The following is a 54,631-nucleotide window of genomic DNA, read 5'->3' as shown; positions in this document are numbered from 1 at the left end:
CCGAGCCGGCGAGCAGCACCGTGAAGCCGCCCGGCGCCGGCAGCAGCGCGTCCTCGAGCGAGCACTTGCCGGTGAAGACGTCGTGCAGCGTCAGCTTGGGGTACAGGTTGAGCACGACGTCCAGGTTGGCCAGCCCCAGGTCGGCGTCGAGCACGAGCACGCGGCGGCCCTGGCGCGCCAGCGCGGCGGCCAGGTTGGCGGCGACGAAGGTCTTGCCGACGCCGCCCTTGCCGCTGGTGATCGCGCTGATGCGCGCACGCGGCCGCGCGGCGCGGGAGGCGTCGTCTCGGGTGGGCACGGCGGCCGGCGGGGTACCGTCGGTCATAGGAAGTCCTGGAAGCTCGTGGAGTCGAACAGCAGCCGCTTCTCGTCGTGGCTGACGTGCGAGTCGGCGGTCGGTTCGAGCAGCACGCGGTTGCGGCCGGCGGCCTTGGCGGCATAGAGCTGCAGGTCGGCGCGTTCGAGCCACAGCGCCGGTGTGGAACGCACCCACTGCGGTGCGAAGGCCCCGCCGACGCTGACGCTCACCGACAGCGCGCGGCCGTTGCCGACGGACACGCTCATGCGCTCGACCTTCTGGCGGATGCGCTCGGCGACGGTCAGGCCGAAGGTGTGCGGGCAGTTGGGCAGGATGATCGCGAACTCCTCGCCGCCGACACGCGCGACGAGGTCCATCGGCCGCACGCTGTCGGCCAGCACGGCGGCGACGGCGCGGATCACCTCGTCGCCGGCGGCATGGCCGTGGCGGTCGTTGACGAGCTTGAAGTGGTCGATGTCGGCCACCAGCATCAGCGCCGGCTCGCCGCTGCGGGCGACACGGTCGATCTCGCGCTCCAGCGCGAGCTGGAAAGCACGACGGTTGGCCAGGCCGGTGAGCGCGTCACGGCTGGACAGGTCGACCAGGGCGTCGATGAGACGCTGCATCCACTGCACGCTGCCGGGTTCGCCCGCAGGCTCGGGCAGGCCCGAATGGGCGAGCAGTTGCAGCGCCTCGTTCAGGCGAAGCGTCACAGGCGGATCGGCTGGGGGGTGACGGGGACAGTCCAAGGGTGTCATTCCCGGCAGCGACGACGCCACTCCCCGGGAAAGCACCAGTCTAGCCGGGGCCGCGAACGGCCGCAAAAGAGATCTGAGCGGAAAACGCCGCACAACTCCGGACCACGGCCGCGCCGCACACCGCGACACTGTCGACCGGAACCAACATCCCAGGCCGCGCCGCACGCGCGGCGCGAATGCCTGCCATGAACGCCGCCCTTCCCGTGCTGGCCGCTGTCGCCGACCAGGAGTTCACGCTCTCGGCGGCCGATTTCGAACGCATCCGCCAGCTGATCTACCAGCGCGCCGGCATCAGCCTGCACGCCGGCAAGCAGGCGATGGTCTACAGCCGTCTGTCGCGCCGCCTGCGCGAGACCGGCTACCGCGACTTCTCGAGCTACCTGCAGGCGCTCGAACGCGGCGGCTCCGACCACGAGTGGCAGGAGTTCGTGAACTGCCTGACCACCAACTTGACGGCCTTCTTCCGCGAGGAACACCACTTCCACGCCCTCGTCGAGGACCTTCGCGCGCGCGCCTCCAAGCCGATCCGCATCTGGTGCAACGCCGCGTCCACCGGCGAGGAGCCGTATTCGCTGGCGATGACCGTCGTCGAGACGCTGGGCACCTCGGCGCAGGCGAAGATCCTGTGCAGCGACATCGACACCAAGGTGCTGGCCACGGCCAGCCGCGGCGTCTACACCGCCGACGCCCGCGGCCTGTCGCCCGAGCGCCTGAAGCGCCACTTCATGCGCGGCACGGCCAAGAACGAGGGCTTCATCCGCGTCAAGCCCGAGCTGTCGCGGCTGGTCGAGTTCCGCACGTTCAACCTGATGAGCACGAGCTGGTCGGCACTGGGCGACCCGTTCGACATCGTGTTCTGCCGCAACGTGATGATCTATTTCGACAACCCGACCCAGCGCAAGGTGCTGGAGCGCACGCACGCGGCGATGAAGCCCGGCGGCCTGCTCTACGTCGGCCACTCGGAGAACTTCACCGACTCGCGCGACCTGTTCAGATTGCGCGGAAAGACGATCTACGAGCGTGTCTGAGGCCGCCGACACGGTCCCGGCTCAAGAACGGATCCGAAACGGACGATAAGACGGCCATGTCAATCGCCTCCCTGTCCGCGGCGCCCGCCGCGCGTGCGCCCGCCGGGCCCTCGCGCCTGGAGCGTCTGAAGAGCGCATCGCGCCGCCCGGGCGAGGCCTCGTTCTTCTTCTACGACTCGCACTTCCGCAACGAGGCGGTCAAGGTGCTGCCCGGCGAGTTCTTCGTGCACGACGAGGACATCCTCATCATGACGACGCTGGGCTCGTGCATCGCCGCGTGCCTGTGGGACCGCGAGAAGAAACTCGGCGGCATGAACCACTTCATGCTGCCCGACGCCGGCGGCTCGGCCGACTGCGGCCGCTACGGCTCGTTCGCGATGGAACTGCTGATCAACGAGATGATCAAGCGCGGCGCCACGCGCTCGACGATGGAGGCCAAGGTCTTCGGCGGCGGCGCGGTCATCAGCGGCATGAACAGCATCAACGTCGGCGAGCGCAACACGACCTTCGTCATGGACTACCTGCGCACCGAGCGCATCACGGTGGTCAGCAAGGACGTGCTCGACATCTACCCGCGCAAGGTGTGTTTCCTGCCGCACAGCGGCAAGGCGATGGTCAAGAAGCTCGCTTCGGCCAACACCGAGGCGCTGGTGGCCCAGGAACGCGCGGCGGCGTCGCAGCGAGTGCCCGCCGGCAGCAGCGGCGGCAGCATCGACCTGTTCTGAACACGGCGACAAGCACGCAGGAGACCGTCAGGATGAGCAAGACCCGCGTCGTCGTCGTCGACGATTCAGCCCTCGTGCGCGGCCTTCTGGCCGAGATCATCAACCGCCAGCCGGACATGACCTGTGTCGGCGCCGCCGCCGACCCGCTGGTGGCGCGCGAGATGATCCGCAACCTGAACCCCGACGTCATCACGCTGGACGTCGAGATGCCGCGCATGGACGGCATCGACTTCCTGTCGCGGCTGATGCGGCTGCGGCCGATGCCGGTGGTGATGGTCTCGACGCTGACCGAACGCGGCGCCGAGGTGACGATGAAGGCGCTGGAACTCGGCGCCGTCGACTTCGTCTCCAAGCCCAAGATCGGCGTCGCCGACGGCCTGCGCCAGCTCGGCGACGACATCACCGAGAAGATCCGCACCGCCGCCAAGGCGCGTGTGCACCGCCTGGCTGCGGCGCCGGCGCCGGCCGCCGCCACTCCCGGCGCCGCCCGCCCGGCGACGGTGAGCCCGCTGGGCCGGCTGTCGACCGAGAAGATCATCTTCATCGGCGCCTCCACCGGCGGCACCGAGGCCACGCGCGAGGTCATCACCCAGCTGCCGCCGGACGCGCCGGCGGTGATGATCACCCAGCACATGCCGCCGGGCTTCACGAAGAGCTATGCCGCGCGGCTGAACGGCCTGGCGCGCATCCGCGTCGCCGAGGCGGTGGACGGCGAGCGTGTGCTGCCCGGCCACGCCTACATCGCCCCGGGCGGCCTGCACCTGTCGGTGGAGCGCTCGGGCGCCAACTACATCGCCCGCGTGCGCGACGGCGACCCGGTCAACCGCCACAAGCCCTCGGTCGAGGTGCTGTTCCAGTCGGCGGCGCGGGTCGTCGGCCCGAACGCGCTGGGCGTGATGCTGACCGGCATGGGCGCCGACGGCGCGCGCGCGATGCGCGAGATGCGCGACGCCGGCAGCTGGAATGTCGCCCAGGACGAGGCGAGCTGCGTCGTCTTCGGCATGCCGCGCGAAGCCATCGCCCACGGCGCGGCGCACGAGGTGCTGCCGCTGCAGCGCATCGCCACGGCGCTGATCGAGCGCCTGCGCAGCACCGCCGGCCTGGCGACGACCCGCGTCTGAACCACGCGGCCCCGGGCCGCAGGCCGGCCCGGAGCTTGCTCCCCCGTCGGGAGGGGCCGGCGGCAGCGGGTCTTCATGCCTGCCGGTAGGATCGACGCGGGCAAAGTCTGCAAGGAACTTATTTGGACGCGTGGTGGGTGAACGCCATCGCCGGCTTCGGTGTCGGCACCGTCGTCGGCATCACCGGCGTCGGCGGCGGGGCGCTGATGACGCCGATCCTCGTGCTGCTGTTCGGCGTGGCGCCGGCGTCGGCGATCGGCACCGACCTCTGGTTCGCGGCCATCACCAAGTCGGTCGGCGGCTTCGTGCACCACTCGCGCGGCACCGTCGACCGCGAGGTGCTCAAGCTGCTGTGCCTGGGCAGCCTGCCGGCCTCGCTGGCGACGCTGGCCTGGCTGCACCTGAGCAACGCCTCGCAGCTCAAGAGCGGGCTGCTGATGAGCGCGTTGGGCGCCGTGCTGCTGCTCACCGCGGTGGCGATGGTCTTCAAGAAGCGCGTGCAGGCCGTGGGCCTGAAGCTGCGCACCGTCTCGCCGGTCGACTTCAAGCGCTGGCAGCCGGCGCTGACCGTCGTCGCCGGCGCCGTGCTCGGCCTGCTGGTGACGCTGACCTCGATCGGCGCCGGGGCGCTGGGCGCGGTGATGCTGGTCTACCTGTACCCGTTCCGGATGACGCCGTCGCGGCTGGTGGGCACCGACATCGTGCACGCGATCCCGCTGACCATCGTCGCCGGCACCGGCCACCTGCTGCTGGGCAACGTCGACCTCGTGCTGCTGGGCACGCTGCTGATCGGCTCGATCCCCGGGATCATCATCGGCTCGCACCTGAGCACGCGCATGCCCGAGGGCCTGCTGCGGCCGGCGATCGCGGCGCTGCTCGTCGTCGCCGGGCTCAAGCTGCTGCACGTCTGAGCCGGCGGCTCAGGACGGCGCCAGGAACAGCTGCTGCAGGTCCGAGAGGAAGTCGAAACCGCGCACCGTCGGCACGAGGCGGGTGCCCTGGCGCTCCAGCAGGCCGCGCGCCAGCGCCTGCGTCAGGCCCGGCTCCAGCGCCGTCGGCGACAGGCCGGTGCGTTCGGCGAACAGGCCCGGCTCGAAACCCTCGCGCAGACGCAGCGCGTTGAGCATGAACTCGAACGGCAGCTCGGCGGCACCGACCTCGTGCTCGTTGGACACCGCGTGGCCGGCCAGCGCCTGCTCGACATAGGCCTGCGGCTCGCGCCAGCGCACCTGGCGCACGACACGTTCGGCGAACGACAGCTTGCCGTGCGCGCCGGCGCCCAGGCCCAGGTAGTCGCCGAAGTGCCAGTAGTTCTGGTTGTGCACGCAGCGGTGGCCCGGCCGCGCGAAAGCCGAGACCTCGTAGCGCGCCAGGCCGCCAGCCGCGGTGCGTTCGGCGATCAGGTCGAGCATGTCGCTGGCCAGGTCGTCGTCGGGCAGGCCTTCGGGCGGGCGCGACGCGAAGCGTGTGTTCGGCTCCAGGCTCAGGTGGTAGATCGACAGATGCGGCGGCGCGAAGGACAGCGCCGTGTCGAGGTCGCGCGCCAGCGCCGCCAGGTCCTGGCCCGGCAGCGCGTACATCAGGTCGAGGTTGAAGGTGTCGAAGGCACGCGCCGCTTCTTCGAGCGCGGCGCGCGCCTGGGCACCGTCGTGCACACGGCCGATGGCGGCCAGCGCGGCGTCGTCGAAGCTCTGCACGCCGACCGACAGCCGCGTCACGCCGGCGGCGCGAAAGGCGGCGAAACGTTCGCGCTCGAAGGTGCCGGGGTTGGCTTCCAGCGTGATCTCGCAGCCGGGCTCCAGCGGCAGGCGCGCACGCACCGCGGCCAGCAGCCGGTCGACCATGGCCGGCTCCAGCAGGCTGGGCGTGCCGCCACCGATGAAGACGCTGATCACCGGCCGGCCCCAGACGAGCGGCAGCGCGGCCTCGAGGTCGGCGATCAGCGCGGCCACGTACCGCGACTGCAGCGCCGCGTCGGGCCGGCCGCCACCCAGCTCGTGCGAGTTGAAGTCGCAGTACGGACACTTGCGCAGGCACCAGGGCACGTGCAGGTACAGCGACAGCGGCGGCAGCGCGTCCAGGCGCACGGCGCCGGGTTTCAGCCAGCGCAGCGTCGCTTCGGCGCGGGGCTCAGCCAAGGTGCCAGGCTGTCTGGAGCAGCGAGATCATTTGCGCCGCCGCGCGGGCCCGGTGGCTGTGCGCGTTCTTCGTCGCCGCGTCGAGTTCGGCGACCGTCGCGCCGAGTTCGGGCACGTGGACCAGCGGGTCGTAGCCGAAGCCGCCGCTGCCGCGGCGCTCGGCCAGCAGCTCGGCGTTCCAGCGCCCGGCGGCGACCAGCGGCTCGGGGTCGTCGGCATGGCGAAGCGCGACGATGACGCTGACGAAAGCCACGCGGCGGTCGGCGACGCCGGCCATGCGTTCGAGCAGCAGCGCATTGTTGGCCGCGTCCTGCGCAGCGCGGCGCGCCTCGCGGTCGGCCAGCGCTGCCGCCTCGGCCGGCAGCGGCGCGTAGTGCGCCGAGATCACGCCCGGCGCGCCGCCGAGCGCGTCGACACACAGCCCCGAGTCGTCGGCGATGGCCGCGCCGCCGACGGCACGCGCGGCGTGGCGCGCCTTGGCCAGCGCGTTCTCGACGAAGGTGTGGTGCGGCTCGTCGGCCTCGGTGACACCGAGTTCGCCTTGCGGCACCAGCTCGATGGGCAGCGTGCCGAAGAGCGCGCGCAGCTCCTTCAGCTTCTTCGCGTTGTTCGACGCCAGCACGAGGCGCATCGCGATGCTCCCGTCAGGCCGCCAGCGCCGCGCGCTGCGCGGCTGCCAGCTCGCCGATGCCCTTGCCGGCCAGCGCCAGCAGCGCGTCCATCTCGGCGCGCGTGAACGGCACGCCTTCGGCCGTGCCCTGGATCTCGACGAAACCGCCGGAGCCGGTCATGACGACGTTCATGTCGGTGTCGCAGGCCGAGTCCTCGATGTATTCGAGGTCCAGCAGCGGCGTGCCCTGCACGATGCCGACCGAGATCGCGGCGACCTGGTCGCGGATCGGCGAGGCGGCGATCTTGCCCTGGGCGAGCAGCCAGTTCACCGCGTCCTGCGCGGCGACGAAGGCGCCGGTGATCGCCGCGGTGCGCGTGCCGCCGTCGGCCTGCAGCACGTCGCAGTCGATCAGGATGCTGCGTTCGCCGAGGGCGCCGAGGTCGAACACCGTGCGCAGCGAACGGCCGATCAGGCGCTGGATCTCCTGCGTGCGCCCGCTCTGCTTGCCGCGCGCGGCCTCGCGGTCGCCGCGCGTGTGCGTGGCGCGCGGCAGCATGCCGTACTCGGCCGTCACCCAGCCTTCGCCGCTGCCGCGCTTGTGCGGCGGCACCTTCTCCTCGACCGACGCGGTACAGAGGACCTGCGTGTCGCCGAAGCAGACCAGGACCGAGCCTTCGGCGTGCTTGGTGTAGTGGCGGGTGATCGTGACGGGCCGCAGCGCATCGTGCGCACGGCCGCTGGAGCGGACGAAGGTCATGGCGGGAGGATCGAAAACGAAGCCGACATTGTCGCCGCCCCGCCCCACCCTCCACGCTCACCGAACTGGAGCCCCTGCTGCAGGGGCCGGAGAGCCCGACGGACAGCGCCAGCCATCCGGCGCTCACCGCTTCTGCGATGAGCGCCGGATCGCCTCGTTGATCTCGCGTATCGAGCGTTCGATCTCCGCCTCGTCCAGTTCGTCGGCCGGCTCGCCCGCCATGCTGGCCTGGATCGTCGACGCGAAGACCTGCTCGCCGAGCGACAACGTGGAGACGCCGACCGCGTTGTCGCCGTCCTCGGCGCATTCCCACTCGACGGCGATCGCGGTGACGTTGTCGCTGCGCGCGCCGCCCAGTCGCAGCGCCTGCTCGACGAGTTCGGGTACCGCGTCGGAGATCGGACGCTGCGCCAGTTGCTCGGTGATGACGGCGTCGCTGAGGTGGCCCCACAGGCCGTCGGAGCACAGCAGGATGCGGTCGCCGGACTGCAGCACCAGCGGCCCGGCGGTGTCGACCACCGGCTTGCCGGGGCTGCCCAGGCAGGTGAACAGCACGTTGCGGTTCATGCGCTCGCCCATCGGCACGACCTGGGCCAGCGTGTCCTGCAGCTCCGAGTAGGAATGGTCGCGCGTGCGCGCGATCAGCTTGTCGCCACGCACCAGGTACAGGCGCGAGTCGCCGCAGTGCGCCCAGAACGCCTGGTTGCCCTGCAGCACGCAGGCGACGACCGTGGTGCGCGGCGTGTCGCCGAGCGCACGATCGCCGGCATAACGCAGCAACTGGTGGTGCGCGGCGAGGATCGCGTCGTGCAGCGTGCGCATCGGCTCGCGCAGCGAGGGCCGCGCCTCGCGCTGGAAGATCGCCGCCAGCGTCTGCAGCGCCAGCTGCGCCGCGACCTCGCCTTCCGGGTGCCCGCCCATGCCGTCGGCCAGCGCGAAGAGCCCGGCGTCGCGCGTGTAGCAGTAGCCCATGCGGTCTTCGTTCTTCTCGCGGCCGCCTTTGCGGCTGACCTGGTAGACGGCGAAGCGCATCGGGCGTCAGGCCTTCTGGCCGGTCTTGATCGTCTCGATCTGCAGCTTGAGCCGCTCGCTGAAGCTCAGCTTGGTGTAGCGGCGCTCGGTCTCGCGCGCCAGTTCCTTCTGCAGCGCGAACACGCTCTGCGGGCGCGACAGCGGGTCCAGCGACATGCACCACTCGGTGACCTCGATGAGGTTGTCCGAGTAGACGTTGCGCAGCCGCGAGAGCGACAGCGCCAGGCGGTCCTTCTCCAGGCGCTGCGGCGCGTCGTTGGGCGGGTAGCCCTGCATGCAGGCGTAGATGCAGGCGCCGATGGCGTAGATGTCGGTCCACGGGCCCAGCGAGCCGTCGCGGCGGTACATCTCCGGCGCCGCGAAACCCGGCGTGTACATCGGCCGGATGAAGTTGCCTTCCTTGGACAGCACCTCGCGCGCGGCGCCGAAGTCCAGCAGCACCGCCTTGTTGTCGTTGGTGATGAAGACGTTGGCCGGCTTGATGTCCAGGTGCAGCATCTTGTGCTGGTGCACGATGCGCAGGCCGCGCAGGATCTCGTCGAACAGGCTGCGGATCGTGCTCTCGCGGAACACCTTGTCGCGCTTGAGGTCGCGCGCGGTGACGATGAAGTCCTGCAGCGTGTCGCCCTGCAGGTAGTTCATCACCATGTAGACGGTCTCGTTCTCGCGGAAGAAGTTCAGCACCGAGACGACGCTCGGGTGGCTGATCTGCGCGAGCGAGCGGCCTTCTTCGAAGAAGCTCTTGAGGCCCAGGCGGTACAGCGGCTGCTTGTCGGGCTTGACGCGAGGCGTCAGCTCGCCGGCCGAACGCTCGGCCAGTGACGACGGCAGGTACTCCTTGATCGCGACGAGCTGGCGGTCCTGGCCCTCGGCCAGATAGACGACGCCGAAGCCCCCGGCCGCGAGCTTCTTGACGATCTGGTAGCCCCCGACCACGGTGCCCGAAGGCAGCGGAGCAGGTTTGGGCTTTGACATAATCGCCGGGCTTTTCGAAGGGTGGGATCCGATGGCGGTTTATAGCATGACGGGGTATGCCAACGCCGCTTCGGCCCCGGCCGGAGACGGTGGCGCGGCGTCCTCCGTTTCAGTGGAGGCGCGCTCGGTCAACGGCCGTTTTCTGGACCTGTCGTTCAGGATGCCGGACGACCTTCGGGGCCTGGAACCTGCGCTGCGCGACCTGCTCGGCACGGCCTTCCGGCGCGGCAAGATCGAGATGCGCATCTCGGCGCAGCGCGACAGCGATTCGGCCTGGCCCAACCCCAACCCGGAGCAGCTGAACCGGCTGCTGCGCCTGGAAAGCTCGGTGCAGGGCTGGATGCCGCAGGCGCGTGGCCTGTCGGTCAACGAGGTGCTGCAGTGGTGCCGCAACGGCGCCGGCGGCGAGCGCCTGGACGAGGCGGCGCTGGAAGCCGCGCGCCAGTGCATCGAAGGCCTGAAGGACGCCCGTGCCCGCGAAGGCAAGCGCCTGGTGGCGATGCTGATGGACCGCCTGGGCAAGCTGCGCGAACTGGCCGACAAGGCCGAGCCGCTGGTGCCGCAGGTGGTGCAGCGCCAGCAGCAACGGTTCCTGGAGCGCTGGAACGAAGCGCTGGCCGGCGCCAACGCCGGCAACAGCGTGCCGGCCGCGACGCTGCAGGAGCGCGCAATGGCCGAAGCCGCCGCGTTCGCGATCCGCATCGACGTCGCCGAGGAGCTGACCCGGCTGCGCTCGCACCTCGACGAGATCGAACGCCTGCTGAAGAAGGGCGGCGAACTCGGCAAGCGCCTGGACTTCCTGATCCAGGAACTGCAGCGCGAAGCGAACACGCTGGGATCGAAGTCGCCGGCGATCGAGCTGACCGCGATCTCCGTGGAGATGAAGGTGCTCGTGGAGCAGATGCGCGAGCAGGTGCAAAACATCGAGTAACGCCGCAACGCACCGCGCCCTCATCGGGACCACACGGTGAACCTCGCCGACGAGACCTGCCGCGAGCAACTGCTCCGCAACGGCCCCTGCGGCGCCTGGCGTGCGCTGCCAGGCAGCCACACGGCGCTGATGGACGAGGCCATCGTCTTCGTTGACGACGGCGAGGGGGAGATGCGCTTGCGCAGTGTGCTGCGGGGCGAATCGCGGCTGCGCTTTCGCTGGCGGCTCGCGGCCTACGGCGTCGTGCAGTGCCAGCCGCGCTACGACACGCCACTGGCCGGCGACGACGGCCTGCCCGAGGATGCCGACTGGTTCGAGCTGCCGTACGAGTTCCGGCGGCATGCCACCGACGCGGGCAGCTTCTGGGTGCTGCAGGAACGCGGCACCGCCGGCTTCTGGGAGATCGGCTCGCCGCTGGTGCCGGCCTGACGGTCCAGCGGGGGGCGGCTCGCGCCCGACCCGCCGGGTCCGGACGACCCAGCGCCGCTACAACCCAGCCTGCCGCCGCAACTCCTCGCGCCAGAGCCAATATCCCTCGTCGCTCGGGTGCAGCCCGTCCGCGGCGCTCAGCCGCTTCGGCTGCCGGGCGAACGGGTCGTCGCGGCGCTCCTTGAACAGGTCGACATAGGCGGCGTCGTGCCGCGTGGCAGCGTTGCGCACGACGCGGTGCAGCTCGCGCGAGCGCTGGGTCATCCACCAGGACCACGGCGGATAGAAGAACGGCGCATTGCCGACGTTGCCGGCCGGCACGACGATGACGCGCGGCGCCAGCACGCGGGCCCGGCCCAGCGCCTCGTCGACCGACGAACGCAAGCTCTCGGCGCCGGTCAGCCGCACGACGTCGTTGCCGCCGGCCAGCTGCAGCACGGTGTCGAAGCGTTCGCTGCCGCCGAGCTGGTCGACGACGTCGACGAACTTCGCGCCGTCCCGCGCCCGGTTGACGATCAACCAGTCGGCATGTTCCGCGGCGATCAGCCCCGCCAGCGACGCCCGCGGCGAACTTGCCCCGGTACCCACGGCGGTGCTGTCGCCGACGATCAGCAAGCGATGTGCGGGCGCCTCGGGCGACGCCTGGAACGGCTCGCTGGCACGGGCCAGTTCGGCCGAAGCCTGGATGCGCGACGCGGCGCAGCCGGCGGCGAGCAGCAGGCCGGCCGCGGCCACGGCCAGCGCGACATGCCGCGGGCGTGGCGCGGGGCGGGGCGGACGGTTGGAGTGCATGCGCGCCGGCCAAGCATTCGGCGTGCCCGGCGCGCTCGGCGGCGCGGCCACCGCCCCGGGCCTCAATCCACCGCTTCGGAGTACGCCTTCGGCCACACCGGCGCCGGCCGGTCGCAGCACTCCTGCCAGCCGCGCCCGCGCGGCGTGTGGCCGATGCCGGGGTTGAAGGTGTTGGTCGGGTCCAGCCGGCGGTAGTGGTCCACCAGTGCCGGCTTGGCGACGTAGAGGTGGCCGACGTTGTGCTCGGCCGGGTACTCGGCGCGGCGCGCGTCCAGCAGCTCCCACATGCGGTGCTCCATCGCCAGCGGGTCGACGCCCGGCTTGACGATGTAGTCCTGGTGGAAGACGTGGCAGAAGAAGTGGCCGTAGTAGAGCTTGTGCACGATGTCGCGCTCCAGCTCGTCGGGCAGCTGCTCCACCCAGGCGCGGTCGTTGCGGCGCAGCGCGACGTCCAGCGCGACGATGTCGCCGACGCGGCCGCGGTGCGCCTCGCGGTAGCGGATCGCCGCGCCGGCGATCGCGAAGCGGTGCAGAAAGGCCTTGCGCCCCTCCTCGGCGTCGCACTCGAACCAGGCGCCGGTGGCGCTGGCCTCGAACTGGCGCGCCAGGTACTCGCGCGTCGCCTCGGCCTGGTCGTTGGACACGCGGATCAGCAGGTGGTGCTCGTAGCGGTCGCGCCACTCGCGCATGCGTGCCGGCAAGTGGCTGGGCATGCGGTCGGTGATCGCCTGCACGACACGGTCGGTCACGCCGCGCAGCCCGAAGCGCTCGAAGAAGCCGTCGATGCGGCTCTTCAGCGCGAAGGCCTTGGGCACGCGCGCGGTGCCGAAGCGGTCGATCAGCAGGAAGGTGTCCTTGCCGTAACGCTCGCCGATGTCGAAGGCCGTGCGGTGGATGTATTCGCCGGCGATCGGCAGCCGCGGCAGCGCGGTCAGCAGGTGGCGGCGCACGGAGGTCAGCTCGTCGGGCTCGTTGGTGCCGACGTAGAAGACGGTGCTGGCCTCCTTCGGGAAGGTGTCCAGCCGCACCGCGAACAGGCACAGCTTGCCGGCCGAACCCGAGGCCTCGAACAGCCGCGACGGGTCGGCGTTGAAACGTGCCGGCGTGTCGGCGTCGACGGCGCGCACGTGCTCGGCATAACGCGGGTCCGACGCGGCACGGCCGCTGTCGCGGGCGATGTCGGCCTCGCCGTATTCGCCGCGCTCCAGCCGCGTCAGGATCTCTTCCGGCGTGTCGCCGAGCGCGATGCCCAGGTGGTTGACGAGCTCGACGCGGCCGTCGTCGGCCACACGCGCGTACAGCGCCAGCTCGGTGTAGGCCGGGCCGCGGCGCACCAGCGCGCCGCCGGAGTTGTTGCAGATGCCACCCAGCACCGACGCGCCGATGCACGACGAGCCGATCACCGAATGCGGCTCGCGGCCCAGCGGCGCCAGCTGGCGCTCGAGCTGGTCCAGCGTCGCGCCGGGCAGGCAGACGACCTGCTCGCCGCCGGCGATGACCTGCACGCCGGCGATGCGCATCGTGTTGACGAGCACGATCTCGCGGTCGTAGCCGGTGCCGTCGGGCGTCGAGCCGCCGGTGAGGCCCGTGTTGGCGGCCTGCATGATGACGATGCGGCCGGCGGCCACCACAGCCTGCAGCACGCGCCACAGCTCCAGCAGGCTGCCCGGCCGCACGACGGCCAGCACCGGGCCTTCGCCGGTGCGGTGGCCTTTGCGGAAACGGCGCGTGGCCTGGTCGTCGGTCAGCACGTGCGGCGCGCCGACGGCGGCGCGCAGCTGCGCCAGCAGGGCTTCGCGGGAGCTCATTCGCGCACCAGCAGGTCGGGGCCGATGTCGGCGACACGCGCGACGCTGGTCAGCGTCATCGCCACGCGCATCTCCTTCTCCATCAGCGCCAGCAGGTGGCGCACGCCGGCTTCGCCGGCGGCGGCCAGGGCGTAGATGTAGGCGCGGCCGATCATCGTCGCGTCGGCGCCCAGCGCCAGCATGCGCACCACGTCCAGGCCGTTGCGCACGCCGGAGTCGGCGACGATCTTGATCTGGCCCTTCACCGCGTCGGCGATCGCCGGCAGCGCACGCGCCGAGGACAGCACGCCGTCGAGCTGCCGCCCGCCGTGGTTGGAGACGATGATGCCGTCGGCGCCGAAACGCACCGCGTCCTTGGCGTCCTCGGGGTCGAGGATGCCCTTGATCAGCATCGGCCCGCGCCAGAACTCGCGGATCCACTCCAGGTCCTTCCACGAGATCGACGGGTCGAAGTTGGCGCCCAGGTAGCCCATGTAGTCCTGCAGCCCGACCTGCTGGCCGCGGTAGGTGGAGATGTTGCCCAGGTCGTGCGGCTTGCCCATCAGGCCCACGTCCCAGGCCCAGCGCGGGTGCGTCAGGCCCTGCCAGTAGCGGCGCAGCGGCGCGTTCGGGCCGCTCATGCCCGAGTGCATGTCGCGGTAGCGCGCGCCGGGCACCGGCATGTCGACGGTGAACACCAGCGCCGAGCAGCCGGCGGCCTGGGCGCGCTCGAGCGCGTTGCGCATGAAGCCGCGGTCCTTCAGCACGTAGAGCTGGAACCACATCGGGCGCTGGATCTTCGGCGCCACCTCCTCGATCGCGCAGACCGAGACGCTGGACATCGTGAACGGGATGCCCTGGGCTTCGGCGGCGCGGGCCGCCTGCACCTCGCCGCGGCGCGCGTACATGCCGGTGAGGCCGACCGGGGCCAGCGTCACGGGGATGGAGAGCTTCTCGCCGAAGAGCTCGATGCTGGTGTCCAGCTGGCTCATGTCCTTGAGCACCCGCTGGCGCAGCGCGACGCCGGCGAGGTCGTCGACGTTGCGGCGCAGCGTCTGCTCGGCGTAGGCGCCGCCGTCGATGTAGTGGAACAGGAAGGGCGGGAGCCGCCGGCGGGCGGCTTCGCGGTAGTCCGCGGTGGAGGAAATGATCATGGCAAGTGAAGATCGTGGGGCGGCAGCAGCGGCGGCGCCGCGTCGGGCGGCAGGCGCAGCAGCCGCTGGCGGCGGGCGTGGTCCTCGGCTTCGCGCTGGATCGTCTGGCGCACGTGCTCGAGGTGGTCGACCATGCTGGCGCGCGCACGCGCCGCGTCGCCGTCGACGATGGCCTGCATCACCGCCTGGTGTTCGGCGGTCAGCCGGCGCAGCGTCTCGGGCGCGCTGAAGCGGAACATGTCCTCGCGGTTGCGCGTCACCGTCGACAGCACGACGGTGAACAGGCCGTGCATCACCTGCTTCAAGACCAGGTTGTGCGAGGCCTCGGCGATGGCGAGGTGGAACTGGGCGTCGGAGCGCGCGGCCTGCTCGGCGTGGCCGCTCTGCTGGTGCTCGATCATCACGTCGAAGGCCCGGCGGATGCGGTCCTTGTCGGCGGTGGTGGCACGCTGCGCCGCGAGCTCGGCGGTGGCCGTCTCCAGCGCGTGGCGCGTCTCGATGACGTCGAAGCGGTAGCCGGGGTCGGTGTCGAGCAGGTTCACCAGCGGCGCCACGGCCTCCTGCAGCCACTCGGCCTGGGCCGTGGACTGCAGGTAGGTGCCGTCGCCCTGGCGCGCCGCCAGCACGCCCTGGCTGACGAGCTTCTGGATCGCCTCGCGCAGCGAGCTGCGCGAGACCCCCAGCTCGGCGGCCAGCGCACGTTCAGCCGGCAGGCGCTGGCCGGGTTGCAGGCCGCGCGCCTGCACCAGCGCCAGCAGCTTCTCGACGACGTGATCGACCAGTCGCATCGGGGTGTCCGGGAGTTCAGTGACCCGGAATCATCCACGGCAGCAGGTAGGCCTGGACCGTCGTCATCGCGCCGATGATCGCGGCGAACACCAGGCTGTGCTTGACGGTGAAGCGGAACAGGTCCGACTCGCGCCCGGCCAGGCCGACGGCGGCGCAGGCGATGGCGATCGACTGCGGCGAGATCATCTTGCCGGTGACGCCGCCGGTGGTGTTGGCCGCCACCGTCAGCACCTCGGGCAGGCCCAACTGCTGCGCGGTGGTCGCCTGCAGCGCCGCGAACAGGGCGTTGGCCGAGGTGTCCGAGCCGGTCAGGAAGACGCCGATCCAGCCCAGGAAGGGCGAGAAGAACGTGAACGCGCTGCCGGTGTGCGCCAGCGCCAGCGCCAGCGTCGCCGACAGGCCCGAGTAGTTGGCGATGAAAGCGAACGCCAGCACCATGCCGATCGAGTAGATCGGCGTCGCCAGCTCCTTCAGCGTCTCGCCCAGCGTGGCCGCGGCCTTGGCCGGCGACAGGCGCGAGAACAGGATGGTCAGCAGCGCGGCCAGCAGGATCGCGGTGCCGGTGGCCGACAGCCAGTTGAAGTTGTAGACCGCGCCGTACGGGGTGGCCGCGGTCACCACCGGCGGCATCTTCTCGACCAGCTTGTCCAGCAGCGGCACCGGCAGGCTGATGACGGTGGAGGCCAGCGGCCCGCCGGCGGCGAACAGCGCCTTGAACGGCTTGACGCTCCACACCGTCACCATCGCGGTGAGGATGATGAACGGCGACCAGGCCATCATCACCTTGCCCAGCGACAGCGTTTGCGCGGCCTTGGGCGCCGCGGCCGGCTGGCCGGCGGCGTCGTCCTGCTCGAAGCGGAAGATGCGCTTGGGCTGCCAGACCTTCAGGAAGGCCGTCAGCGCGACCATCGAGACGATCGCCGAGGTGATGTCCGGCAGCTCGGGGCCGACGTAGTTGGCGGTCAGGAACTGCACGACGGCGAACGAGCCGCCGCCGACCAGCACCGCCGGCCAGGTCTCCTTGACACCGCGCCAGCCGTCCATGATGGCCATCAGCCAGAACAGCACGATCATCGTCATGAACGGCAGCTGGCGGCCGGCCATCTGGCCGATCGCGAAGGCGTCGACGCCCGACACCTGGCCGGCGACGATGATCGGGATGCCCATCGCGCCGAAAGCCACCGGCGCGGTGTTGGCGATCAGGCACAGGCCGGCGGCGTACAGCGGCTTGAAGCCCAGGCCGACCAGCAGCGCCGCGGTGATCGCCACCGGCGCGCCGAAGCCCGCCGCGCCTTCGAGGAAGGCGCCGAAGCAGAAGCCCACCAGGATCAGCTGCAGCCGCTGGTCGGGCGTCACCGACAGGATCGACGAGCGGATGACGTCGAAGTGCCCCGTCTTCACCGAGATCTTGTAGAGGAAGACCGCGGCCACGATGATCCAGGCGATCGGCCACAGCCCGTAGAAGAAGCCGTAGACCGCCGACGCCAGCGCGGCGCTGACCGGCATGTCGTAGAACAGCAGCGCGACACCGAGCGCCAGCCCGACGGTGATCGTGCCGGCCTGGTAGCCCTTCAGGCGCAGCTTCGTCAGCGCGAGGAAGAAGAAGATGATCGGGATCAGCGCGACGAGCGCCGAGACCCAGACGTTGCCGGCGGGGTCGTAGTTCTGTTGCCAGATGGGTTGCATGGCCGTGTGACGTGCGGTCAGGGGTAACGGGAAAGGACCGCGAGCGGCCCGGAGCGGTTTCAGTCGCCGCTGGCGGCCCCGCCACCAGGGCGCCGGGGCCGCCAGGAGGCTCGCAGCACGGGTCTCGCGACCGTCACGCCGGCTGGCTCTTCGAGGCTGACTTCAACACTTCACGACCACGCCTTCGACCGAGATCGAGCCCGGATTGGTCCGACCAGTTGACGAAAGGCAGTGTGAAGCGGAGCGGATTCTGCGGATTTTCCCGAGCGGATGACTCAGGGTATTCCTGTACCCGACCGGTAACCACGGGGTGAATCGCCGGATTCGACATCACTCTGCCGCCAATTGGTCCGACCACTTTGCTCAGGCCGGATCACCGGGAAGCGGCCCGTCGCGACGTGTTGCCAGCGGCACGTAGAACCCGCCGCCGGCGGCCCTGAACTCGGTGCTCTTGTCGGCCAGGCCGCGCTGCACCGCCTCGTCTTCGCCGATGCCCCGGGCCTGCGCGTACTCGCGCAGCTCGCGCGTGATCTTCATGCTGCAGAAGCGCGGCCCGCACATCGAGCAGAAGTGCGCCTCCTTGGACGAGTCCTTGGGCAGCGTCTCGTCGTGGAAGGCCTCGGCGGTCTGCGGGTCCAGGCCCAGCGCGAACTGGTCGCGCCAGCGGAACTCGAAGCGCGCCTTGCTCATCGCGTCGTCGTGCGCGCGTGCGCCGGGGTGGCCCTTGGCGATGTCGGCGGCGTGCGCGGCGATGCGGTAGGCGACGATGCCCTGGCGCACGTCGTCGCGGTCGGGCAGGCCCAGGTGCTCCTTGGGCGTCACGTAGCAGAGCATCGCGGTGCCCATCCAGCCGATCATCGCCGCGCCGATCGCGCTGGCGATGTGGTCGTAGCCCGGCGCGATGTCCACCGTCAGCGGCCCCAGCGTGTAGAACGGCGCCTCGTGGCAGTGGCGCAGCTGCTCGTCCATGTTGGCCTGCACCAGGTGCATCGGCACGTGGCCCGGGCCTTCGATCATCGTCTGCACCTCGTGCCGCCAGGCGACCTGCGTCAGCTCGCCCAGCGTGCGCAGCTCGGCGAACTGGGCCTCGTCGTTGGCGTCGGCCGCCGAGCCCGGGCGCAGGCCGTCGCCGAGCGAGAAGGCCACGTCGTAGGCCTTCATGATTTCGCAGATCTCCTCGAAGTGCGTGTAGAGGAAGTTCTCCTGGTGATGGGCGACGCACCACTTGGCGAGGATCGAGCCGCCGCGCGAGACGATGCCGGTGCGCCGCCCGGCGGTCAGCGGCACGAAGGGCAGGCGCAGCCCGGCGTGCAAGGTGAAGTAGTCGACGCCCTGCTCCGCCTGCTCGATCAGCGTGTCGCGCAGCAGCGGCCAGCTCAGGTCCTCGGCGACGCCGCCCACCTTCTCCAGCGCCTGGTAGATCGGCACCGTGCCCACCGGCACCGGCGAGTTGCGCACGATCCAGTCGCGCGTGGTGTGGATGTGGCGGCCGGTCGACAGGTCCATCACCGTGTCGGCGCCCCAGCGGATCGCCCAGACCAGCTTCTCGACCTCCTCCTCGATCGAGGACGTCACCGGCGAGTTGCCGATGTTGGCGTTGACCTTCACGCGGAAGTTGCGGCCGATGATCATCGGCTCGAGCTCGGGGTGGTTGACATTGGCCGGGATCACCGCGCGGCCGCGCGCCACCTCGTCGCGCACGAACTCGGGCGTGATCGTCTCGGGGATGCAGGCGCCCAGCGGGTTGCCGCGCAACCGGGCTTCGCGCGCGGCGTCGCCGAGGTACTCGCGCATCCACTCGCGGCGGCCGTTCTCGCGCAGCGCGACGTACTCCATCTCCGGCGTGACGATGCCGCGGCGCGCGTAGTGCATCTGCGTCACGCTGGCCCCGGCCGCGGCGCGGCGCGGCCGCCGCTGCAAGGCGGCCGCCTCGCGGCGCAGCTCGTCCAGGCGGGCATCGGCGGCGTCGCCGTGGCGGCCACCGTCGTCCTGCGCAGCGGGCGGGCGGCCGTCGTAGGCCACGGTGTCGGCACGTTCGTCCAGCCAGGCGCCGCGCACCGAAGGCAGGCCGCGGCGCACGTCGAGCGCCACCGCCGGGTCGGTGTAGGGGCCCGAGGTGTCGTAGAGCGTGACGGTCTCGCCGTTGCTCAGCGTGATCTCGCGCATCGGCACGCGCACCGCCGGCGAGGCGCCGGGCACGTAAACCTTGCGGGACTGGGGGAAGGGTTCGCGGCTCAGGGACAGCCGCTGCTGCAGGTCGCCGGGGGCGTTCATCGGGCAATCTCCGTATCGGTTGGATGAATGCCCCGCCATCGGCGCCGACTGAACGGCGCGCACGCCCGCCCTCGACGGACGGACGCACGCGCCTCGGCGCTGCAGCTCTTCTTACGCTGGTGCTAACCAGATCAAGTTCGCGGTTCCGGCGGTCAGGTCCGCCATCTCAGCACGCCATACGTGCACCCCGGAGCGGGAGCGAGTGTAGTCGGGCCGGCGGCCGCCAGCGCGCGCCGCACGGCCCTGCGGCGGCAGTCGCGCCGCGCGATCACGGCGCCGCGGCAAGGGCATCGAACGCCTGGACACGGACCCGCGCGCGACACACGGAACAATTGCCGCATGACGCCACGCCAGCCCTGCCCGCCGTCGCACCGCCGCCGCGGCCTCGCTGCCGCCGCCGCGCTGGCCACGGTGTTCGCCGTCACCGGCTGCCAGACGACGCCGCCGACACCCGAGCCGCCCCGCGGCCGCAGCCTGCCGTCGATGCCGCCAACACCGGCGCTGGTCGTCGAGCGCCAGTGGCTGCAGAGCTGGTTCGACGGCACGCCGGTCGTCATCACCCAGAAAGGCAGCGGGCCGGTCGCGGTGGAGGTGCCGCTGGCGTTCTCGTTCGACGCCGGCAAACGCAGCGTCAAGCCGCCGCTGGCGGCGGTGCTCGACAAGCTGGCCGAGTCGCTGCGCCGCCAGCCGCAGATGACGCTCGCGCTCGCCGCTCCGGGTGACGCCGGCGGCGACACGGCGCTGGCGGCGCAGCGGGCCGCCGCCGTGCGCAGCTACCTGCTCGGCCGCGGCGCCGGCTCGGCGCAGCTCGGCGCGCCGCAGGTGGCGGGTGCACGCGCCGTCCAGCTGCGGCTCGAACTGCGCTGAACAGCACGGAAAAGGCCGCGCAACGAAGCGCGCGGCCGGCCTGTCTGAGGGCCTTGGGTACCTTGGGGTCAGGTCTCTCAAGACCTGACCCCCGCAGCCAGCCCCCCGCAGCGGCACTCAGCCGCAGCCGTCGCGTCGGACCTTGGGGTCAGGTCTCTCAAGACCTGACCCCCGCAGCCGCGGCCGTCGCGTCAGAAGAAGCCCAGCGCGGGGACCTTGGGGTCAGGTCTCTCGGGGACCTTGGGGTCAGGTCTCTCGAGACCTGACCCCCGCAGCCGCAGCCGTCGCGTCAGAAGAAGCCCAGCGCGTGCGGCGAGTAGCTCACCAGCAGGTTCTTTGTCTGCTGGTAGTGGTCGAGCATCATCTTGTGCGTCTCGCGCCCGATGCCCGATTCCTTGTAGCCGCCGAAGGTCGCGTGCGCCGGATAGGCGTGGTAGCAGTTGGTCCAGACACGGCCGGCCTTGATCGCGCGGCCGGCGCGGTAGGCGGCGGTGCCGTCGCGGCTCCAGACGCCGGCGCCCAGGCCGTAGGGCGTGTCGTTGGCGATGTCCAGCGCCTCCTGCTCGGTCCTGAAGGTCGTCACCGCCAGCACCGGGCCGAAAATCTCCTCGCGGAACACGCGCATGCCGTTGTGGCCCTTGAACAGCGTCGGCTGGATGTAGTAGCCGCCCGACAGCTCGCCGCCGAGGTCGGCACGGGCGCCACCGATCAGGCATTCGGCGCCTTCCTGGCGGCCGATCTCGAGGTAGCCGAGGATCTTGTCCATCTGCATCGCCGAGGCCTGCGCGCCCATCATCGTCTCGGTGTCCAACGGGCTGCCCTGCTTGATCTGCTTCACGCGTTCCAGCGCCCGCGCCATGAACTTGTCGTAGATCTTCTCGTGGATCAGCGCGCGCGACGGGCAGGTGCAGACCTCGCCCTGGTTGAACGCGAACAGCACCAGGCCTTCGATCGCCTTGTCGAAGAACTCGTCGTCGGCCGCGGCCACGTCCTCGAAGAAGATGTTCGGGCTCTTGCCACCGAGCTCCAGCGTCGCCGGGATCAGGTTGCCCGCCGCCGCCTGGGCGATGACGCGGCCGGTGGCGGTGCTGCCGGTGAAGGCGATCTTGGCGATGCGCTTGCTCGACGCCAGCGGCATGCCGGCTTCGCGGCCGTAGCCGTTGACGATGTTCAGCACGCCCGGCGGCAGCAGGTCGGCGATCAGCTCGGCAAACACCATGATGCTGATCGGCGTCGACTCGGCGGGCTTCAACACGACGCAGTTGCCGGCGCCGAGTGCGGGCGCGATCTTCCAGGCCGCCATCAGCAGCGGGAAGTTCCACGGGATGATCTGGCCGACGACGCCCAGCGGCTCGTGGAAGTGGTAGGCGATCGTGTGCTCGTCGATCTCGCTGATCGCGCCTTCCTGCGAGCGCAGGCAGCCGGCGAAGTAGCGGAAGTGGTCGACGGCCAGCGGCACGTCGGCGGCCAGCGTCTCGCGCATCGGCTTGCCGTTGTCCACCGTCTCGGCATAGGCCAGCAGCTCGAGGTTCTGCTCGATGCGGTCGGCGATCCTCAGCAGGATGTTCGAGCGGTCGGCCGGCGGCGTGCGGCCCCAGGCGTCGGCTGCGGCGTGCGCGGCGTCGAGCGCACGCTCGATGTCGGCGGCGCCAGAACGCGCGGCGCGCGTGTAGGGCTTGCCGGTGATCGGCGTCACGACGTCGAAGTACTGGCCCTCGACCGGCGGCACGAACTTGCCGCCGATGAAGTTGTCGTACTGGGCCTTGAACTGGACCTTGGCGCCCGGCGTGTTGGGCAGTGCGTAAAGCATCTGTTGTCTCCTTGGGGTCTTGGGGCGTCGTCCGGTACGAAGCCTTGCACCGGATCGCGCGGGGGCCGCAACAGCAGAGGGCGTGCCAGCCGCGTTCGGCGCCGGAACCACCGGCTTTCGGCAAAACACGGCGTGTTTCGCGTCAAAACCGGCGTCGGCTGCGCATCGTGGCGGGACAGCTGTCCCGTCTCGTGACAGTCCGTGCCGGCCTCCGGGTCGATCCGCATCGCGGCGGCGAAGGCTTGCGCTAGGCTGGGCCGGCCCCGACACGAGAGCCCGCCAGAGGCTCGCGCTGGAGACGAGACGATGCCCAGTTCCCTGCTCGCCGCGCGCACGCCGCCGGCCCGGCTGCGCGAAGCGCGGCGCCGCTTCTTCGACACCGGCGAGCTCGCCGACGACGCCTTCGAGCCCGCGCTGACACGCAGCTGGCGCCGCAGTCGCGACTTCGGCCTGGCGCCCAGCGGGCGTTTCGCCGGCGCGCCGCATGCGTCGTCGGCGCAGCTGGCGCGTGCGCTGGACCGGCAGCACGAGTTCGTCGCCCACGCGCGGCCGGTGATGGAGTTCCTGTTCGACCAGACGCGCGACACCGACAGCATGGTCATCCTCGCCGACGCCCAGGGCATGCTGCTGCATGCCCTGGGTGACGCCGGTTTCGTCGACCGCGCCCAGCGTGTCGCGCTGCGCCCGGGCGCGAGCTGGCACGAACAATGGCGCGGCACCAACGCCGTCGGCACGGCGATCGCCGAAGGCGCGCCGGTCGTCGTGCACGGCAGCGAGCACTACCTGGAGCGCAACGCCTTCCTGACCTGCACCGCAGCGCCGATCGCCGATCCGGCCGGCCGGCTGCTGGGCGTGCTCGACATCTCCGGCGACCACCGCGGCTACCACCGCCACACGCTGGCGCTGGTGCGCTCGGCGGCGCGCATCATCGAGCACCGCCTGTTCGACACCCGCCACGCCGCCGGCCTGCGCCTGCGGCTGCACGCCCAGCCCGAGGGCCTGGGCACGGTCACCGAAGGGCTGCTCGCCGTGTCCGAGGACGGCTGGATCGTCGGCGCCAACGGCGTCGCGATGGCGATGCTGGGGCTGACGCCGGGATCGGTCGGCGCGCTGACGCTGGAACGTGTGCTGCCGCTGGACATCGCCACGCTGGCCGCCTGGAGCCGCGGCAGCGCCGCGCATGCCGTGCGTCGCGACGACGGCAGCGTGCTGTGGCTGCGGGTCGAAGGCGGCCGCAGCCTGGGCGTGCGGCCGGTCGCCCCGGCGGCGCCGGCGGTGGCCGACGCGCTGGCGCGGCTGGACACCGGCGACAGCGCGATGCAGGCCGCGATCGGCCGTGCCCGGCGTGTGCTCGACAAGCCGATCGCGCTGCTGCTGCAGGGCGAGTCGGGCGTCGGCAAGGAGCTGTTCGCACGCGCCGTGCATCGCAGCAGCGCACGCCGCGACGCGCCCTTCGTCGCCGTCAACTGCGCCGCGCTGCCCGAGACGCTGATCGAGGCCGAGCTCTTCGGCTACCGCCCCGGCGCCTTCACCGGCGCGGCGCGCGACGGCGCCCCCGGGCGCATCCGCGAGGCCCACGGCGGCACGCTGTTCCTCGACGAGATCGGCGACATGCCGGCGGCGCTGCAGACGCGGCTGCTGCGCGTGCTGCAGGAACGCGAGGTCGTGCCGCTGGGCGGCGGGCGGCCGCAGGCCGTGGACTTCCGACTGATCTGCGCCACCCACCGCAACCTGCGCGAGGCGATCGACGCCGGCCGCTTCCGCGAGGACCTGTACTACCGCCTCAACGGCCTGGCGCTGCAGCTGCCGCCGCTGCGCCAGCGCGGCGATCAGGCGGCGCTGGTGGCCGGCATGCTGCGCGAGCTGCTGCCGGCACGCGACGTGCGGCTGGCACCCGAGGTCGCGCAGGCCTTCGCGCGCCACCGCTGGCCGGGCAACCTGCGCCAGCTGCACAACGCGCTGGCCACCGCCTGCGCGCTGCTCGACGAAGACGAGGACGAGATCGGCTGGGGCCACCTGAGCGACGACCTCGCGGAGGACCTGCGCCAGCGCCCGGCACCGGCCGCTCCGGTGGCCGACGCGGTCGACCTGCGCTCGCAGTCCGAGCGCACCGTGCGCCAGGTGATCGAGACCTGCGCCGGCAACCTGTCGGAGGCGGCACGCCGGCTGGGCATCAGCCGCAACACGCTGTACCGCAAGATGCGCGAGCTGCGGCTGCGCTGAGGCGCGCCGGGCGCCGCCGGTAGAATCCGGCGATGGAAACGCCCGGCAATCTCTTCGTCGTCGCCGCGCCCAGTGGCGCCGGCAAATCCAGCCTCGTCAAGGCCCTGCTCGAGCTCGACTCGCACCTGTCGGTGTCGGTCTCGCACACCACGCGCAAACCGCGCGGCCAGGAGCAGAACGGGCGCGAGTACTGGTTCGTCGACGAGCCCGAGTTCCGCTCGATGATCGAGCGCGGCGACTTCTTCGAGTGGGCGCAGGTGCACGGCAACCTCTACGGCACCTCGCGCAAGGCGATCGAGGAGCGCCTGATGCGCGGCGAGGACGTCGTGCTCGAGATCGACTACCAGGGCGCGCTGCAGATCAAGAAGCTCTTCGCCTACGCGGTGCTGATCTTCATCCTGCCGCCGAGCTGGGACGAACTGCGCCAGCGCCTGCTGCGCCGCGGCGAGGACGGCCACGAGGTCATCGAGGTGCGCATGCAGAACGCGCGCGAGGAGGTGGCCCAGGCCCGCCACTTCGACTTCGTTATAATCAACCAGTTGTTCGAGACGGCGCTCTTCGACCTCAAGACGGTCGTGCACTCGCAGCGCCTCAAGTACGTGACGCAGTGCCGCAACCGCTCCCAGGTCTTCGCGGCACTCGACCTGCTCTGATCGAACCCACCGCACCAGGAACTCCGCAATGGCCCGCATCACCGTCGAAGACTGCCTGCACAAGATCCCGAACCGCTTTCAGCTCGTGCTGGCGGCGACGTACCGCGCGCGCATGCTGAGCCAGGGCCACGCGCCGAAGATCGAGACCAAGAACAAGCCCGGCGTGACCGCGCTGCGCGAGATCGCCGCCGGCGAAGTCGGCCTGGAGATGCTGCGCAAGGTCCCGGTCTGACCACCACCTCGCATCCCTGACGGGCGCCCTCGCGGCGCCCGTCGTCGTTTGCGGCCCCGCGCCGTCCGTGCCCGACATTCCACGCTAGATTACGCAGCATGGGGATCCGCTCTCTGGCTGCCGAGCTGCTGCCTGCCGCGCTGCAGGGGCGTTCGCGCGCGTCCGAACCGCCCGAGCAGACACCCGCCGAGGCGGCCTCGTTCGCGGGCCTGACCGAGAAGCTCGGCTACCTGTCCAAGGGCGACATCAAGCTCGTCCGCGAGGCCTACAAGTTCGCCGACGAGGCCCACCTGGGCCAGTTCCGCGCCAGCGGCCTGCCCTACATCACGCATCCGCTGGCCGTCGCCGGGCTGTGCGCCGACTGGCGTCTGGACGTGCAGGCCGTGATGGCCGCACTGCTGCACGACACGATCGAGGACCAGGGCGTCACGAAGACCGAGCTGATCGAGCGTTTCGGCGCCCCGACGGCCGACCTCGTCGACGGCCTCACCAAGCTCGACAAGCTGCAGTTCAGCACGCGCGAGGAGAGCCAGGCCGAGTCCTTCCGCAAGATGCTGCTGGCGATGGCGCGCGACGTGCGCGTCATCCTCGTCAAGCTCGCCGACCGTCTGCACAACATGCGCACGATGGAGTCGATGGCGGCGAACAAACGTTCGCGCATCGCCCGCGAGACGCTGGAGATCTACGCCCCGATCGCCCACCGCCTGGGCCTGAACCAGACCTACCGCGAGCTGCAGGAGCTGTCCTTCCAGTACCTGCATCCCTGGCGCCACGGCGCGCTGGCCAAGGCGATCAAGCGTGCACGCGGCTACCGCCGCGACATCGTCGAGCGTGTGCAGCGCGACGTCGAACGGGCCTTCGGCGCGCAGAAGATGAAGGTCGAGGTCACCGGACGCGAGAAGACGGTGTTCTCGATCTACCGCAAGATGCGCGAGAAGCACGCCGGCTTCGCCCAGGTCAACGACATCTTCGGCTTTCGCATCGTCGTCGCGACGCTGCCCGAGTGTTATCTGGCGATCGGCGTGCTGCACCAGCTCTACAAGCCGGTGCCGGGGCGCTTCAAGGACTACATCGCGATCCCCAAGGCCAACGGCTACCAGTCGCTGCACACGACGCTGGTCAGCCCGCTGGGCACGGCGGTCGAGTTCCAGGTGCGCACCGACGAGATGCACGCCGTGGCCGAACGCGGCATCGCCGCGCACTGGATCTACAAGACCAGCGGCAAGGGCGACTCGCAGGAGGCGCAGCGCCTGGGCGCGCTGTGGCTGCAGAGCCTGATCGACATCCAGGACGAGACGCGCGACTCGGCGGAGTTCCTCGAGCACGTCAAGATCGACCTCTACCCCGACGCGGTCTACGTCTTCACGCCGCGCAGCAAGATCCTGGCGCTGCCGCGTGGCGCGACGCCGGTGGACTTCGCCTACGCGATCCACTCCGACGTCGGCGACCACGTCGTCGCCGCCAAGGTCAACGGCGAGCCGGTGGCGCTGCACACCGAACTGCGCAGCGGCGACGTCGTCGAGGTCATCACCGCGCCGGGCGCGCGCCCCAGCCCGGGCTGGCTGCACATGGTGCGCACCGGGCGCGCACGCTCGAAGATCCGCCACTACCTGAAGAACCTGGAGTCCGAGGAGTCGCAGGCGCTGGGCGAGAAGCTGCTCGGCCAGGCGCTGCGCGCCGAAGGCCTGCAGGCACCGTCTTCGGACCCGGCCGATGCCGACGCGGCCGCCATCTGGCAGCAGCTGACGCGCTGGAGCGGCAACCGCAGCCGCGACGAGTTGCTCAACGACATCGGCCTGGGCAAGAAGATCGCGACCATCGTCGCCAAGCGCCTGGCCGGGCTGCTGGCCGAACGCGGCATCCGCCCCGACGCGGTGATGCTGACGATGGGCCGCTACGCCAGCGACGACAGCTCGCCGACGCAGGGCGTGGTCTTCGTCGACGGCAGCGAAGGCGCGTCGGTGCAGATGGCGCACTGCTGCCGCCCGATCCCCGGCGACCAGATCGCCGGCTACCTGGGCCGCGGCGAAGGCCTGGTCGTGCACACCAGCGAGTGCCAGGTCGGCCGCCGGCTGTTCGAGCGCGACAGCGAACGCTGGATGCGCGTCGAGTGGGCCGAGGAGCCGACCCGGGCCTTCCCGACGACCGTCGTCGCGCTGGTCCACAACGGCAAGGGCGTGCTGGCGCAGATCGCCTCGGCGGTGGCCGCGGCCGAAGCCGACATCACCCACCTCGACATGGACCAGGAACCGGCCGCCGAGACCACCGAGCTGCGCCTGCTGGTCAGCGTGCGCGACCGCGTGCACCTGGCCGAGGTGCTGCGCACGCTGCGCCGCGCGCCGGCGGTGCTGCGCGTCTGGCGCGACAAGCCCGGTCAGGCCTGAGGCGTCGCACCCGGCGGCGCCGGGTAACGCACCTCGACGACCTCGATCGTCTCCAGGCCGCCCGGCGTCATCAGCTGCACCTCGTCGCCTTCGCGCGACTTCAAGAGCGCGCGGGCGATCGGCGCCACCCAGCTGACCTCGCCCTTCAGGTTGTCGGCCTCGTCGATGCCCTTGATCGTGATCGTGCGCTCCTCGCCCTTGGCATTGGCGTAGGTGACGGTGGCGCCGAAGAAGACCTGGTCGCTGCCGTGGTGCGCCGACGGGTCGGCGACCTCGGCGATGTCCAGGCGCTTGGTCAGGAAGCGGATGCGGCGGTCGATCTCGCGCAGCCGCTTCTTGCCGTAGAGGTAGTCGCCGTTCTCGCTGCGGTCGCCGTTCTTGGCGGCCCAGGAGACGGTCTCGACGATCTTCGGCCGCTCGACGTCGAGCAGCGTCATCAGCTCCTCGCGCAGCATGCGCCAGCCCTGCGGCGTCATGTAGTTGCGCGTGCCGGCCGGCAGCGGCGGCAGGCCGGGGAGATCGTCGTCGCCGTCGTCGGCGGCGTCGGTTTCCTTCGTGAAGGCCTTGTTCATCGGCTCGTCGGCCGGCGTCGTGCCGGCAGGGTCAGCGCACCGGCACCCAGGCTTGCAGGCGCGGCAGCATCGCGCGGTACGGCGCGAGCAGCAGCGCGGCCATCAGCCACTTGACGCCGAGGTCGCCGGCGGCGAGCTGCATCCAGGGCACGTCGGTGCCGGCGAAGGCGAGGAAGAAGAACACCGAGGTGTCGACGACCGAGGCGACGACCGAGCCGATCAGCGGCGCCTTCCACCAGCTCTGCTGGCGCCAGCGGTTGAACACCGCGATGTCCATCAGCTGCGAGAAGATGAAGGCGCAGCCCGAGGCCACGGCGATGCGCCACGGCGCCAGCACCGCCGACACCGCGACCGCGATCGCGAAGCCGATCCAGGCCACGCGACGCGCCTCGGTGACGCCGACCGCGCGGTTGGTCAGGTCGCAGACCAGGAACACCAGCGGATAGCTGAACGCGCCCCAGGTCAGCCAGTCGCCGATCGGGTACTGCACGAGCACGTTGGACAGCACGATGACGAAAGCCATCGCGGCGATGGGCTTCGACAGGGAAACGAGCGGGAGACGGTTCATGGGCGGAAACCTCGGGTCAGCCCGTTATTGTCGCCGCTAGGGATGGGCCGCGCGTGTGGCCGCTCGCTAGCCTGCCCTTCTTTCGGTGTGAACGATGGAGGGATCCATGGCCCAGCGCGCGCTGTGCGTCGGCATCAACCAGTTCCGGCGCTACCCACAATTCCAGCTCAACGGCTGCGTCAACGACGCCCGCGACATGGCGGCGCTGCTGACCGGCACGCTGGGCTGGCGCCCGCGCGAGGTCACGCTGCTGCTGGACAAGCAGGCGACGAAGGCGGCGATCCTCGCCCGGCTGCACAAGATGGCCGACCAGGCACGGGCCGGCAAGCTCGACCGCATCGTCTTCTCGTGGTCCTCGCACGGCACCCAGATCGCCGACACCAGCGGCGACGAGCCCGACGGCGTCGACGAGGCGTTCGTGCCCTACGACGTGGCCGAGAAGGACGGAGACTGGGACCCGGCGCACATCATCACCGACGACGAGCTGCACGACCTGTTCGCCATGCTGCCGCCGGCCGTCGAGCTGGAGGTCTTCCTCGACACCTGTCACAGCGGCACCGGGCTGCGCGGCGCCGAGTTCTCGCTGCACGCGCCGCGGCCGCGTTTCGTCGCGCCGCCCAGCCGCCAGGGCACGCTGCGCCAGCGCGCCGCCACCGGCTTCGTGCTCGGCCGCGACGCCGAGCAGCCCGGAGAACACCACGTGCTGTGGACCGGCTGCAAGGCCAACCAGACCAGTGCCGACGCGTACTTCGACGGCCGCTACAACGGCGCCTTCACCTACCACTTCGTGAAGGCGACGAAGGACGGCGCCGGCCAGCGCAGCCGTGACGCGGTGCTACAGGCGATGCGCCAGGCGATGAAGGGCAAGTTCAGCCAGGTGCCGCAGCTCGAGACGCGGGCGAGCAACCGCGCCGCCGCGCTGGCGCACTGAGCCCGGCCGGGTGTCGCACGCCAGGGCACATGCCCGCAGCCCCGGCGAGCCGCTAGAGTCGGCGGCCATGCCCGACCGCCGCACCCCCGCCCTCGCCGTCGCCGCCCTCGTGCTGATCGCCCTGCTCGCCTGGTCGGGCTGGCAGCCCTACGAACGCGAGACCTGGGTGCTGGAGACGGTGCCGGTGATGATCGTGCTGCCGCTGCTGGCCGCCACCTACCGGCGCCATCCGCTGACGACGCTGCTCTACACGCTGGTCTTCGTGCACTGCGCGGTGCTGATGCTCGGCGGCGCCTACACCTACGCGCGGGTGCCGCTGGGCTTCCAGCTCCAGGACTGGCTGCAGCTGTCGCGCAACCCGTACGACAAGATCGGCCACTTCATGCAGGGTTTCGTGCCGGCCGTCGCGGCACGCGAGATCCTGCTGCGCGGCGGCTTCGTGCGCGGCCGGCGCATGCTGGCCTTTCTCGTCGTCTGCATCGTGCTGGCGATCAGCGCCAGCTACGAGCTGATCGAATGGGGCGTCGCACTGGCCATCGGCCAGGACGCCGACGCCTTCCTCGGCACCCAGGGCGACCCGTGGGACACGCAGTCGGACATGTTCATGGCGCTGATCGGCGCCATCACCGCGCTGCTGTCGCTGTCACGCCTGCACGATGCGCAGATCGCGCGCCTGGGCCCCGCGCGCTGAACATCCGCGATGCGGTGGCCGGCCGAGGCACACGCCCCCCGGCGCAAGACCCACGGTCGAAATCTTGCTTACGCTGACGGCGCACGACCGCCCCCGCCGCGACTGCACAGCGCAGCCCCCGGCAGAGGCGACCGAGACAGCATTCCCCGTCAAGGCCCGGTCAGGGCCGAACCGATTCCAGAAGGACATTCGATGAAGCGCACGCCCACCCTCCTGGCCGCCGTCGCCGCCATGGCCGCCGCCCCGGCCATGGCCCACACCGGCCACGGCACGACCAGCCTGTTCGCCGGCCTGGTACATCCGCTGGGGCTGGACCACCTGCTGGCGATGGTCGCCGTCGGCCTGTGGTCGGCCGCCGCGTTGACCGGCAGGCGCCGCCTGGCCGGCCCGGCGCTGTTCATGCTGGCACTGCTGGCCGGCGCCGTGGCCGGTGCCGCGGGCTGGGGCCATGCGCTGGTCGAGCCGGCGATCGCGGCGAGCGTCGCCGTGCTGGGCCTGATGCTGGCCTTCGCGCGCCGCCTGCCGGCGGCCGCCGGGCTGGCGCTGGTGGCCGTTGCCGGCTCGCTGCACGGCCTGGCGCACGGCGCCGAACTGCCCGACGCCGGTGGTTTTGCCGGCTACGCGCTGGGTTTCCTGGCCGCCACCGCGATGCTGCACGCGGCAGGCCTGGCGGCCGCGCCGCGGCTGCTGGCGCTGCCGGCCGTGGTCTGGCGCACGCTGTCCGGCGGCGTCGTGCTCGCCGGGCTGATGCTGCTCGCGCGGGCCTGAACGGCCCGGCCGACGGGCTTGCCGCGGCCGACGTCCGGCCGCGCGCTCGTCAGGCCGCCGCGGCGCTGCCCTGCACGGCCTGGGCGTGCCAGTCGCGCAGCTGCTGCAGGCGCACGCCTTCGAGGCTGGGCAGGTCGCCGACGGTGCCGGGAATCGTCGCCGTGCCGGTGTAGCGGCTGCGCACCAGCAGCACCGGCACGCCGGCGGCCACCGCGGCCTCGACGCCCATGCGCGAGTCCTCGATCGCCAGGCACTCGTGCGGCGCCAGGCGCATGCGCTCCAGCACCCAGCGGTAGATGTCCGGCGCCGGCTTCTTCTTCGGCACCGCGTCGCCGGCGCCGACGACCTCGAACAGCCGGTGCCCGCGGCCGCCCAGCGTGACGTCGATCAGCTGGGTGACGTTGGCCGGCGTCGTCGTCGTGGCGATCGCCTGGCGCAGGCCGGCGGCCTGGGCGTCGTCGAGCAGGCGCGCCACGCCGGGGCGAAAGCCCACCGCGCGGCGGGTCAGCAGGTCGACGTAGATCGCGGTCTTGCGCTCGTGCAGCCGGGCCATGCGCGCCGGCGCGTCGGGCGCGGCGGCGGCCGTCGGGTCCACGCGCTGCAGCCAGGCCATCAGCCGCTCCTTGCCGCCGGTGACCTTCAGCAGGTCGCCGTAGAGCTCGCTGTCCCAGCGCCAGCGCAGGCCGGCTTCCTTGAACGCCAGGTTGAAGGCAACCCGGTGCCCCTGGTCCTCGGTTTCGGCCAGCGTGCCGTCGACGTCCCAGAGCAGGGCCTTCAAGGTCATGGTCGGTTCCTCAAGTCGCGTCAGCCGCGCCCACGACCCAACCGGGAGGCCTGCCCGGCGCAGCCGAAGGCCTCGAAGCGGTCCCGGCAGATGTCGCGCGCGGCCGCGGTTGCAGCCTTCAAAAACGCTCGAGGATCGAACTCTTCCGGCTTTTCCGCCATGACTTTTCTCATGGCCCCGGTCATCGCGAGGCGGATGTCGGTGTCGATGTTGATCTTGCGCACACCATGGCGAATGCCGCGCACGATTTCTTCGACCGGCACGCCGTAGGTCTCGCGGATGCTGCCGCCGTGCTGGCGGATGATCTGCAGCCACTCCTGCGGCACGCTGGAGCTGCCGTGCATCACGAGATGGGTGTTCGGGATCTTCGCGTGGATCGCGGCGATGCGGTCGATGGCCAGGATGTCGCCGGTGGGCTGGCGGGTGAACTTGTAGGCGCCGTGGCTGGTGCCGATGGCGATCGCCAGCGCGTCGACGCCGGTGCGCGCGACGAAGTCGGCGGCCTGCTCGGGGTCGGTCAGCAGCTGGGCGTGGTCGAGCGTGCCTTCGGCGCCGACGCCGTCTTCCTCGCCGGCGGTGCCGGTCTCCAGCGAACCCAGGCAGCCGAGCTCGCCTTCGACGCTGACGCCGACGGCACGCGCGATCTCGACGACGCGGCGCGTGACCTCGACGTTGTAGTCGTAGGAGGCCGGCGTCTTCTGGTCCTCGCGCAGCGAGCCGTCCATCATCACGCTGGTGAAGCCCGAGCGGATGGCCTGCACGCAGACCGCCGGCGAGGCGCCGTGGTCCTGGTGCAGGCAGATCGGCGTCGCCGGGTACTGCTCGACGGCGGCCTCGACCAGCTTGCGCAGAAAGGGTTCGCCGGCGTATTTGCGCGCTCCGGCGCTCGCCTGCAGGATCACCGGCGCGTCGCAGGCCTGGGCGGCCTGCAGGATCGCCTGGATCTGCTCCATGTTGTTGACGTTGAAGGCCGGCACGCCGTAGTCGTGTTCGGCGGCATGGTCGAGCAGCGGGCGCAGCGCGATGAGGGGCATGGCAACTCCTGCGTCACGGACGGCCGTGACGTTGTCGGGCAATGGAAACGGCGCCGCGGCCGGCGCCGGACGGATCAGTGGATCGGGCGCCGGGCCTCGCCGCCGTGCAGCGAACGCGGATCGAACTCGGCCAGCGAGCCGACGAAGGCGTCGGGATGGTCGTCACCGGCGAACTCGCCGGCCGGGTAGCCGTGGCGCACGATCCAGGCGCGCAACCCGGCGGCGCGGGCGGTGCGCACATCGGTGACCGAATCGCCCAGCAGCGCGGCCTCCTCGGGGCCGACATCGAGCGCCGCCAGCGCGTGGCCGGCGACCGCCGGGTCGGGCTTGCGCACCGGCAGCGAGTCGCCGGCGACGAGCAGCTCGACCAGATCGGCGATGTCGTGGCGCGCCAGCAGGCGGTGCGCGAAGACCTGCTCCTTGTTGGTCAGCACCGCCAGCCGCACGCCGTCGTCGGCCAGGCGCTGCAGCAGCTCGCGAGCGCCGGGGAACAGCGTGCTGTGCTGGCCGCAGACCTCGCCGTAGACCTGCGAGAAGTGCTGCCAGACGGCCTCCGGCACCGGGCCGCCGAAGGCCTTCTGCACGAGAGCCCGCGCGCCGTCGCCGATCCAGCCGCGCACCGTCTCGTCGTCCACCGGCTCGCGCTGCCAGGCGCGCAGCGTGGCGTTGAGCGCCAGCGCCAGCTCGGGCGCGGTGTCGACGAGGGTGCCGTCGAGGTCGATCAGCAGGGCGCGCAGCATCGTGCTCTCCTTCGCGAGGAGGGTCAGCCGAGGAGGCCGCGCACGGCCTCGGCGACACGCTCGGCGGTGATGCCGAAGTGTTGGTACAGCGCCGGTGCCGGCGCCGACTCGCCGAACGTGGCGATGCCGACGACCGCGCCGCGGCGGCCGACGTACTTGCGCCAGAAGTCCGGGTGCGCGGCTTCGACGGCGACCGTCGGCAGCTCCGGCGGCAGCACGGCGTCGACATAGGCCGCGTCCTGGCGGTCGAAGACGCTGGTGCTCGGCATCGAGACCACACGCACCGGAATGCCCTCGGCGGCCAGCGCCGCCTGCGCCTGCAAGGCCAGGTGCAGCTCGGAGCCGGTGCCGATGATCACGGCGCGCGCGCCGTCGGCGTCGGCCAGCACATAGCCGCCGCGCGCGATGTCGTCCAGGCGGCCGGCGTCGGCCAGCGGCGGCAAGTTCTGGCGCGACAGCGCCAGCGCCGTCGGGCCGTCGTGGCGCTCCAGCGCGGTGGCCCAGGCGACGGCGGTCTCGGCGGTGTCGGCCGGGCGCCAGACGTCCAGGTTCGGGATCAGGCGCAGCGACGGCACGTGCTCGACGCTCTGGTGCGTCGGGCCGTCTTCGCCGAGGCCGATCGAGTCGTGCGTGAAGACGTGGATCACACGCTGCTTCATCAGCGCCGCCATGCGCACCGCGTTGCGGCTGTAGTCGCTGAAGGTCAGGAAGGTGCCGCCGTAGGGGATGAAGCCGCCGTGCAGCGCCATGCCGTTGAGCGCGGCGGCCATGCCGAACTCGCGCACGCCCCAGCTGAGGTGGTTGCCGGCGCGGTCGCGGCCGGCGACGACGCAGCCCTTGAAGTTGGTCAGGTTGGAGCCGGTCAGGTCGGCCGAGCCGCCGAAGATCTCGGGCAGCAGCGGCGCCAGCGCGTCCAGCGCGAGCTGGCTGGCCTTGCGCGTGGCGACGGTGCCGGCCGAGGCGGCGAGCTTGGCGACCGCTTCGGCGGCCCGCTCGGCGTAACCCTCGGGCAGCACGCCGGCCATGCGGCGCTCGAACTCGGCGGCCTCGGCCGGATACTCCGCACGGTAGGCGGCCAGACGCTGGTTCCAGTCGGCGTGCGCGGCGGCGCCGCGTTCACGCTGGTCCCAGGCGGCACGCAGCTCGTCGGGGATCTCGAACGGGCCCCAGGGCCAGTCCAGCGCCTGGCGCATCGCCGCGACCTCGGCGGCGCCCAGCGGCGCGCCGTGCACGTCGTGGCCGCCGGCCTTGTTCGGCGAACCCTTGCCGATCGTCGTCCTGCAGACGATCAGCGTCGGCTTGCCGTCGGCGGCGTCGCCCTGGGCACGCGCCTCAGCCATCGCGGCGTCGAGCGCGGCGGCATCGTGGCCGTCGATGGGGCCGATGACGTGCCAGCCGTAGGCGCGGAAACGCGCCGGCGTGTCGTCGGTGAACCAGCCGTCGACGTGGCCGTCGATCGAGATGCCGTTGTCGTCGTACAGCGCGACCAGCTTGGACAGGCGCAGCGTGCCGGCCAGCGAGCAGGCTTCGTGGCTGATGCCTTCCATCAGGCAGCCGTCGCCGTGGAAGACCCAGGTGCGGTGGTCGACGAGCGTGTGGCCGGGGCGGTTGAATTCGGCGGCCAGCAGCTTCTCGGCCAGCGCCATGCCGACGGCGTTGGCCAGGCCTTGGCCCAGCGGCCCGGTCGTCGTCTCGACGCCCGGCGTGATGCCGACCTCGGGGTGGCCGGCAGTCTTGCTGTGCAGTTGGCGGAAGCGCTTGAGCTCGTCCAGCGGCAGCTCGTAGCCCGTGAGGTGCAGCAGGCCGTAGATCAGCATCGACGCGTGGCCGTTGCTGAGCACGAAGCGGTCGCGGTCGGCCCAGTGCGGCGCCGCCGGGTCGTGGCGCAGGTGGCGTGTCCACAGCACGGTGGCCATCTCGGCCATGCCCATCGGCGCGCCGGGGTGGCCGCTCTTGGCGGCCTCGACGGCGTCGACGGCCAGGACACGCAGCGCGTCGGCCAGGCGGGTGGTGGTGGGCGCCGTCATCACAGGGCCCCCAGCGCGCGGCGGCGCCGTTCCATCATGCGCCAGATGAACGGCGTGAAGATCAGCTGCATCGCCAGCTCCATCTTGCCGCCGGGCACGACGATCGTGTTCGCACGCGACATCCACGAGTCGTTGATCATGTTCAGCAGGTAGGGGAAGTCGATGCCCTTCGGGTTGGCGAAGCGGATCACGCACAGGCTCTCGTCGGGCTGCGGGATGTCGCGCGCGACGAAGGGGTTGGAGGTGTCGACGACCGGCACACGCTGGAAGTTCACGTGGGTGTGCGTGAACTGCGGGACGATGTAGTGCACGTAGTCCGGCATGCGGCGCAGGATGGTGTCGGTCACCGCCTCGGTGGAATAGCCGCGCACGTTCTTGTCGCGGTAGAGCTTCTGGATCCACTCCAGGTTGATCACCGGGACGACGCCGATCAGCAGGTCGGGGTAGCGCGCGATGTCGACCTCGGGCGTCACGACGGCGCCGTGCAGGCCTTCGTAGAACATCAGGTCGGTGCCGGGCTCGATCTGCTCCCAGGGCGTGAAGGTGCCGGGCTCCTGGCCGTAGGGCGCGGCCTCGACCGGGTCGTGCAGGTACTTGCGGCTGCGGCCGGTGCCGGTCTCGCCGTAGCTGCGGAACAGCTGCTCGAGGTCGCTGAAGAGGTTGTTCTCGGGGCCGAAGTGGCTGAAGTGCTTGTTGCCGACTTTCTCGGCTTCCAGCATCTTGAGCCGCATCTCGTTGCGGTCGTAGCGGTGGAAGCTGTCGCCTTCGATGATCGCGGCCTTGATGTTCTCGCGGCGGAAGATGTTGGCGAAGGTGCGCGTCACCGAGGTGGTGCCGGCACCCGACGATCCGGTGATCGAGATGATGGGGTGGCGTTCGGACATGGTCGTCTTTCTCTTCAGTCTCGGAACAGGCTGCGTTCGGCGAACAGCGGGTTGCAGGGTTCGCGTTCGGCGGGTTCGTGGTGGTAGCGCTCGATGCGCTCCACCTCGTTCCTGGAGCCGAACACCAGGCCGATGCGCTGGTGCAGCGAACTCGGCTTGACGCCCAGCACCGGCTGGCGGCCGGTGGAGGCGCGCCCGCCGGCCTGCTCCATGACGAAGCCGATCGGGTTGGCTTCGTACAGCAGGCGCAGGCGGCCGGGCTTGGCCGGGTCCTTGGTGTCGCGCGGGTACATGAAGACGCCGCCACGCATCAGGATGCGGTGCGCCTCGGCGACCATGCTGGCGATCCAGCGCATGTTGAAGTCGCGCCCGCGCGGGCCGGTCTTGCCGGCCAGGCACTCGTCGACGTAGCGCTTGACCGGCGGCTCCCAGAAGCGGCTGTTGGAGGTGTTGATCGCGAACTCGCTGGTGTCGGCCGGCACCCGGATGTTCGGGTGCGTGAGCACGAACTCGCCGAGGTTGTGGTTCAGCGTGAAGCCGGCGACGCCGTTGCCGACGGTCAGCACCAGCATGGTCACCGGGCCGTAGATCGCGTAGCCGGCGGCCACCTGCTCGGTGCCGGGCTGCAGGAAGTCGTCGACGGTGACGTCGCGGCCCGAGTCGATCACCGCCTGCGGCGCGCGCAGGATCGAGAAGATGCTGCCGACCGAGACGTTGACGTCGATGTTGCTGGAGCCGTCCAGCGGATCGAAAGTGAGCAGGTACTTGCCGCGAGGGAAGGCGGCCGGGATCTGCTGCGGCGTCTCCATCTCCTCGGACGCCATGCCCGCGAGATGCCCGTTCCACTCGTTCATGCGGATGAAGATCTCGTTGGACAGCACGTCCAGCGGCTTCTGCACCTCGCCCTGCACGTTGACGTCGCCCCCGACGGCGGTCACCTGGGGCGTCAGCGAATCGCCGAGCACGCCGAAGGAGACGATGCGCGCGATGGCCTTGCAGGCCAGCGAGACGTCGAGGATCAGCGCGTTGAGGTCGCCGCTGGCACCGGGGAAACGGCGGCGTTCCTCGATCAGGTAGCGGGTCAGCGTCCAGCGTTGGGACAAGGGCATGGTGGGCTTTCCGACGGGAGAGATGAAAGCGGGTCTAGCGCTCGGCGGTCTGGAACAGGCGGCTGGCGAGAATGTCCTCGGGGGCCAGCGTCGTCAGGTCGGCCTCGGTGAGCGCACGGTCGCGCTCGGCGAAGAGGCGCGAGGCCTGGCGCAGCCGCATGCGGTCGAGCGCGTTGCGCACGCTGCGCGCGTTGGCGAAATTGGGCTGCGCCAGGCGCAGTTCCAGGTACTCGGCGAAGGCTTCGCGCGTGCCCGGGCCGAAGCGGTAGTTCATGCCGGCGGTCATGCGGTCGGCGATCTGCAGCAGTTCCTCGCCCGAATAGTCCGGGAAGTCGAGGTGGTGCGCGATGCGCGAGCTCATGCCGGGGTTGGACTTGAAGAAGGTGTCCATGCGGTCCTTGTAGCCGGCGAGGATCACGACGAGGTCGTCGCGCTGGTTCTCCATCACCTGCAGCAGGATCTCGATGGCCTCCTGGCCGTAGTCGCGCTCGTTCTCGGGGCGGTACAGGTAGTAGGCCTCGTCGATGAACAGCACGCCGCCCATCGCCTTCTTCAGCACTTCCTTGGTCTTGGGCGCGGTGTGGCCGATGTACTGGCCGACGAGGTCGTCGCGCGTCACGGCGACGAGGTGGCCCTTTCGCACGTAACCCAGGCGGTGGAGGATCTCGGCCATGCGCAGCGCCACCGTCGTCTTGCCGGTGCCGGGGTTGCCGGTGAAGCACATGTGCAGGCTGGGCATCTGCGCCGCGAGACCCAGGTTCAGCCGCAGCTTGTCGATGACCAGCAGCGCGGCGATGTCGCGGATGCGCTGCTTGACCGGCGCCAGGCCGACGAGGTCGTGCTCGAGCTCGTCCATCACCGCCTCGACCTGGCTTTGCGCCAGCACCTCGCCGACGGTGCGCGGCACCGGCCTGGCCTCGTCCTGCGCCGGCGTGGCGGCCGGTGCGGGGATCGCGGCGCCGGGAATGGAGTACAGCGGCGCGCCCATCAGACGAGCTCCTCGGCGCCGCGGCGCGCCAGCTCGGCGCGCATCGCCGCGATGACCGCGGCGTAGTCCGGCTGGCCGAAGATCGCGCTGCCGGCGACGAAGGTGTCGGCACCGGCATCGGCCACACGCCGGATGTTGTCCACCTTGATGCCGCCGTCGACCTCCAACCGGATGTCGCGGCCCGAGGCGTCGATGATCTTGCGCGCCTTCTCGATCTTGCGCAGCGCGCTGTCGATGAAGCTCTGCCCGCCGAAGCCCGGGTTGACGCTCATGATCAGCACCAGGTCGACCTTGTCGATCACCCACTCCAGCACGTCCAGCGGCTCGGCGGGGTTGAACACGAGGCCGGCCTGGCAGCCCTCGGCCTTGATCAGTTGCAGCGTGCGGTCGACGTGCGTGCTGGCGTCGGGGTGGAAGCTCACGAGATCCGCGCCGGCCTTGGCGAAGGCCGTGGCCAGCGCGTCCACCGGCTGCACCATCAGGTGCACGTCGATCGGCGCTTCGGTGTGCTTCCTCAGCGCCTGGCAGACCATCGGGCCGAAGGTCAGGTTCGGGACGTAATGGTTGTCCATCACGTCGAAGTGGATCCAGTCGGCGCCGGCGGCGACCACCGCTCGCACCTCCTCGCCCAGGCGGGCGAAATCGGCCGACAGGATCGAGGGTGCGATGCGGTACACGGCGCCTCCGGGGTCAGTAGCGTTGGGCCTCGGGCTTGTCGGTCGCGTAGCTGTGCACGGTGTAGCGCATCGAGCGGCCGTTGATCTCCTGGCGCACGACGCCGAAGCCGGGCTCCGTCGACGGCCGGTTCACGATGAAGCTCATCGCGATCGACTCGACGCCACGGGTGGAGTCGAAGGCCATCAGGCGGATGTAGTGGCTGGGGAAGGTCTTGCGGCAGTTGTTCAGCTCCATCAGCACGCCGGCGGCATCCTGCAGGTCGAACATCGGCATGCCGTACATCTCCCAGTACGTGTTGCGCGGATGCGGGTCGTCGCTGTACTCGACGCTCCAGGCGTAGCCCTTCTTCAGGCCGTACTCGATCTGCAGCGTGATCTCCTCGTCGGTCAGATCCGGGAGGAAGCTGAACTGGCCTTGCGTGAGCCGGCCGGTGGGGTTGGTCATCATGGTGCGGGTGCTCCTTCGGGCGGCGTCAGGCGGAGGTGGCGGGCGTCACGGCGTAGTCGGACTGGTCGGTGCTCGCGTAGTTGAACGACACGTCCTTCCAGGTGTCCAGCGCCTGCTTCAGCGGGGTGCAGAACTGGGCCGCCTTCTGCAGGATCTCCGGGCCCTCGTTCTTGATGTCCTTGCCTTCGTTGCGCGCCTTCACCATCGCTTCCAGCGCCACGCGGTTGGCCACCGCACCGGCCTGGATGCCCGCCGGGTGGCCGATCGTGCCGCCGCCGAACTGCAGGATCACGTCGTCGCCGAACAGGTCGATCAGCTGGTGCATCTGGCCGGCGTGGATGCCGCCCGAGGCCACCGGCATGACCTTGCGCAGGTCGGCCCAGTCCTGGTCGAAGAACAGGCCGCGCGGCAGGTCCTGCTTGGTGTAGCTGTCGCGGCAGACGTTGTAGTAGCCCTGCACGGTCAGCGGGTCGCCCTCGAGCTTGCCGACGGCGGTGCCGGTGTGCAGGTGGTCGCAGCCGGCCAGGCGCAGCCACTTGGCGATGACGCGGAAGCTCACGCCGTGGTTCTTCTGGCGGGTGTAGGTGCCGTGGCCGGCGCGGTGCATGTGAACGATCATGTCGTTCTTGCGCGCCCAGTTGGCGATGCTCTGGATCGCCGTCCAGCCGATCACCAGGTCGACCATCACGACGACCGAGCCCAGTTCCTTGGCGAACTCGGCGCGCTCGTACATGTCCTCCATCGTCGCGGCGGTGATGTTCAGGTAGCTGCCCTTGACCTCGCCGGTGGCGGCGCTGGCCTTGTTCACGCCGTCCATCACGTAGAGGAAGCGGTCACGCCAGTGCATGAAGGGCTGCGAGTTGATGTTCTCGTCGTCCTTCATGAAGTCCAGGCCGCCCTTCAGGCCTTCGTAGATCACGCGGCCGTAGTTGCGCCCCGACAGGCCGAGCTTGGGCTTGGTCGTCGCGCCCAGCAGCGGGCGGCCGAACTTGTCCAGGCGCTCGCGCTCGACGACCAGGCCGGTCGGCGGGCCCTTGAAGGTCTTCACGTAGGCGACCGGGATGTGGATGTCCTCGAGACGCGCGGCCTTCAGCGGCTTGAAGCTGAAGACGTTGCCGATCAGGCTCGCGGTCATGTTCGCGATCGAGCCTTCCTCGAACAGGATCAGGTCGTAGGCCACCCAGGCGAAGAACTCGCCGGGCCGGCCCGGCACCGGCTCGACCTTGTAGGCCTTGGCGCGGTAGCTGTCGCAGGCGGTCAGGCGGTCGGTCCAGACCACGGTCCAGGTCGCGGTGCTGGATTCGCCGGCCACCGCGGCGGCGGCCTCGATCGGGTCCACGCCTTCCTGCGGCGTGATGCGGAACAGGCAGACGACATCGGTGGGCTTGGGCACGTAGTCGCTGTCCCAGTAACCCATCTGACGGTACTTCAGCACGCCGGCGCTGTAGCGCTGCTTCTTGTCGAGGATCTGGTCCCCGGTGGCGCCGGGTTCGTGGGGCTTGTTCATGCGGTGTTCTCCAAGCGGGGTGTACGCAGACTCTACGAAGGCCGACGAATAAAGAACAGTTAGACTTTCCAAACTGTTCCTTTAGTGAAACCTTAAGTGAACGTCACCTTCCGCCAGCTCCGGGTTTTTGTCGAGGTCGCCCGCCAGGGCAGCGTGCAGGGTGCGGCCGAGGTGTTGCACCTGACGCCGCCGGCGGTGTCGCTGCAGATCAAGGAGATCGAGTCCCAGGTCGGCCACAAGCTGTTCGAGCGCACGCACCGCCGCATGTCGCTGTCGACCGCGGGCGAGTACTTCCTGGTCTACGCGCGCCGGCTGCTGGGCACGCTGAAGGAGGCCGAGGACGCGATGGCGCGTTTCGCCCGGCTGGAAAGCGGCCGGCTGACGATCGGCATGGTCAGCAGCGCCAAGTACTTCCTGCCGCAGCTGCTGGCCAAGTTCCACACCGAGCACCCGGCGATCGACGTGCGCCTGCGCCTGGGCAACCGCGAGGCGCTGGTGGCGATGATGGCGGCCAACGAGGTCGACCTCAGCGTGATGGGCCGCCCGCCGGTGGACTTCCCGAGCCGTGCCGAGCCCTTCGCCAAACATCCGCACGTGCTCGTCACCGCGCCGGACCACCGCTTCGCGCACGCCGAGAGCGTGCCGGCCGCGGCGCTGGCCCACGAGCCCTTCATCGTGCGCGAGCCGGCCTCGGGCACCCGCACCGCGCTGCAGGAGTACCTGGACCAGTACCGCCTGAAGCCGACCTTCGTGATGGAGATGCCCAGCAACGAGGCGATCAAGCAGGCGGTGATGGCCGGCATGGGCGTCAGCCTGCTGTCGCTGCACACCATCGGGCTGGAATGGTCGGCCGGGCTGATCGCCGCGCCGCACGTCGAGGGCCTGCCGCTGATGCGGCGCTGGAACATCGTCAACACGGCGGCCAAGCAGCTGTCGCCGGCGGCCGAGGCCTTCCGCTACTTCGTGCTCGACCGGGGCGAGGCCCATCTCGCGGCGATGTTCAACCGCGCCGACCCCTAGCCTGCGGCGCGGCGGCGCAACCGGGGCCCTCGGCGACGCCTCGCCGGCCGGGCGGTCAGGCCGTCCGGGACGTCTGGGGCTGGGCCAGCAGCTCGTCGATCAGCAGGTCCTTCTCGGCCCACTGCTGCTCGACCCAGGCCGTGAGGCGGCGGCGGTAGCTGCGGTCGAGCATGTGGTCGGCGCGTTCGACGAGCTCCTTCGGGATCTCGAGCTCGCGCACCCGGACGAAGACCTCGCCGACACGCCCGCACAGCAGATCCCAGAAGGTCGGCGCGCCGTTGCGGTAGACGATGGTCACGTCCAGCAGGGCCTGGAACTGCTCGCCCATCGTCGCCAGCGCGACGCCCAGGCTGCCGATCTTGGGCTTCAGCAGGTGGCGGTACGGGCTGCCCTGCTCGGCGTGTTTGGCGGGGGTGAAGCGCGTGCCCTCGAAGAAGCTGATGACCGAGGTCGGGATGCGCTTGAACTTCTCGCAGGCTTCACGCGCCGACTTCAGGTCGGACTCGCGCGAGTTGCGGCCCTTGCCGCGCTTGAGGAACGGGAAGTCCAGCGCCCACCAGGCCAGGCCGATGACCGGCACCCAGATCAGTTCGGCCTTCAGGAAGAACTTCAGGAACGGGATGCGGCCGTGGAAGACGCGCTGCAGCACCAGGATGTCGACCCAGCTCTGGTGGTTGCACGACACCAGGTACCAGCCGCGGCGGTCCAGCCCGTCGACGCCCTGCACGTCCCAGCGCGCGCGCGATGACGCGGCGATCCAGGCGTTGTTGTTGCCGACCCAGCGGCTGGCCAGCGCGTTGAGCAGGTGGTCGCAGGCCTGGCGGACCGGGCCGCCGCGGAAGACCAGCTTCAGCAGCGCCGGCGGCATCATCAGCGAGAAGACGGCGACGGTGTTCAGGCCGACGGCCAGGGCGTTGAAGACGCCGCGCAGGGAAGACATCGCTGGGAATACCCCGGGGGGAGAGTGACGGGAACCCACGATTGTCGGGGCAGCGCCCCGCCCGCGCATGACCGTTCTCAAGTCACGGGGCGCGGGGATCGGCTTCAGCCGGCGTCCACACGCTGCCGCAGCAGCGGCAGCACGCGCCGGAACGCCGGGTCGCGGCAGTCGTGCAGCCACTCGAAGGCGACCATCTCGACCGAGACGATCTGGGCGCCGGCCTGGCGCAGCCGGGCCATCGCCAGCGCCTTGTCCTCCGGCGAGCGCGAGCCGCAGGCCGGCTCGACGACGCGCACCTCGAAGCCGGCGCGCAGCAGGCCGAGCGCGGTCTGCAGCAGGCAGACGTGGGCTTCGCACCCGGCGACCACCACCTCGCCGACCGGCCGCGGCAGCGCACGCAGCGCCTCGGCCAGGCCGTCGGCGCAGGCGTCGAAGTGGTTCTTGGCCAGCGTCGTGCCACAGCAGGCGCGGATGCGCTCGTCGTTGGGGCCGAGCTTCTGCGGGTTCTGCTCGGTGCCCAGCACCGGCACGCCGAGTTCGCGGGCGATCTCGCCCAGGCGCGTGGCCCAGGCCAGCACCAGCGCGTGGCCGTGGATCACCGGCATCAGCCGGGCCTGGTAGTCGACGAGCACGAGCGCCGAGCGCGTGCGGTCCATGGCATTCATCCTGTCTCCTGCGGTCACGGATCCTCGCCGGCCGGCAAGCCGGTGCCTCATGATACGAAGCGACACCCCCCGCACCCCGTACACGGAGGCCCGAGCCCATGCGTGACCCTGCCCCGCAACCGGCTGAAACCGCCCTGGTCACCGGCGCGTCTGCCGGCATCGGCGAGGCCCTGGCGCGCCGCCTGGCGCGAGAAGGGTTCGCACTCGTGCTCGTCGCCCGCCGCCAGGCGCGGCTCGACGAGCTGGCGGCGGCGCTGCGCGCCGAACACGGCGTGCGCATCGACGCCATCGCGATCGACCTGGCGCAACCCGGCGCCGCGGCCGATCTGGCCACCACGCTGGCGCGCAAACGCCGGCATGTCGATCTGCTGGTCAACAACGCCGGGGTGCTGGAGCACGGCCTGTTCGTCGACACGCCGGCGGCTCGCCATCGCGAGCTGCTGCAGCTCAACGTCGGCGCGCTGACCGAGATGCTGGCGGCCTTCGTGCCGGCAATGGTCGAACGCGGCCACGGCCGCGTGCTCAACGTCGCCTCGACGGCCGCGTTCCAGCCGGTGCCCGGGCTGGCGACCTACGCCGCGACCAAGGCCTACGTGCTGTCGCTGACCGAATCACTGGCCGAGGAACTGCGCGGCAGCGGCGTCAGCGCCACCGCGCTGTGCCCGGGCATCACCGCGACCTCGATGCTGGAGACCGCCGCGGCGCGCAACCCGCGGCTGGCAAAACTGCCGCAGACCCTGGTCGGCGACGCCGATGCGGTCGCCGCCGATGCGGTGCGCGCCTGCCTGGCCGGCGACGTCGTCTGTGTGCCCGGCTGGCTCAACCGGGCGACGGCGATGGCCGCCGGCGCCACGCCGCGGGGCCTGATGCGACGCATCGCCGGCGTGCTCGGCCGGGCGACTTTGTGAGGTGAAAACGTGGATTGCGAAAAAGTGCTTGCAATCTTTCGCAACCGCGCTATAGTAGCGGGCTCGGTCAGCAATCAAACGCAAGTGCGTTGTTGACCACTGGAGTGGTAGTTCAGTTGGTTAGAATACCGGCCTGTCACGCCGGGGGTCGCGGGTTCGAGCCCCGTCCACTCCGCCAACGATTCAACGGGTCAGTTCGCAAGAACTGGCCCGTTTTCTCTTGTGCGCCGCCTTTTCCCTTCGTGCGGCCCTGCGCTTGACCTTGCCATCGTGGCAAGGTCGACGATGGCTCCGGTCCACAATGCCGACCGGAGCACCCGATGAGCACCGACACCCCCACCCGAGACGCCGAGCCGCTGACCTTGCAGGTCACCGGCATGAGCTGCGCGTCCTGCGTCGCGCGCGTCGAGCGCACGCTGAAGAAGGTGCCCGGCGTGCACGAGGCCAGCGTCAACCTGGCGACCGAACGCGCCGCGGTGCGTGCCGAACGCGGCGTCGGCGCCCAGGTGCTGGCCGACGCGGTGCGCCGCGCGGGCTTCGGCGTCGCCACGGTCGAGACGCGGCTGAAGGTCGAGGGCATGAGCTGCGCCTCATGCAGCGGCCGCGTCGAACGTGCGCTGACTCGGCTGCCCGGCGTGCTCTCGGCCAGCGTCAACCTGGCGACCGAGACGGCGACGGTGCAGGCGTTGTCGACCTTGCCGGTGCCGGCGCTGGTGGCCGCGGTCGAGAAAGCCGGCTACGGCGCGCGACCCGTCGACGACGCCCGCCCTGCCGCCGCGCCGCGCTGGCCCGAGTGGGCCCCGGCGGCGGCCAGCGCGGCACTGACGCTGCCGCTGGTGGCGCCGATGGCCGCCGCGCTGGCCGGGCGCGACGCGATGCTGCCCGGGCTGTGGCAGTTGCTGCTGGCCAGCGTCGTGCAGTTCGTCTTCGGCGCGCGCTTCTACCGCGCCGGCTGGAAGGCGCTGCGTGCCGGCACCGGCAACATGGACCTGCTGGTCGCGCTCGGCACCTCGGCGGCCTGGGGGCTGTCGACCTGGCTGCTCGCCACGCACGGCGGCGGCCACACGATGCCGCACCTGTATTACGAAGCCTCGGCCGCGGTCATCACGCTGGTGCTGCTGGGCAAGTGGCTGGAAGCGCGTGCCAAGCGCCAGACCGGCGAGGCGATCCGCGCGTTGCAGGCGCTGCGCCCGGCGACCGCCCGCGTGCGCCGCGACGGTGTCGAGCAGGACGTCCCGGTCGAGGCGGTGCGTGTCGGCGAGCTCGTCGTCGTGCGTCCGGGCGAGCGCCTGCCGGTCGACGGCGAGATCGTCGAAGGCCGCAGCCACCTCGACGAGTCGCTGATCACCGGCGAGAGCCTGCCGGTCGCGCGCGGCCCCGGCGAGCGTGCGACCGGCGGCTCGGTCAACGCCGACGGCCTGCTGGTCGTGAAGACGCTGGCCGTCGGCACCGAGACGACGCTGGCCCGCATCATCCGCCTCGTCGAGTCGGCACAGGCGGCCAAGGCGCCGATCCAGCACCAGGTCGACCGCGTCAGCGCGGTCTTCGTGCCGGTCGTGCTGGCGCTGGCGGCGCTCACTTTCGCCGGCTGGTGGCTGGCCGGGGCCGGCGCCGAGACGGCGCTGATCAACGCCGTCGCGGTGCTGGTCATCGCCTGTCCGTGTGCACTCGGCCTGGCGACGCCGACGGCGATCATGGTCGGCACCGGCGTCGCCGCGCGCCACGGCATCCTGATCCGCGACGCCGAGGCGCTGGAGACCGCGCACGCCGTGCAGGTCGTCGCCTTCGACAAGACCGGCACGCTGACCGAAGGCCGGCCGGCGCTGGCGGCGATCGAACCGGCGCCCGGCATGGCCGAGGCCGACGCGCTGCGCGCCGCCGCGGCGCTGCAGCAGGCCAGCGAGCACCCGCTGGCGCGTGCCGTGATGGAACGCGCCGCCGCCGACGGCCTGCAGCCGCCGCCGGTGCAGGACGCACGCGCCCAGCCGGGCCGAGGTGTCGAAGGCCGTGTCGACGGCACCGAGCTGCGGCTGGGCAGCACACGCTGGATGAACGAGCTCGGCTTCCAGCCGGGGGCGCTGGCGGCGTCCGCCACGGCGCACGAACAAGCCGGCCGCAGCGTCTCGTGGCTCGTGCGCACCTCTGCCGCCGGCCGCATCGAGCCGCTGGCGCTGCTGGCTTTCGGCGACACCGTGAAGCCCGCGGCACACGATGCCGTCAGACGCCTGAAGGCCGCCGGGCTGCGCACCGTGATGCTGACCGGCGACAACCGCGGCAGCGCCGAGGCCGTCGCCGCCGCGCTCGGCATCGACGAGCTGCGCGCCGAGGTGCTGCCGGGCGACAAGGCCGCTGCCGTGCAGGCGCTTCGCGCCGGCGGCGCGCGGGTCGCGATGGTCGGCGACGGCCTCAACGACGCGCCGGCGCTGGCCGCCGCCGACGTCGGCATCGCGATGGCCACCGGCACCGACGTCGCGATGGAAACCGCGGCGGTGACGCTGATGCGCGGCGATCCGCGCCTGGTCGCCGACGCGATCGAGGTCTCGCGCCGCACGACGGCCAAGATCCGCCAGGGGCTGTTCTGGGCTTTCGCCTACAACGTGCTCGGCATCCCGCTGGCGGCCTTCGGCCTGCTGAGCCCGGTGGTCGCCGGTGCGGCGATGGCCGCGTCCAGCGTCAGCGTCGTCACCAACGCCTTGCTGCTACGTCGCTGGCGGCCGTCAGGGGAGCGCAGATGAACATCGGCGAAGCCGCGGCCGCCTCGGGCGTCAGCGCCAAGATGATCCGCCACTACGAGCGCATCGGCCTGCTGCCGCAGGCCCAGCGCAGCGCCGCCGGCTACCGCCGCTACGACGAACGCGACGTGCACACGCTGCGCTTCGTGCGCCATGCGCGCGACCTCGGTTTCCCGCTGGAGCGCATCCGCGACCTGATCGGCCTGTGGCACGACCGCAAGCGCCCCAGCCGCCAGGTCAAGGCGCTGGCGCGTGAACATCTGGCGGCCATCGACGCCAAGCTCGCCGAACTGCAGGCGGTGAAGGCCACGCTCGAGCGCCTGGTGCAGTGCTGCCATGGCGACGAACGGCCGGATTGCCCGATCCTCGACCGCCTGGCCGGCGAGCGCCCGGGCGGCTGACGCGGCGCGGTGCTACGCTCGTGACCATGAAGGCCTTGCGCGTCTGGATGTTCGTGCTGCTGGCGGCGCTGCTGCCGCTGCGCGGCTGGACCGCGCCCGGGCCGTCGTTGCCAGCCTCGCCCTGTGCGCCGGCCGCGATGGCGCACGAGATGACGGCGATGGCCGACCACACGCCGGCCGGTCCCTGCTGCGGCGATGCGCAGGACGGCGGCTGCGGTCACGACGCCGGCACGCGGTGCGCCGCGCACTGCGCCGCGGTGCCGCTGGCCGGCACGGCCGCGGCGCTCGTCATCGCGGTGCCCGGGCCGGCGGCGGCCGTCTTCCCGCCGGCGCCGGCGCCACGTGACGGCCACGTGCCCGACGGGCTCGAACGACCTCCAAGAGCGGCCTGAGGCCGCCACGGGCCCTGCCCGTCCGCCCGCCCACGCGCTGCGTGGGCCTCGCCCGATCTCTTGGAGACCCTCTTGAAGAACCGAATCCTCCGGCCGGCGCTGCTGTGCGCCGCCGCCCTCTTCGCCATCGCCGCCCATGCCGACGCCGGCCATGACCACGGCAGCGCCCATGCCGGCGCGCACGCCCAGGACACCCACGACGCCGACACGCCCTACGGCCGCCCCGGCGACGCGACCAAGGCCCAGCGCACGGTGCGCATCGTGATGAGCGACACGATGCGTTTCGACCCGGCGACGATCACCGTGCGCCGCGGCGAGACGGTGCGTTTCGTCGCCGCCAACGGTGGCCGCATCGAGCACGAGTTCGTGCTCGGCACCACCGCGTCGCTGAAGGCGCACGCCGAGGAGATGCGCGCCATGCCCGACATGCAGCACGCCGACCCCGGCGCGGTGCGTGTCGCCGCCGGCGCCAGCGGCGAGATCGTCTGGCAGTTCACCGAGGCCGGCAGCTTCGAGTTCGGCTGCCTGATCCCGGGGCACTTCGAAGCCGGCATGGTCGGCAAGGTGGTGGTGCGATGAAGCGGCGCGATCTGTTGACGGCGGCGCTGGCCGCCGCCGCACCGGCACTGGCCTCGGCCGCCGCCCCGGCGCTGCCGCCGGTGCAGGTGTGGAAGAGCCCCACCTGCGGCTGCTGCGGCGCCTGGGTGACGCACATGCGTCAGGCCGGGTTCGCCGTCGAGGTGCACGATGTGCTGGACATCGACGCCTCGCGCCGCCTGCTCGGCATGCCCGCCGTTTACGGCAGCTGCCACACGGCGCGGGTGGCGGGCTACCTGCTCGAAGGCCATGTGCCGGCCGCCGACGTCAAGCGCCTGCTGGCGATGAAGCCGGTGGCCATCGGGCTGGCCGTGCCCGGCATGCCGGTCGGCTCGCCGGGCATGGAGATGGGCTCGCAGCGCGACGCCTACGACGTGCTGCTGGTGGAGCGCGGCGGTCGAGCCCGCGTCTTCGCCCGCTACGGCGCAGCCTGACGGCGTGCCGCGGGGCTGGCGGCAGACGCGATCGCTTCGCAGCCGCATCGGTGGTGTAATCACAGAAAGATCAACCGCCCTGCGACTGCCCGAATGCGCGACTTCTCGCCAGCGCCCCCCGCCGACGCCGATGGCCGCGCCCCTCACCGGGGCTGGCGTTGCGCTGACGGCGACGCGGCGGGCGTTCCGGCCGCCCGGCGCCGCCCCGGCTGAACCCGATGCACGGCCCGGCCGACGACGACCTCGCCCTGCTCGAGTTCCTCCATCGCGCACCGGTCGCGATGCTGCAGACCACCGGCGACGGCTGCGTTCGGCTGATGACGCCGCGAGCTGCCGAGTTGCTGGCCCCGCTGGCGCCCGGCGGCAGGCTGGACAACCTCTTCGACGTGCTGGCGCCGGCCATGCCCACGCTGCACGAGGACCTGGCCCGCCACGGCAGCGCACGCGGCACCGTGTTCGAGGACCGGCGCATCACGCTGCGGCTTCCCGGCACGCCAGCGCGCGAGCAGGTGCTGGCGCTGGGGCTGCTGAGACTGAGTGAAGACCGCCTGGCTGCCTGGCTGGTGGACGTGACCGCCGGCGAGCACGAGCGCCTGGCCCTCGCCGAGCACCTGGCGCTGGCCACCGAGGCCGCCGGCATCGGCACGTTCGAGCTGCGTTACGACGGCGACGAGCCGCTGCAGTTCAACGCCCAGAGCTGCCGCCTGTTCGGCCACCCCGAGGGCGGCGATCCACGCGCCATCGTGCGCGAGGCGGTGCCGCCGGGCGAGATCCGTCGGCTGGCGGCCTGGGTGGCCCCCTTGCGTGACGGACGCGAGGCCGACGCCGTGGAGTTCGAGATCCGCTGGCCCGACGGGCAGCCCCGACGTCTGGCCGCCAAGGGCCGTTTGCGCCGGGGCGGCGACGAGACCCGCAAGGCGGTCGTCGGCGTGCTCTGGGACGTCACCGAACAGCGCCTGGCCGAAGCGGCGCTGGAGGCCCAGCGTGTCGCCGAGCGTGCCAGCCGCGCCAAGAGCGAGTTCCTGTCCCGCCTGGGCCACGAGATCCGCACGCCGCTGAACGCGATCGTCGGCTTCGCCCAGATGCTGCTGCGCGGCGCGGTGGTGCCGCTGGCGCTGGAGCACCGCCAGGCCGTCGCCCACATCGCCGACGCCGGGCGCCACCTGGAGCGCCTGATCGCCGATCTCACCGACCTGTCGCTGATCGAGGCCGGCACCGTGCGCCTGGAGAGCAGCGTCGTCGACCTGGGTCAGGTGATCGACGAGGTGCTGCACGAGGCGCACGCCTCCGCGGCGATGCGGCGGGTGCAGTTGCGCAGCGCCCTGCCGGCCGAACGTCTGCTGGTGCTGGCCGACGGCACGCGGTTGCGCCAGGTGCTCGCCAACCTCGTGTCCAACGCGATCAAGTACAACCGACTGCACGGCGAGGTGGTCGTCGCCGTCCGGCGCGACGGCGCCGGCTGGTGCATCGCGGTGCGCGATACCGGGCTCGGCATGTCGCCGGCCCAGCTCGCGGCGCTGTTCGAACCGTTCAACCGGCTCGGGCGCGAGGCCAGCGGCATCCCGGGCACCGGCATCGGGCTGGTGTTGACGCGCGAACTCGTCGAGGCCATGGGCGGCAGCCTGGAGGTCAGCAGCGAGCCCGGACGGGGCAGCGAGTTCCGGTTCGTGCTGCCGGCCGCGGCGTCGACGGCGGCGCTGCCGGCACCACCTCGCGCGCTGGTGGCCCGCCCGGAACTGCGCGGGCGGGTGCTGGCCGTGGAGGACAACCCGGTCAACGCGGTGCTGCTGCAGAGCTTCTTCGCCTGGCGCCCCGGCGTCGAGTTGCGCATCGCCGCCAATGCCGCCGAGGCGCTGGCGCTGGCGCTCGCCGCGCCGCCCGACCTGCTGCTGCTGGACCTGTTCCTGCCCGACCGGCCTGGCCTGGACCTGCTGCGCGAACTGCGCGCCGAGCACGGCCAGCAGACCCCCTGCATCGTGCTGTCGGCCAGCGCGATGCCGGCTGACCTGCTGGCCGCACGCGAGGCCGGCATCGAGCTGTACCTGACCAAGCCGCTGGACGTCGACAGGCTGCTCAACGCTGTCGACGCGCTGCTGGCGACGCCGGCCTGACGCGGCGCCCGCCCACGCGGGCACGGGAGGAGCGATCGATGGACGACCTGAAGGTAGGCTTGATCGGCTGGGGCAGTTCGGCCACCACCTTCCATGCGCCGCTGATCCGCGCCACGCCGGGGTTGCAGCTGGCGGCGGTTGCAACCCGATCGCCGACATCGGCCGCGGCTGCGGTGCGGGCAGCCTGCGGCGACGCGGTGACGGTGCAGAGCGCCGAGGCCCTGATCGCCGACGGCCGGCTGGACCTGATCGTCGTGGCCACGCCGAACGACAGCCACCATGCGCTCGCCGACGCGGCCTTGCGTGCCGGCAGGCACGTGGTCGTCGACAAGCCATTTGCGCTCGACACCAACCAGGCCCGTTCCCTCGTGGCCCGGGCCGGCGAGGTGGACCGCCTGCTGTGCGTCTTCCACAACCGGCGCTGGGACGGTGACTTCATGACGCTGCGCTCGCTGCTGGACCGCGGCGTGCTCGGCCGTCCGGTGGAGTTCGTCTCCCACTTCGACCGTTACCGTCCCCATGTGCGCGACCGCTGGCGAGAACACGCGGGAGCCGGCAACGGCCTGTGGTTCGATCTCGGCCCGCATCTGCTCGACCAGACGCTGCAGTTGTTCGGCGCGCCGGCGGCGATCACGCTGGACCTGGCGTTGCAGCGCGACGGGGCGCTGACCGACGACTGGTTCTGCTGCCATCTGCGCTGGGAGGGGGGGCCGCACGACGGGCTGCGGGCAAGGCTGCAGGCCGGCATGCTGGCCGCCGAACCCGGCCCGCGTTTCCTGGTCCACGGCCACGCCGGCAGTCTTCGCATCGACGGGCTCGACCCGCAGGAATCGGCACTGAAGCGCGGCGCGGACCCTGCCGATCCAGGCTGGGGACAGGAGAGCACACGCCGCGGCCGCTGGTGGCTCGGCGACGGCCCGCCCGACAGCGTGCCGCTGCTGGCCGGCGCGTATCCGAGCTTCTACGCCGGCATGCGCGACGCGATCCGTGGCCTCGGGCCGTTGCCGGTGGCGCTGGACGCTGCGCTGGCGGTGCAGGCGCTGCTGGACGCCGGGCGGCGCAGCGTCGCGGCCCGCGCCGAGCTGCGGCTGGCCTGACCCGGCACCCTGCCGCCGTGACGTAGCATCCCTGGCACGAGGACGACATGCACGCTGGCGACATCCACTTGCTGATCATCGACCCGCAGAACGACTTCTGCGACTTGCCCGCCGACTGGTGCGCTGTCGACCCCGCCAGCGGGCAACGGCTGACGCCGGCGCTGCCGGTGGCCGGCGCACATGCCGACATGCTGCGCCTGGCCGCCTTCATCGACGCCCACGCCTCGCGCATCGTGGCCATCACCGTCACGCTGGACTCGCACCACCGCATCGACGTCGCCCACCCGCCCTTCTGGCGCCGCGAAGACGGCGAATCCGTGGCCCCGTTCACCCCGATCACGGCGCAAGACGTGCGGGCGCGACGTTTCGCCCCGCGTGATGCGGCGGCGTTGCCTCGCACGCTGGCGTATCTGGACGCACTGGACAAGCGTGGGCGCTACACGCTGATGGTCTGGCCGGAACACTGCCGTATCGGCACCTGGGGCCATCTCACCCACGCCGCGGTGCAGGCGGCTTGCGACCGCTGGGAGGTCCGCCGGCAGCAGCCGGTACGCCACGTCTTCAAGGGCGACAACCCCTGGACGGAGCACTACAGCGCCTTCCAGGCCGAGGTGCCCGACATCGACGATCCCGCCACCGCGCTGAACGAGTCGCTGATCGACGAACTGTCGAAGGCCAAGACGCTGGTGATCGCCGGAGAGGCCGGCAGCCACTGTGTTCGCGCCAGCGTCGAGGACCTGCTCGCCCACCTCCCCGCGGACGCGTCGCGGAGGGTGATTCTGCTGGCCGACTGCATGAGCCCGGTGCCCGGCTTCGAAGCCGAACAGCAGAGCTTCCTGGAGCGCGCGGCCGCCGCCGGCGTGAGCCTCGAGACCAGCACCGAATGCTGAAGGAATCCCACGTGCGCCCCGTCATCGGCAGCCTGCTCGAGACCGATCTCTACAAGTTCTCGATGTGGCAGGCGATGCTGCACCGCCACCCGGCGACGCAGGCGCGCTACCGTTTTCTCTGCCGCAACCGCAGCGCCTTCCCGCTGGCCGAGCTGGTGGGCGACGTGCAGCGCGAAGTCGATGCCTTGTGCGCGCTGTCGTTCAGCGCCGACGAACTGGCCTATCTGCGCACGCTGCGTTATCTCAGCTCGGACTTCATCGACTTCCTGCGCATCTTCCGCTTCCAGCGCGACTTCATCCGCGTGGAAGCCGAAGGCATGAATCTGGCCATCAGTGTCGAAGGACCGCAGGTCCACGTGATGGCGTTCGAGATCTTCGTGCTGGCGATCGTCAACGAGCTCTATTTCCGGCGTGTCGGGTCGGCCGCCGCGCTGGATGAAGGCCGCCGCAGGCTTCAGGCCAAGATCCGGCGCTTGCGCGAGTTCGCCCAGGAGCCGCCGCGCCGGCACCCGTTCCGCTTCTTCGATTTCGGCTTGCGCCGCCGATATTCGGGCAGCTGGCAACGCGAGGTGCTCACGACCTTGAAGCAGGAGTTGCCCGAGTTCTTCACCGGAACCTCGAACGTCCTGCTCGCCCGCGAACTTGACCTGGTGCCCATCGGCACGATGGCCCACGAGTATCTGCAGACATTCCAGGGTTTGGGATACCGCCTGCGCGACCACCAGAAGGCGGCGCTGGAAGCCTGGGTTCAGGAGTACCGCGGAGACCTTGGCACCGCATTGACCGATGTCGTCGGCATGGACGCGTTCCTGGCCGACTTCGACCTGTACTTCGCCAAGCTGTTCGACGGCCTGCGCCATGACTCGGGAGACCCTTACGTCTGGGGCGAGAAGGCGTTGGCGCACTACGCCCGCCTGCGCGTCGATCCTTCGACCAAGCGCCTGGTGTTCTCCGATGCTCTCGACATCGAGCGTTGCCTGGATCTCTATCGCCACTTCGCAGACAGGACCCAGTGCGGTTTTGGCATCGGAACGCACCTGAGCAACGACACCGGGCTGCCGACACTCAACATCGTCATGAAGCTGACCAGCGTGAACGGCCAGCCGGTCGCCAAGATATCCGACGCCCCGGGCAAGACGATGTGCGACGACCCCGGGTTCCTGGCCTATCTGCGCCAGGTGTTCGGCGTCAAAGCCTGAGCGCAAACCAATACCAATTCTGGTACGAATCGTTCGCCGGAACGGTTTGCCGCCGTCTGAA

53 protein-coding genes, 1 tRNA gene and 1 riboswitch (1 of these 55 cut by a window edge) are annotated in these 54,631 nt (G+C 71.0%); of the genes, 26 read left to right on the top strand and 28 right to left on the bottom strand.

Annotated elements, in window-relative coordinates; genetic code table 11:
• Both G5B56_RS00270 and G5B56_RS00265 read right to left on the bottom strand, forming a co-directional pair.
• Positions 1 to 325 carry the beginning of a MinD/ParA family protein gene (locus G5B56_RS00270; protein ID WP_164962003.1) on the bottom strand. It extends 512 nt beyond the left edge of the window, so only the first 325 of its 837 coding nucleotides appear in the window; it begins with the start codon at positions 323 to 325; the stop codon falls past the left edge of the window.
• Complete coding sequence (locus G5B56_RS00265) at positions 322 to 1,011, bottom strand: GGDEF domain-containing protein (RefSeq protein ID WP_240920599.1); 690 nt, start codon at positions 1,009 to 1,011, stop codon at positions 322 to 324. Before G5B56_RS00265 ends, G5B56_RS00270 begins: the two co-directional genes overlap by 4 nt.
• 230 nt (positions 1,012 to 1,241) lie before the next feature.
• Between G5B56_RS00265 and G5B56_RS00260 the strand changes: the two genes are divergently transcribed.
• The 4 genes from G5B56_RS00260 (at position 1,242) to G5B56_RS00245 (ending at position 4,841) form a co-directional block, all read left to right on the top strand.
• Positions 1,242 to 2,084, top strand: a complete 843-nt coding sequence (locus tag G5B56_RS00260) for a CheR family methyltransferase (protein ID WP_206023463.1) — start codon at positions 1,242 to 1,244, stop codon at positions 2,082 to 2,084.
• A gap of 56 nt (positions 2,085 to 2,140) precedes the next feature.
• Complete coding sequence (cheD, locus tag G5B56_RS00255; RefSeq protein ID WP_009858911.1) at positions 2,141 to 2,809, top strand: chemoreceptor glutamine deamidase CheD; 669 nt, start codon at positions 2,141 to 2,143, stop codon at positions 2,807 to 2,809.
• A 32-nt stretch (positions 2,810 to 2,841) separates the two neighbouring features.
• Positions 2,842 to 3,930 (top strand): chemotaxis response regulator protein-glutamate methylesterase, encoded by a 1,089-nt coding sequence (locus tag G5B56_RS00250; protein WP_009858912.1) that lies wholly within the window; start codon positions 2,842 to 2,844, stop codon positions 3,928 to 3,930.
• 137 nt (positions 3,931 to 4,067) lie between these two features.
• A complete protein-coding gene (locus tag G5B56_RS00245) occupies positions 4,068 to 4,841 on the top strand; it encodes a sulfite exporter TauE/SafE family protein (RefSeq protein ID WP_404947952.1) in 774 nt (257 codons plus the stop codon).
• A 9-nt stretch (positions 4,842 to 4,850) separates the two neighbouring features.
• Here the strand turns inward: G5B56_RS00245 and hemW are convergent, their stop codons facing one another.
• From hemW to G5B56_RS00220, 5 genes are all read right to left on the bottom strand, one after another.
• A complete protein-coding gene (hemW, locus tag G5B56_RS00240; protein WP_164962000.1) occupies positions 4,851 to 6,068 on the bottom strand; it encodes a radical SAM family heme chaperone HemW in 1,218 nt (405 codons plus the stop codon).
• Entirely contained in the window at positions 6,061 to 6,699 is a 639-nt protein-coding gene (locus G5B56_RS00235) for a non-canonical purine NTP pyrophosphatase (protein ID WP_009858915.1), read from the bottom strand. Before G5B56_RS00235 ends, hemW begins: the two co-directional genes overlap by 8 nt.
• Before the next feature lie 13 nt (positions 6,700 to 6,712).
• Positions 6,713 to 7,438 (bottom strand): ribonuclease PH, encoded by a 726-nt coding sequence (gene rph, locus G5B56_RS00230; RefSeq protein ID WP_009858916.1) that lies wholly within the window; start codon positions 7,436 to 7,438, stop codon positions 6,713 to 6,715.
• A 123-nt stretch (positions 7,439 to 7,561) separates the two neighbouring features.
• Positions 7,562 to 8,470, bottom strand: a complete 909-nt coding sequence (locus G5B56_RS00225; RefSeq protein ID WP_009858917.1) for a PP2C family serine/threonine-protein phosphatase — start codon at positions 8,468 to 8,470, stop codon at positions 7,562 to 7,564.
• A gap of 6 nt (positions 8,471 to 8,476) precedes the next feature.
• Positions 8,477 to 9,445, bottom strand: a complete 969-nt coding sequence (locus tag G5B56_RS00220) for a serine/threonine-protein kinase (protein ID WP_029718643.1) — start codon at positions 9,443 to 9,445, stop codon at positions 8,477 to 8,479.
• Positions 9,446 to 9,476: 31 nt separating this feature from the next.
• Between G5B56_RS00220 and G5B56_RS00215 the strand changes: the two genes are divergently transcribed.
• Positions 9,477 to 10,376: a YicC/YloC family endoribonuclease gene (locus tag G5B56_RS00215; RefSeq protein ID WP_081666893.1), complete on the top strand. Its 900-nt coding sequence runs from the start codon at positions 9,477 to 9,479 to the stop codon at positions 10,374 to 10,376.
• A gap of 36 nt (positions 10,377 to 10,412) precedes the next feature.
• A complete protein-coding gene (locus tag G5B56_RS00210; RefSeq protein WP_164961999.1) occupies positions 10,413 to 10,805 on the top strand; it encodes a hypothetical protein in 393 nt (130 codons plus the stop codon).
• A gap of 57 nt (positions 10,806 to 10,862) precedes the next feature.
• Here G5B56_RS00210 and G5B56_RS00205 read toward each other — a convergent pair whose 3' ends face one another.
• The 6 genes from G5B56_RS00205 to thiC form a co-directional block, all read right to left on the bottom strand.
• The gene (locus tag G5B56_RS00205; RefSeq protein ID WP_164961998.1) at positions 10,863 to 11,597 is read right to left on the bottom strand and encodes a GDSL-type esterase/lipase family protein; all 735 of its coding nucleotides are present in this window, start codon (positions 11,595 to 11,597) and stop codon (positions 10,863 to 10,865) included.
• Between the two features lie 62 nt (positions 11,598 to 11,659).
• Positions 11,660 to 13,405, bottom strand: coding sequence for a D-lactate dehydrogenase (gene dld, locus G5B56_RS00200; protein ID WP_164961997.1), 1,746 nt, complete (start codon positions 13,403 to 13,405; stop codon positions 11,660 to 11,662).
• On the bottom strand, positions 13,402 to 14,538 hold the full coding sequence (lldD, locus tag G5B56_RS00195) for an FMN-dependent L-lactate dehydrogenase LldD (RefSeq protein WP_009858922.1): 1,137 nt from the start codon (positions 14,536 to 14,538) through the stop codon (positions 13,402 to 13,404). The genes dld and lldD overlap by 4 nt, the downstream gene beginning before the upstream one ends.
• Positions 14,535 to 15,326 (bottom strand): transcriptional regulator LldR, encoded by a 792-nt coding sequence (gene lldR / locus G5B56_RS00190; RefSeq protein WP_164961996.1) that lies wholly within the window; start codon positions 15,324 to 15,326, stop codon positions 14,535 to 14,537. Before lldR ends, lldD begins: the two co-directional genes overlap by 4 nt.
• Before the next feature lie 16 nt (positions 15,327 to 15,342).
• The gene (lldP, locus tag G5B56_RS00185; RefSeq protein ID WP_009858924.1) at positions 15,343 to 17,013 is read right to left on the bottom strand and encodes an L-lactate permease; all 1,671 of its coding nucleotides are present in this window, start codon (positions 17,011 to 17,013) and stop codon (positions 15,343 to 15,345) included.
• Between the two features lie 363 nt (positions 17,014 to 17,376).
• Positions 17,377 to 19,287 carry a phosphomethylpyrimidine synthase ThiC gene (thiC, locus tag G5B56_RS00180; protein ID WP_164961995.1) on the bottom strand — a complete coding sequence of 637 codons (1,911 nt, stop codon included), beginning with the start codon at positions 19,285 to 19,287 and terminating at the stop codon, positions 17,377 to 17,379.
• Between the two features lie 91 nt (positions 19,288 to 19,378).
• A riboswitch (TPP riboswitch) is annotated at positions 19,379 to 19,487 on the bottom strand.
• Positions 19,488 to 19,626: 139 nt separating this feature from the next.
• On the opposite strand from thiC, the gene G5B56_RS00175 reads away from it, so the two are divergent.
• Positions 19,627 to 20,154, top strand: coding sequence for a hypothetical protein (locus G5B56_RS00175; RefSeq protein ID WP_164961994.1), 528 nt, complete (start codon positions 19,627 to 19,629; stop codon positions 20,152 to 20,154).
• 289 nt (positions 20,155 to 20,443) lie between these two features.
• On the opposite strand, the gene G5B56_RS00170 is transcribed toward G5B56_RS00175, so the two are convergent.
• On the bottom strand, positions 20,444 to 21,964 hold the full coding sequence (locus tag G5B56_RS00170) for an aldehyde dehydrogenase family protein (RefSeq protein WP_164961993.1): 1,521 nt from the start codon (positions 21,962 to 21,964) through the stop codon (positions 20,444 to 20,446).
• Between the two features lie 306 nt (positions 21,965 to 22,270).
• Here G5B56_RS00170 and G5B56_RS00165 point away from each other — a divergent pair, with 306 nt between their 5' ends.
• From G5B56_RS00165 to G5B56_RS00150, 4 genes are all read left to right on the top strand, one after another.
• Positions 22,271 to 24,187, top strand: coding sequence for a sigma-54-dependent Fis family transcriptional regulator (locus tag G5B56_RS00165; protein WP_164961992.1), 1,917 nt, complete (start codon positions 22,271 to 22,273; stop codon positions 24,185 to 24,187).
• Between the two features lie 32 nt (positions 24,188 to 24,219).
• Positions 24,220 to 24,840: a guanylate kinase gene (gene gmk, locus G5B56_RS00160; RefSeq protein ID WP_164961991.1), complete on the top strand. Its 621-nt coding sequence runs from the start codon at positions 24,220 to 24,222 to the stop codon at positions 24,838 to 24,840.
• Positions 24,841 to 24,868: 28 nt separating this feature from the next.
• Positions 24,869 to 25,072, top strand: coding sequence for a DNA-directed RNA polymerase subunit omega (gene rpoZ, locus G5B56_RS00155; RefSeq protein ID WP_009858930.1), 204 nt, complete (start codon positions 24,869 to 24,871; stop codon positions 25,070 to 25,072).
• 98 nt (positions 25,073 to 25,170) lie between these two features.
• Positions 25,171 to 27,456, top strand: a complete 2,286-nt coding sequence (locus tag G5B56_RS00150) for a bifunctional (p)ppGpp synthetase/guanosine-3',5'-bis(diphosphate) 3'-pyrophosphohydrolase (protein ID WP_009858931.1) — start codon at positions 25,171 to 25,173, stop codon at positions 27,454 to 27,456.
• On the opposite strand, the gene greB is transcribed toward G5B56_RS00150, so the two are convergent.
• Positions 27,447 to 28,028, bottom strand: coding sequence for a transcription elongation factor GreB (greB, locus tag G5B56_RS00145; protein WP_009858932.1), 582 nt, complete (start codon positions 28,026 to 28,028; stop codon positions 27,447 to 27,449). The genes G5B56_RS00150 and greB overlap by 10 nt on opposite strands.
• 31 nt (positions 28,029 to 28,059) lie before the next feature.
• The gene (locus G5B56_RS00140; protein WP_009858933.1) at positions 28,060 to 28,596 is read right to left on the bottom strand and encodes a VUT family protein; all 537 of its coding nucleotides are present in this window, start codon (positions 28,594 to 28,596) and stop codon (positions 28,060 to 28,062) included.
• Between the two features lie 106 nt (positions 28,597 to 28,702).
• On the opposite strand from G5B56_RS00140, the gene G5B56_RS00135 reads away from it, so the two are divergent.
• The 3 genes from G5B56_RS00135 to G5B56_RS00125 all read left to right on the top strand — a co-directional run bounded on the left by G5B56_RS00135 (position 28,703) and on the right by G5B56_RS00125 (position 30,986).
• Entirely contained in the window at positions 28,703 to 29,527 is an 825-nt protein-coding gene (locus tag G5B56_RS00135; protein ID WP_009858934.1) for a caspase family protein, read from the top strand.
• 67 nt (positions 29,528 to 29,594) lie between these two features.
• The gene (locus G5B56_RS00130) at positions 29,595 to 30,218 is read left to right on the top strand and encodes a DUF2238 domain-containing protein (protein WP_009858935.1); all 624 of its coding nucleotides are present in this window, start codon (positions 29,595 to 29,597) and stop codon (positions 30,216 to 30,218) included.
• Positions 30,219 to 30,410: 192 nt separating this feature from the next.
• A complete protein-coding gene (locus G5B56_RS00125) occupies positions 30,411 to 30,986 on the top strand; it encodes a HupE/UreJ family protein (protein WP_164961990.1) in 576 nt (191 codons plus the stop codon).
• Between the two features lie 49 nt (positions 30,987 to 31,035).
• On the opposite strand, the gene G5B56_RS00120 is transcribed toward G5B56_RS00125, so the two are convergent.
• The 10 genes from G5B56_RS00120 to G5B56_RS00075 form a co-directional block, all read right to left on the bottom strand.
• Positions 31,036 to 31,770, bottom strand: coding sequence for an HAD-IA family hydrolase (locus G5B56_RS00120; RefSeq protein WP_009858937.1), 735 nt, complete (start codon positions 31,768 to 31,770; stop codon positions 31,036 to 31,038).
• 20 nt (positions 31,771 to 31,790) lie between these two features.
• Entirely contained in the window at positions 31,791 to 32,804 is a 1,014-nt protein-coding gene (gene fba, locus G5B56_RS00115; RefSeq protein ID WP_164961989.1) for a class II fructose-bisphosphate aldolase, read from the bottom strand.
• Positions 32,805 to 32,878: 74 nt separating this feature from the next.
• Positions 32,879 to 33,544, bottom strand: a complete 666-nt coding sequence (locus G5B56_RS00110) for an HAD-IA family hydrolase (protein WP_164961988.1) — start codon at positions 33,542 to 33,544, stop codon at positions 32,879 to 32,881.
• Positions 33,545 to 33,567: 23 nt separating this feature from the next.
• On the bottom strand, positions 33,568 to 35,571 hold the full coding sequence (tkt, locus tag G5B56_RS00105) for a transketolase (protein ID WP_164961987.1): 2,004 nt from the start codon (positions 35,569 to 35,571) through the stop codon (positions 33,568 to 33,570).
• A complete protein-coding gene (locus tag G5B56_RS00100) occupies positions 35,571 to 36,455 on the bottom strand; it encodes a phosphoribulokinase (protein WP_009858941.1) in 885 nt (294 codons plus the stop codon). The genes tkt and G5B56_RS00100 overlap by 1 nt, the downstream gene beginning before the upstream one ends.
• 14 nt (positions 36,456 to 36,469) lie before the next feature.
• Entirely contained in the window at positions 36,470 to 37,564 is a 1,095-nt protein-coding gene (locus tag G5B56_RS00095; protein WP_009858942.1) for a class 1 fructose-bisphosphatase, read from the bottom strand.
• 34 nt (positions 37,565 to 37,598) lie between these two features.
• Positions 37,599 to 38,552, bottom strand: a complete 954-nt coding sequence (gene cbbX / locus G5B56_RS00090) for a CbbX protein (protein WP_009858943.1) — start codon at positions 38,550 to 38,552, stop codon at positions 37,599 to 37,601.
• A complete protein-coding gene (gene rpe, locus G5B56_RS00085; RefSeq protein ID WP_164961986.1) occupies positions 38,552 to 39,229 on the bottom strand; it encodes a ribulose-phosphate 3-epimerase in 678 nt (225 codons plus the stop codon). The genes cbbX and rpe overlap by 1 nt, the downstream gene beginning before the upstream one ends.
• Before the next feature lie 13 nt (positions 39,230 to 39,242).
• Positions 39,243 to 39,677 carry a ribulose bisphosphate carboxylase small subunit gene (locus G5B56_RS00080; RefSeq protein ID WP_009858945.1) on the bottom strand — a complete coding sequence of 145 codons (435 nt, stop codon included), beginning with the start codon at positions 39,675 to 39,677 and terminating at the stop codon, positions 39,243 to 39,245.
• Between the two features lie 25 nt (positions 39,678 to 39,702).
• Complete coding sequence (locus G5B56_RS00075; protein WP_009858946.1) at positions 39,703 to 41,184, bottom strand: form I ribulose bisphosphate carboxylase large subunit; 1,482 nt, start codon at positions 41,182 to 41,184, stop codon at positions 39,703 to 39,705.
• Positions 41,185 to 41,280: 96 nt separating this feature from the next.
• Here G5B56_RS00075 and G5B56_RS00070 point away from each other — a divergent pair, with 96 nt between their 5' ends.
• Positions 41,281 to 42,204: a LysR family transcriptional regulator gene (locus G5B56_RS00070; protein WP_009858947.1), complete on the top strand. Its 924-nt coding sequence runs from the start codon at positions 41,281 to 41,283 to the stop codon at positions 42,202 to 42,204.
• A 55-nt stretch (positions 42,205 to 42,259) separates the two neighbouring features.
• Here the strand turns inward: G5B56_RS00070 and G5B56_RS00065 are convergent, their stop codons facing one another.
• Together G5B56_RS00065 and G5B56_RS00060 are read right to left on the bottom strand one after the other, a co-directional pair.
• Positions 42,260 to 43,144: an acyltransferase gene (locus G5B56_RS00065; protein ID WP_164961985.1), complete on the bottom strand. Its 885-nt coding sequence runs from the start codon at positions 43,142 to 43,144 to the stop codon at positions 42,260 to 42,262.
• A 104-nt stretch (positions 43,145 to 43,248) separates the two neighbouring features.
• Positions 43,249 to 43,809 (bottom strand): isochorismatase family protein, encoded by a 561-nt coding sequence (locus G5B56_RS00060; protein WP_029719069.1) that lies wholly within the window; start codon positions 43,807 to 43,809, stop codon positions 43,249 to 43,251.
• A 98-nt stretch (positions 43,810 to 43,907) separates the two neighbouring features.
• Between G5B56_RS00060 and G5B56_RS00055 the strand changes: the two genes are divergently transcribed.
• From G5B56_RS00055 to pncB, 11 genes are all read left to right on the top strand, one after another.
• On the top strand, positions 43,908 to 44,717 hold the full coding sequence (locus G5B56_RS00055; RefSeq protein WP_164961984.1) for an SDR family oxidoreductase: 810 nt from the start codon (positions 43,908 to 43,910) through the stop codon (positions 44,715 to 44,717).
• A gap of 101 nt (positions 44,718 to 44,818) precedes the next feature.
• A tRNA-Asp gene (locus G5B56_RS00050) sits at positions 44,819 to 44,895 on the top strand.
• Between the two features lie 142 nt (positions 44,896 to 45,037).
• Positions 45,038 to 47,452, top strand: coding sequence for a heavy metal translocating P-type ATPase (locus G5B56_RS00045; protein ID WP_164961983.1), 2,415 nt, complete (start codon positions 45,038 to 45,040; stop codon positions 47,450 to 47,452).
• Complete coding sequence (cueR, locus tag G5B56_RS00040; RefSeq protein ID WP_164961982.1) at positions 47,449 to 47,850, top strand: Cu(I)-responsive transcriptional regulator; 402 nt, start codon at positions 47,449 to 47,451, stop codon at positions 47,848 to 47,850. The genes G5B56_RS00045 and cueR overlap by 4 nt, the downstream gene beginning before the upstream one ends.
• Before the next feature lie 26 nt (positions 47,851 to 47,876).
• Positions 47,877 to 48,242 (top strand): hypothetical protein, encoded by a 366-nt coding sequence (locus tag G5B56_RS00035; RefSeq protein ID WP_164961981.1) that lies wholly within the window; start codon positions 47,877 to 47,879, stop codon positions 48,240 to 48,242.
• Between the two features lie 72 nt (positions 48,243 to 48,314).
• Entirely contained in the window at positions 48,315 to 48,821 is a 507-nt protein-coding gene (locus G5B56_RS00030) for a plastocyanin/azurin family copper-binding protein (RefSeq protein WP_164961980.1), read from the top strand.
• Complete coding sequence (locus tag G5B56_RS00025) at positions 48,818 to 49,273, top strand: DUF411 domain-containing protein (RefSeq protein ID WP_164961979.1); 456 nt, start codon at positions 48,818 to 48,820, stop codon at positions 49,271 to 49,273. Before G5B56_RS00030 ends, G5B56_RS00025 begins: the two co-directional genes overlap by 4 nt.
• A 218-nt stretch (positions 49,274 to 49,491) precedes the next feature.
• Positions 49,492 to 51,384, top strand: a complete 1,893-nt coding sequence (locus tag G5B56_RS00020; protein WP_164961978.1) for a PAS domain-containing hybrid sensor histidine kinase/response regulator — start codon at positions 49,492 to 49,494, stop codon at positions 51,382 to 51,384.
• 38 nt (positions 51,385 to 51,422) lie between these two features.
• Entirely contained in the window at positions 51,423 to 52,481 is a 1,059-nt protein-coding gene (locus tag G5B56_RS00015; RefSeq protein ID WP_164961977.1) for an oxidoreductase, read from the top strand.
• Positions 52,482 to 52,528: 47 nt separating this feature from the next.
• Positions 52,529 to 53,371 carry an isochorismatase family protein gene (locus G5B56_RS00010; protein ID WP_164961976.1) on the top strand — a complete coding sequence of 281 codons (843 nt, stop codon included), beginning with the start codon at positions 52,529 to 52,531 and terminating at the stop codon, positions 53,369 to 53,371.
• Between the two features lie 11 nt (positions 53,372 to 53,382).
• Positions 53,383 to 54,570 carry a nicotinate phosphoribosyltransferase gene (gene pncB / locus G5B56_RS00005; protein WP_164961975.1) on the top strand — a complete coding sequence of 396 codons (1,188 nt, stop codon included), beginning with the start codon at positions 53,383 to 53,385 and terminating at the stop codon, positions 54,568 to 54,570.
• The last annotated feature ends 61 nt before the right edge of the window (positions 54,571 to 54,631 follow it).

The organism is Rubrivivax sp. JA1026 (assembly GCF_011065555.1).
GTDB classification, from domain to species: Bacteria; Pseudomonadota; Gammaproteobacteria; order Burkholderiales; family Burkholderiaceae_C; genus Rubrivivax; species Rubrivivax benzoatilyticus.
This window is presented reverse-complemented; position numbering and strand designations above follow the sequence as displayed.

Bases quoted from the DNA above. Each gene is read 5' to 3' on its own strand.
- G5B56_RS00260 (WP_206023463.1), top strand. From the start codon at position 1,242: ATGAACGCCGCCCTTCCCGTGCTGGCCGCTGTCGCCGACCAGGAGTTC.
- cheD (WP_009858911.1), top strand. From the start codon at position 2,141: ATGTCAATCGCCTCCCTGTCCGCGGCGCCCGCCGCGCGTGCGCCCGCC.
- G5B56_RS00250 (WP_009858912.1), top strand. From the start codon at position 2,842: ATGAGCAAGACCCGCGTCGTCGTCGTCGACGATTCAGCCCTCGTGCGC.
- G5B56_RS00235 (WP_009858915.1), bottom strand. From the start codon at position 6,699: ATGCGCCTCGTGCTGGCGTCGAACAACGCGAAGAAGCTGAAGGAGCTG.
- rph (WP_009858916.1), bottom strand. From the start codon at position 7,438: ATGACCTTCGTCCGCTCCAGCGGCCGTGCGCACGATGCGCTGCGGCCC.
- G5B56_RS00225 (WP_009858917.1), bottom strand. From the start codon at position 8,470: ATGCGCTTCGCCGTCTACCAGGTCAGCCGCAAAGGCGGCCGCGAGAAG.
- G5B56_RS00220 (WP_029718643.1), bottom strand. From the start codon at position 9,445: ATGTCAAAGCCCAAACCTGCTCCGCTGCCTTCGGGCACCGTGGTCGGG.
- G5B56_RS00215 (WP_081666893.1), top strand. From the start codon at position 9,477: ATGGCGGTTTATAGCATGACGGGGTATGCCAACGCCGCTTCGGCCCCG.
- G5B56_RS00205 (WP_164961998.1), bottom strand. From the start codon at position 11,597: ATGCACTCCAACCGTCCGCCCCGCCCCGCGCCACGCCCGCGGCATGTC.
- dld (WP_164961997.1), bottom strand. From the start codon at position 13,405: ATGAGCTCCCGCGAAGCCCTGCTGGCGCAGCTGCGCGCCGCCGTCGGC.
- lldD (WP_009858922.1), bottom strand. From the start codon at position 14,538: ATGATCATTTCCTCCACCGCGGACTACCGCGAAGCCGCCCGCCGGCGG.
- lldR (WP_164961996.1), bottom strand. From the start codon at position 15,326: ATGCGACTGGTCGATCACGTCGTCGAGAAGCTGCTGGCGCTGGTGCAG.
- lldP (WP_009858924.1), bottom strand. From the start codon at position 17,013: ATGCAACCCATCTGGCAACAGAACTACGACCCCGCCGGCAACGTCTGG.
- thiC (WP_164961995.1), bottom strand. From the start codon at position 19,287: ATGAACGCCCCCGGCGACCTGCAGCAGCGGCTGTCCCTGAGCCGCGAA.
- G5B56_RS00175 (WP_164961994.1), top strand. From the start codon at position 19,627: ATGACGCCACGCCAGCCCTGCCCGCCGTCGCACCGCCGCCGCGGCCTC.
- G5B56_RS00170 (WP_164961993.1), bottom strand. From the start codon at position 21,964: ATGCTTTACGCACTGCCCAACACGCCGGGCGCCAAGGTCCAGTTCAAG.
- G5B56_RS00165 (WP_164961992.1), top strand. From the start codon at position 22,271: ATGCCCAGTTCCCTGCTCGCCGCGCGCACGCCGCCGGCCCGGCTGCGC.
- gmk (WP_164961991.1), top strand. From the start codon at position 24,220: ATGGAAACGCCCGGCAATCTCTTCGTCGTCGCCGCGCCCAGTGGCGCC.
- rpoZ (WP_009858930.1), top strand. From the start codon at position 24,869: ATGGCCCGCATCACCGTCGAAGACTGCCTGCACAAGATCCCGAACCGC.
- G5B56_RS00150 (WP_009858931.1), top strand. From the start codon at position 25,171: ATGGGGATCCGCTCTCTGGCTGCCGAGCTGCTGCCTGCCGCGCTGCAG.
- greB (WP_009858932.1), bottom strand. From the start codon at position 28,028: ATGAACAAGGCCTTCACGAAGGAAACCGACGCCGCCGACGACGGCGAC.
- G5B56_RS00140 (WP_009858933.1), bottom strand. From the start codon at position 28,596: ATGAACCGTCTCCCGCTCGTTTCCCTGTCGAAGCCCATCGCCGCGATG.
- G5B56_RS00135 (WP_009858934.1), top strand. From the start codon at position 28,703: ATGGCCCAGCGCGCGCTGTGCGTCGGCATCAACCAGTTCCGGCGCTAC.
- G5B56_RS00130 (WP_009858935.1), top strand. From the start codon at position 29,595: ATGCCCGACCGCCGCACCCCCGCCCTCGCCGTCGCCGCCCTCGTGCTG.
- G5B56_RS00125 (WP_164961990.1), top strand. From the start codon at position 30,411: ATGAAGCGCACGCCCACCCTCCTGGCCGCCGTCGCCGCCATGGCCGCC.
- G5B56_RS00120 (WP_009858937.1), bottom strand. From the start codon at position 31,770: ATGACCTTGAAGGCCCTGCTCTGGGACGTCGACGGCACGCTGGCCGAA.
- fba (WP_164961989.1), bottom strand. From the start codon at position 32,804: ATGCCCCTCATCGCGCTGCGCCCGCTGCTCGACCATGCCGCCGAACAC.
- G5B56_RS00110 (WP_164961988.1), bottom strand. From the start codon at position 33,544: ATGCTGCGCGCCCTGCTGATCGACCTCGACGGCACCCTCGTCGACACC.
- tkt (WP_164961987.1), bottom strand. From the start codon at position 35,571: ATGACGGCGCCCACCACCACCCGCCTGGCCGACGCGCTGCGTGTCCTG.
- G5B56_RS00100 (WP_009858941.1), bottom strand. From the start codon at position 36,455: ATGTCCGAACGCCACCCCATCATCTCGATCACCGGATCGTCGGGTGCC.
- G5B56_RS00095 (WP_009858942.1), bottom strand. From the start codon at position 37,564: ATGCCCTTGTCCCAACGCTGGACGCTGACCCGCTACCTGATCGAGGAA.
- cbbX (WP_009858943.1), bottom strand. From the start codon at position 38,552: ATGGGCGCGCCGCTGTACTCCATTCCCGGCGCCGCGATCCCCGCACCG.
- G5B56_RS00080 (WP_009858945.1), bottom strand. From the start codon at position 39,677: ATGATGACCAACCCCACCGGCCGGCTCACGCAAGGCCAGTTCAGCTTC.
- G5B56_RS00075 (WP_009858946.1), bottom strand. From the start codon at position 41,184: ATGAACAAGCCCCACGAACCCGGCGCCACCGGGGACCAGATCCTCGAC.
- G5B56_RS00065 (WP_164961985.1), bottom strand. From the start codon at position 43,144: ATGTCTTCCCTGCGCGGCGTCTTCAACGCCCTGGCCGTCGGCCTGAAC.
- G5B56_RS00060 (WP_029719069.1), bottom strand. From the start codon at position 43,809: ATGAATGCCATGGACCGCACGCGCTCGGCGCTCGTGCTCGTCGACTAC.
- G5B56_RS00055 (WP_164961984.1), top strand. From the start codon at position 43,908: ATGCGTGACCCTGCCCCGCAACCGGCTGAAACCGCCCTGGTCACCGGC.
- G5B56_RS00045 (WP_164961983.1), top strand. From the start codon at position 45,038: ATGAGCACCGACACCCCCACCCGAGACGCCGAGCCGCTGACCTTGCAG.
- cueR (WP_164961982.1), top strand. From the start codon at position 47,449: ATGAACATCGGCGAAGCCGCGGCCGCCTCGGGCGTCAGCGCCAAGATG.
- G5B56_RS00035 (WP_164961981.1), top strand. From the start codon at position 47,877: ATGAAGGCCTTGCGCGTCTGGATGTTCGTGCTGCTGGCGGCGCTGCTG.
- G5B56_RS00025 (WP_164961979.1), top strand. From the start codon at position 48,818: ATGAAGCGGCGCGATCTGTTGACGGCGGCGCTGGCCGCCGCCGCACCG.
- G5B56_RS00020 (WP_164961978.1), top strand. From the start codon at position 49,492: ATGCACGGCCCGGCCGACGACGACCTCGCCCTGCTCGAGTTCCTCCAT.
- G5B56_RS00015 (WP_164961977.1), top strand. From the start codon at position 51,423: ATGGACGACCTGAAGGTAGGCTTGATCGGCTGGGGCAGTTCGGCCACC.
- G5B56_RS00010 (WP_164961976.1), top strand. From the start codon at position 52,529: ATGCACGCTGGCGACATCCACTTGCTGATCATCGACCCGCAGAACGAC.